The organism is Sphingobacterium pedocola (assembly GCF_015209965.1).
GTDB lineage: Bacteria > Bacteroidota > Bacteroidia > Sphingobacteriales > Sphingobacteriaceae > Sphingobacterium > Sphingobacterium pedocola.
Genome location: NZ_MU158690.1, coordinates 173,015 through 230,685, shown reverse-complemented (window position 1 = coordinate 230,685; position 57,671 = coordinate 173,015). Strand labels below are relative to the sequence as shown.

Annotated in this window: 40 protein-coding genes and 1 tRNA gene (1 of these 41 cut by a window edge); 8 read left to right on the top strand and 33 right to left on the bottom strand. The window is 42.0% G+C overall.

Going from position 1 to position 57,671, the window contains the following annotated elements; genetic code table 11:
* The 4 genes in view from C4F40_RS11200 to C4F40_RS11185 are tightly spaced (at most 14 nt apart) and all read right to left on the bottom strand, a layout consistent with a single transcriptional unit that may run on beyond the window.
* Positions 1–2,280 carry the 5' portion of a glycoside hydrolase family 95 protein gene (locus C4F40_RS11200; protein WP_196939492.1) on the bottom strand. Its footprint begins 507 nt before the window's first position, so 2,280 of the gene's 2,787 nt are visible here — the first part of the coding sequence; its start codon is at positions 2,278–2,280; its stop codon lies off the left edge, out of view.
* 6 nt (positions 2,281–2,286) lie between these two features.
* Positions 2,287–3,858 carry a glycoside hydrolase family 28 protein gene (locus tag C4F40_RS11195; RefSeq protein ID WP_196939491.1) on the bottom strand — a complete coding sequence of 524 codons (1,572 nt, stop codon included), beginning with the start codon at positions 3,856–3,858 and terminating at the stop codon, positions 2,287–2,289.
* A 1-nt stretch (position 3,859) separates the two neighbouring features.
* Positions 3,860–5,392: an MGH1-like glycoside hydrolase domain-containing protein gene (locus C4F40_RS11190; protein ID WP_196939490.1), complete on the bottom strand. Its 1,533-nt coding sequence runs from the start codon at positions 5,390–5,392 to the stop codon at positions 3,860–3,862.
* A gap of 14 nt (positions 5,393–5,406) precedes the next feature.
* Complete coding sequence (locus C4F40_RS11185; protein WP_231390023.1) at positions 5,407–8,172, bottom strand: alpha-d-galacturonidase; 2,766 nt, start codon at positions 8,170–8,172, stop codon at positions 5,407–5,409.
* 336 nt (positions 8,173–8,508) lie between these two features.
* Between C4F40_RS11185 and C4F40_RS11180 the strand changes: the two genes are divergently transcribed.
* Entirely contained in the window at positions 8,509–9,264 is a 756-nt protein-coding gene (locus C4F40_RS11180; protein ID WP_196939489.1) for a hypothetical protein, read from the top strand.
* Positions 9,265–9,335: 71 nt separating this feature from the next.
* Here the strand turns inward: C4F40_RS11180 and gcvH are convergent, their stop codons facing one another.
* Complete coding sequence (gene gcvH, locus C4F40_RS11175) at positions 9,336–9,716, bottom strand: glycine cleavage system protein GcvH (protein WP_196939488.1); 381 nt, start codon at positions 9,714–9,716, stop codon at positions 9,336–9,338.
* 77 nt (positions 9,717–9,793) lie between these two features.
* Here gcvH and C4F40_RS11170 point away from each other — a divergent pair, with 77 nt between their 5' ends.
* The gene (locus C4F40_RS11170) at positions 9,794–10,990 is read left to right on the top strand and encodes an anhydro-N-acetylmuramic acid kinase (protein WP_196939487.1); all 1,197 of its coding nucleotides are present in this window, start codon (positions 9,794–9,796) and stop codon (positions 10,988–10,990) included.
* A gap of 63 nt (positions 10,991–11,053) precedes the next feature.
* On the opposite strand, the gene C4F40_RS11165 is transcribed toward C4F40_RS11170, so the two are convergent.
* The 9 genes from C4F40_RS11165 to C4F40_RS11125 form a co-directional block, all read right to left on the bottom strand.
* The gene (locus C4F40_RS11165) at positions 11,054–11,722 is read right to left on the bottom strand and encodes a DUF2461 domain-containing protein (protein ID WP_196939486.1); all 669 of its coding nucleotides are present in this window, start codon (positions 11,720–11,722) and stop codon (positions 11,054–11,056) included.
* Between the two features lie 84 nt (positions 11,723–11,806).
* A complete protein-coding gene (locus C4F40_RS11160; protein ID WP_196939485.1) occupies positions 11,807–12,607 on the bottom strand; it encodes a phosphatidate cytidylyltransferase in 801 nt (266 codons plus the stop codon).
* Positions 12,597–12,827, bottom strand: a complete 231-nt coding sequence (locus C4F40_RS11155) for a putative signal transducing protein (RefSeq protein WP_196939484.1) — start codon at positions 12,825–12,827, stop codon at positions 12,597–12,599. The genes C4F40_RS11160 and C4F40_RS11155 overlap by 11 nt, the downstream gene beginning before the upstream one ends.
* Positions 12,793–13,743 carry a CPBP family intramembrane glutamic endopeptidase gene (locus C4F40_RS11150; RefSeq protein WP_196939483.1) on the bottom strand — a complete coding sequence of 317 codons (951 nt, stop codon included), beginning with the start codon at positions 13,741–13,743 and terminating at the stop codon, positions 12,793–12,795. The genes C4F40_RS11155 and C4F40_RS11150 overlap by 35 nt, the downstream gene beginning before the upstream one ends.
* A 216-nt stretch (positions 13,744–13,959) precedes the next feature.
* Positions 13,960–17,241 (bottom strand): S41 family peptidase, encoded by a 3,282-nt coding sequence (locus C4F40_RS11145; RefSeq protein ID WP_196939482.1) that lies wholly within the window; start codon positions 17,239–17,241, stop codon positions 13,960–13,962.
* 660 nt (positions 17,242–17,901) lie between these two features.
* Positions 17,902–18,636 carry a zinc ribbon domain-containing protein gene (locus C4F40_RS11140; protein ID WP_196939481.1) on the bottom strand — a complete coding sequence of 245 codons (735 nt, stop codon included), beginning with the start codon at positions 18,634–18,636 and terminating at the stop codon, positions 17,902–17,904.
* Positions 18,636–19,733 carry a Nif3-like dinuclear metal center hexameric protein gene (locus C4F40_RS11135; RefSeq protein WP_196939480.1) on the bottom strand — a complete coding sequence of 366 codons (1,098 nt, stop codon included), beginning with the start codon at positions 19,731–19,733 and terminating at the stop codon, positions 18,636–18,638. Before C4F40_RS11135 ends, C4F40_RS11140 begins: the two co-directional genes overlap by 1 nt.
* 50 nt (positions 19,734–19,783) lie before the next feature.
* On the bottom strand, positions 19,784–20,254 hold the full coding sequence (locus C4F40_RS11130) for a hypothetical protein (protein WP_196939479.1): 471 nt from the start codon (positions 20,252–20,254) through the stop codon (positions 19,784–19,786).
* Between the two features lie 140 nt (positions 20,255–20,394).
* A complete protein-coding gene (locus C4F40_RS11125; RefSeq protein ID WP_196939478.1) occupies positions 20,395–21,105 on the bottom strand; it encodes an SAM-dependent methyltransferase in 711 nt (236 codons plus the stop codon).
* Positions 21,106–21,387: 282 nt separating this feature from the next.
* Between C4F40_RS11125 and C4F40_RS11120 the strand changes: the two genes are divergently transcribed.
* A complete protein-coding gene (locus C4F40_RS11120; RefSeq protein WP_196939477.1) occupies positions 21,388–25,437 on the top strand; it encodes a hybrid sensor histidine kinase/response regulator transcription factor in 4,050 nt (1,349 codons plus the stop codon).
* 193 nt (positions 25,438–25,630) lie between these two features.
* Positions 25,631–26,578: a RagB/SusD family nutrient uptake outer membrane protein gene (locus tag C4F40_RS11115; RefSeq protein ID WP_196939476.1), complete on the top strand. Its 948-nt coding sequence runs from the start codon at positions 25,631–25,633 to the stop codon at positions 26,576–26,578.
* Positions 26,579–26,687: 109 nt separating this feature from the next.
* Here the strand turns inward: C4F40_RS11115 and C4F40_RS11110 are convergent, their stop codons facing one another.
* From C4F40_RS11110 to C4F40_RS11075, 8 genes are all read right to left on the bottom strand, one after another.
* Positions 26,688–28,679: a glycoside hydrolase family 43 protein gene (locus C4F40_RS11110; protein WP_196939475.1), complete on the bottom strand. Its 1,992-nt coding sequence runs from the start codon at positions 28,677–28,679 to the stop codon at positions 26,688–26,690.
* Positions 28,680–28,699: 20 nt separating this feature from the next.
* Positions 28,700–30,631, bottom strand: coding sequence for a family 43 glycosylhydrolase (locus C4F40_RS11105; RefSeq protein WP_196939474.1), 1,932 nt, complete (start codon positions 30,629–30,631; stop codon positions 28,700–28,702).
* Positions 30,632–30,686: 55 nt separating this feature from the next.
* Positions 30,687–31,685 carry a glycoside hydrolase family 43 protein gene (locus C4F40_RS11100; protein ID WP_196939473.1) on the bottom strand — a complete coding sequence of 333 codons (999 nt, stop codon included), beginning with the start codon at positions 31,683–31,685 and terminating at the stop codon, positions 30,687–30,689.
* Positions 31,686–31,842: 157 nt separating this feature from the next.
* The gene (locus C4F40_RS11095) at positions 31,843–33,552 is read right to left on the bottom strand and encodes a RagB/SusD family nutrient uptake outer membrane protein (protein WP_196939472.1); all 1,710 of its coding nucleotides are present in this window, start codon (positions 33,550–33,552) and stop codon (positions 31,843–31,845) included.
* 10 nt (positions 33,553–33,562) lie between these two features.
* Entirely contained in the window at positions 33,563–36,571 is a 3,009-nt protein-coding gene (locus C4F40_RS11090; RefSeq protein ID WP_196939471.1) for a SusC/RagA family TonB-linked outer membrane protein, read from the bottom strand.
* A gap of 442 nt (positions 36,572–37,013) precedes the next feature.
* Positions 37,014–37,415: a DUF2264 domain-containing protein gene (locus C4F40_RS11085; RefSeq protein WP_196939470.1), complete on the bottom strand. Its 402-nt coding sequence runs from the start codon at positions 37,413–37,415 to the stop codon at positions 37,014–37,016.
* Between the two features lie 152 nt (positions 37,416–37,567).
* Entirely contained in the window at positions 37,568–38,683 is a 1,116-nt protein-coding gene (locus C4F40_RS11080; RefSeq protein WP_196939469.1) for a glycoside hydrolase family 88/105 protein, read from the bottom strand.
* 114 nt (positions 38,684–38,797) lie between these two features.
* A complete protein-coding gene (locus C4F40_RS11075; RefSeq protein ID WP_196939468.1) occupies positions 38,798–39,061 on the bottom strand; it encodes a LamG domain-containing protein in 264 nt (87 codons plus the stop codon).
* On the opposite strand from C4F40_RS11075, the gene C4F40_RS11070 reads away from it, so the two are divergent.
* Positions 39,060–39,569: a beta-galactosidase small subunit gene (locus tag C4F40_RS11070; protein WP_196939467.1), complete on the top strand. Its 510-nt coding sequence runs from the start codon at positions 39,060–39,062 to the stop codon at positions 39,567–39,569. The two genes, C4F40_RS11075 and C4F40_RS11070, sit on opposite strands and share 2 nt — an antisense overlap.
* 138 nt (positions 39,570–39,707) lie before the next feature.
* On the opposite strand, the gene gcvP is transcribed toward C4F40_RS11070, so the two are convergent.
* The 7 genes from gcvP to C4F40_RS11035 all read right to left on the bottom strand — a co-directional run bounded on the left by gcvP (position 39,708) and on the right by C4F40_RS11035 (position 49,015).
* Positions 39,708–42,587 (bottom strand): aminomethyl-transferring glycine dehydrogenase, encoded by a 2,880-nt coding sequence (gene gcvP, locus C4F40_RS11065; RefSeq protein WP_196939466.1) that lies wholly within the window; start codon positions 42,585–42,587, stop codon positions 39,708–39,710.
* Between the two features lie 242 nt (positions 42,588–42,829).
* On the bottom strand, positions 42,830–44,143 hold the full coding sequence (locus C4F40_RS11060; RefSeq protein ID WP_196939465.1) for a nicotinamide mononucleotide adenylyltransferase: 1,314 nt from the start codon (positions 44,141–44,143) through the stop codon (positions 42,830–42,832).
* A 177-nt stretch (positions 44,144–44,320) separates the two neighbouring features.
* A complete protein-coding gene (locus C4F40_RS11055) occupies positions 44,321–44,863 on the bottom strand; it encodes an NUDIX hydrolase (protein ID WP_196939464.1) in 543 nt (180 codons plus the stop codon).
* A 1-nt stretch (position 44,864) separates the two neighbouring features.
* Positions 44,865–46,604 (bottom strand): phospho-sugar mutase, encoded by a 1,740-nt coding sequence (locus tag C4F40_RS11050; protein ID WP_196939463.1) that lies wholly within the window; start codon positions 46,602–46,604, stop codon positions 44,865–44,867.
* 129 nt (positions 46,605–46,733) lie between these two features.
* Positions 46,734–47,369, bottom strand: a complete 636-nt coding sequence (locus tag C4F40_RS11045; protein WP_196939462.1) for a hypothetical protein — start codon at positions 47,367–47,369, stop codon at positions 46,734–46,736.
* Positions 47,370–48,242, bottom strand: coding sequence for an SDR family oxidoreductase (locus C4F40_RS11040; protein WP_196939461.1), 873 nt, complete (start codon positions 48,240–48,242; stop codon positions 47,370–47,372).
* 2 nt (positions 48,243–48,244) lie between these two features.
* Positions 48,245–49,015 carry an enoyl-CoA hydratase/isomerase family protein gene (locus C4F40_RS11035; protein ID WP_313785412.1) on the bottom strand — a complete coding sequence of 257 codons (771 nt, stop codon included), beginning with the start codon at positions 49,013–49,015 and terminating at the stop codon, positions 48,245–48,247.
* Positions 49,016–49,204: 189 nt separating this feature from the next.
* Between C4F40_RS11035 and C4F40_RS11030 the strand changes: the two genes are divergently transcribed.
* Complete coding sequence (locus tag C4F40_RS11030; protein ID WP_196939460.1) at positions 49,205–49,744, top strand: ExbD/TolR family protein; 540 nt, start codon at positions 49,205–49,207, stop codon at positions 49,742–49,744.
* A gap of 17 nt (positions 49,745–49,761) precedes the next feature.
* On the opposite strand, the gene C4F40_RS11025 is transcribed toward C4F40_RS11030, so the two are convergent.
* Entirely contained in the window at positions 49,762–52,404 is a 2,643-nt protein-coding gene (locus tag C4F40_RS11025; protein WP_196939459.1) for a TonB-dependent receptor plug domain-containing protein, read from the bottom strand.
* A 113-nt stretch (positions 52,405–52,517) separates the two neighbouring features.
* Here C4F40_RS11025 and purD point away from each other — a divergent pair, with 113 nt between their 5' ends.
* Positions 52,518–53,792: a phosphoribosylamine--glycine ligase gene (purD, locus tag C4F40_RS11020; protein ID WP_196939458.1), complete on the top strand. Its 1,275-nt coding sequence runs from the start codon at positions 52,518–52,520 to the stop codon at positions 53,790–53,792.
* 98 nt (positions 53,793–53,890) lie between these two features.
* Positions 53,891–53,962, top strand: a tRNA-Glu gene (locus C4F40_RS11015).
* 50 nt (positions 53,963–54,012) lie between these two features.
* On the opposite strand, the gene C4F40_RS11010 is transcribed toward C4F40_RS11015, so the two are convergent.
* The 3 genes from C4F40_RS11010 to C4F40_RS11000 are packed head-to-tail and all read right to left on the bottom strand — an operon-like array spanning position 54,013 to position 57,289.
* Complete coding sequence (locus tag C4F40_RS11010; RefSeq protein WP_196939457.1) at positions 54,013–55,347, bottom strand: GH1 family beta-glucosidase; 1,335 nt, start codon at positions 55,345–55,347, stop codon at positions 54,013–54,015.
* Positions 55,347–56,438, bottom strand: coding sequence for a glycosyltransferase family protein (locus C4F40_RS11005; protein WP_196939456.1), 1,092 nt, complete (start codon positions 56,436–56,438; stop codon positions 55,347–55,349). Before C4F40_RS11005 ends, C4F40_RS11010 begins: the two co-directional genes overlap by 1 nt.
* A complete protein-coding gene (locus tag C4F40_RS11000; RefSeq protein ID WP_196939455.1) occupies positions 56,435–57,289 on the bottom strand; it encodes a UDP-2,3-diacylglucosamine diphosphatase in 855 nt (284 codons plus the stop codon). Before C4F40_RS11000 ends, C4F40_RS11005 begins: the two co-directional genes overlap by 4 nt.
* Between the last annotated feature and the right edge of the window lie 382 nt (positions 57,290–57,671).

Sequence of the window (57,671 nt, the reverse complement as noted above, 5' to 3'; positions counted from 1 at the left end):
TGTCGCTTCTTCATTGATTTCGTTCCCAGGGTGCAATCCCCATAAGTGGGATACATGCCGGTGCTTGTTCTCCGGATCGTCCTTGTCCTCTAACCACTCCTGCAGCTGACCGTACTTGCCAATTTGATTGGGTGCGATCTTCGCATGCATTTGCATAATAGAATCCCGTAGTCCGCGGTCTTTATCCAACAAGTCTGCAGACTTCACAAAAATCTGGAATAGCGCCCGAATAATCTGATGATCCATCGTTGGACCTTTGACCAACCCACCGTTTTCCGGTGAATTGGATGGCGTACTGACAAGCCATCCAGTTGATTTGTCTTCAACGAGCACATCTTTGAAAAATAGGGTAGCCCCTTTTATGATATCGTAGTAATCTGCTATAAATTGCGGATCTTGATTAAACTGATAGTGCTCCCACAGATGAGTCACCAGCCAAGCTCCGCCTGTCGGCCATATACCATGATTGGAATTATTAATTGGTGCCGTGCCCCGCCAGATATCGGTATTGTGATGAAGCACCCACCCTCGTGCGTTGTAGTAGGATTTTGCGGTTTTCGTACCTGCAGCCTGTAGCTCCCGGATCATCTGAAACAACGGCGTATGCAGCTCACGTAAATTCAGCACCTCGGTTGGCCAATAATTCATCTCTAGGTTGATGTTGGCCGTGTATTTACTCCCCCATGATGGTTCAAGCTGATGGTTCCAAACGCCCTGTAAGTTGGCAGGCTGTGTGCCTTCCCGCGAACTGGAAATTTGTAAATACCGGCCATACTGCACGTAAAGTGCCACAAATGAAGGATCGACATCCTTATCGAAATTGGTTAAACGTACATCGGTAGTAAGCTGGCTTTGTTCGCCCAAATCGATCGCAAAACGATCGTAAAGATGTTTATAGTCTTTCCGATGGGCCTGTGCGAATTCGTCGAAGGATTGGTTGGCCATTTTTTCTTGTATGGCAAATGCCTTTTTATAACCATCGCCTGTGATATCGTTGTAATTCACAAAATTAGTCGCTGCCGAAAGGTATACATAAGCCTCATCGGCATCCTTAACTTCCAACATATTGTCGACTATACGAGCAGTACCGTTCTTTAACTTAATACGGACTAAACTTACACCGACTAATCCGCCGTCTTTAACATTTACCGTTAAGGAAAGCGTATTTTCATCGACTTTCTCGATCTTATGTTGCGCATGCTTGGTTCCTAATGCAAGCTTAAAGCTTACCTTTTTCTTTTTATTCGCGGCAAGCCGGATACCGATTGCCTGATCTGGAAAACTCGTCAGATACGTGCGTCGGTATTGTACCCCTCGGGCCGTATATGTTACCTCCGCTAAACCTTCGTCCAGATTCAATACACGTTTATAATCCGTTGCCGTTTCATGTGGAAAAGACAATTTTAGCATACCGAATGGTTGGTAAGACGCCTGATAACTACCCACTTTGGGGGGATTCGCGTCCTGCACGTGGTATTTCCACAGGCCATTTAGGGAATGCTTAAGCCCTTCGTTGTCTACCAAACCAATGTGCTGGGCGGTATCTTTATATCCAGCAATTCCTCCCTTTCCAAACAAATTAATCACCTGAATCGCAATCACATTTTTCCCTTCACGCAGCACATTTTTAGGAATCTTGTATCCCCGTTTAACGGCCTCGCCCGCAGTGTTTCCGACAAACGTACCGTTGATATACGTGTAATCAATGTCCCTAACGCGGTTTAGATCGAGTACCCAGTCCTTTGATAGATCCGCTTTTGACAAATCAAACTCCCTCCGAAACCACAGTGCCCCATCGAGACCTTCCAAGCCAGCCGATTCCCATCCTTCGTAAGTGGGAACAGTAAAATTTTTCCAATGCGAATCCTCAAAACGAAATGCGGATGGAGCATCGCTCTTTCCGCGTATTTCACCTACGTCCTTCAGCCAGCGGCCGTTGTCTTCGGTTTCGCTTTTCAGCCCCATGAATTCGTTCATGGCCAGTTCTTCCGCTTGTTTTTGGTTGCCTTTTTCCAATAAATAACGAATGCTATCTAAGTACTGATGGGCATTCTTTGCATTATAATCACGCGGAGAGCCTGTCCAAAGGGTTTCTTCGTTAAATTGAATCTCGTCTTCGGCTATGCCTCCATATATCATCGCACCTAGCTTACCATTTCCAATCGGCAAAGCTTCCTCCCATACCTTTGCAGGCGAAGAATACCATAGCTTATATTGTGCAATTGATATTTCTGCACAAAATAGAAGTAGGAATAGTAATGAAAAACGCGTCAAATACATGTGATGTTATTTAGTTATGTTATTCAGGAATTTTACGGCCTTATTTTCTTCTTTTATCACCTTTTTTACATTGGAAAAATTATTATTGTGAACGGAAATATTGCCATTTTCTTTTCCAATCAATTCGAGATATAAGTTCGTGCCTACATACGGGAAATTATTCTGGATATTCACCTGCTTCGCCTCTTCTAACACGATTAATGCTTTATCTGGATGAGGTGTAAAGTTTTGTACTTTATGAAGGTCCATGAATTCTACGTTTTTGGCCTTAATCAACGGTTCATTTGCGACGTCTACCTGCACGTTTTGGAAACTGATATTTTTCGCATTCTCCAGTGAGAATCCAGATTGCGCCTGCATGTTGATATTTGCAAAGCTTACATTTTCCACCGGCATTTCTAATAAACCTCTTACAAGACAAACGCGATTTGTATTTCCAGCCATATCACTGATGAAGATATTCTTAAATGCTGGGGTTCTTTCTGACACCGGTTCCACCTCAGTTTTTGCGTACTGCATATCCATGACGATAGCCTGATCCCGGATATTACGCATCACAATATTACTCACGCGGATATTTTCTACGATTCCGCCACGTCCTCTTGCAGTTTTAAGACGAATACCTCGGTCTGTACCGTCAAAAACACAGTTAGAGATCACTATATTTTTTACACCACCAGACATCTCACTACCGATCACGACACCACCATGGCCACGTAACATCGTACAATTGGTAATGGTGTAGTTTTCCGCAGGAATATTTATTTTTCTACCGGAACGGTCTTTACCGGATTTTATCGTGATACAATCGTCTCCTACACTGATGTGACTATTGGCAATACGTACATTTTGGCAAGATTCAGGATTAATTCCATCGGTATTAGGCGACGGTGGATTATCTATGGTTATACCGTCGATGGTTACGTTATCACAATACTGTGGATTGATCGTCCAAAAAGGTGAATTTTGAATTTTTATGTCTTTGATCTGAACATTGTTACAGTTCAAAAACTGTATAAATGGAGGACGCAAAAAGCCACGCTCTATCCACCCGGGTAGATCTGGAGCGAGTACATTCGGATTCAGGCGTTTGAATTCCTTTTGCCACTTACTGTCTTCCGTTAACTTTTTAACTTCGACCTCCGAAAACCGCCACCAATTCTTTCCATGTCCATCGATCAACCCTCTTCCGACAATAGCGATGTTTTCCAAACCATTCCCATAAAATAAAGGAGAAAAATTGATGACCTCTGTTCCTTCCCAGCGGGATTCGACCATAGGTAAATAATGGTCAAAATTATCGCTAAAATGAAGTTCTGCTCCGGCATCGATATGAATGGTGATGTTGCTCTTGAGGTGAATAGGACCCGTTAAATATTTTCCGGCAGGAAAATAGACAGTACCACCTCCTTTGTTCGCTGCAGCATCGATCGTATTTTTTATCGCTAGCGTGTTGATAGCCGAACTGTCATTTTTCGCACCAAAATCCATCACATTGAAGAATTCCTGTGCACCTACCTCTGAACCAAATAAGAACGAGATACCAATTAAAAATCCGGTAAATAGTTTTTTAAGCATATTAGTTTAAGTTTATTTTAATATTCTTTAATTTCCCTGTACGTGCGATTTTATGTCCATCTGCATACACGGTTAAGCCTTTTCCTTGATTGTACTTTTTCCCATCTTCATCCCAGTAAATGGATATATCTTTCCCATGATACCTTACGTTGGTCAATGCAAAGTACTTCCATTTTCCAGCAGGAATCAAAGGCTTGATCTCCAACACATTTCCGACTTGGGGCTTTACTCCGATCAGATCCTGGATAATCACATCCATATAGGTGGAGTGGTTATAAAATTTACTTCTTGGATGATCGCCTTTCAACCATTCGCCGTTAACTTCATCCTGGTACTCGCCGATATATGGCTTACCGTCCATGACATGGGATTTGGCATATTTTTGCACCTCGCGATAGAAATCCGCTTTACTTATCTTCCCGGTATGCTTATAATCGGCCAATAGATTAGCCATACCCCGTAATGTTTGCGAAGTAGCAAAAGGCCAAAGTGCGCCGTCCCACTCGCATCCGTGTCCGGATCCGCGGGTTCTAAACGTCGGTTCTCTTCGTTCCGCTGTTGTCAGGCCCCAAGGTGCATTGAATCCAGCCGTATCCAACACCTGGTCCCACGCTTGCGCGTATTCCTTATTATCGGCTGGGATATGGAAATACCATGGAATAAAACCTATCGCTTCGCGTGCGTTGTGCAAACGGCCATCTGGTAATTTTGTCTTGAAAAATTTTTCCTCTTTATCCCATAGCGAATCGATTAGTTTGGGCTTTAATTCGCTGGCCTTTTTTTGGTATTTTGCCTTTAAATCGGCATGGCCTACAATGTCGGCTATCTCAGCGAGAGCTACAGCGTTGGCATACATATAACTGTTTATCGTGGGCCGCATATTTTCGTCTCGTCGGCTTCCGGAAACAGACTCTTCCATCCCATCTTTTACATCGTGCTGCCAAAACAGGCCGTTTGGCAATTGACGTTCTTGTTCCCATTTTTCGTAATCCAAGTCCAGGTCCTTAATTCGGCTAGATAGATAGGACGTATTGTTGGAAACTTTATGATAGGCTAATAATGCATCAGGTAGCCATGAACTAAATTGATGAAAACGTGGTTTGGTCTGCCCCTCGTCCGCTTTGTAAAGCCAAAAGTCAATGTATTCCTTCAGAAATTCATTATCCCGCAACCAACGGGCTTCGTATATGTGATGGCCTAACGCGCAGCTAATGGAATTGAACTTGCCTGCATGTTTCACCGGTTCAATAAATTCGGTCACGATAGTGCCCTCTGGGGTCACTTTGATGTGCTTACGGTATGACCACCAACGGAAATAGTATATTTCTTCTATATCGGTGTCTGGACACTCAAAAAGGGGAATATTCGCCTTTAGCCATTCGCTAGAACTTTCATTATCAATCAGATTGACAACGGCTTCGTTGTCCTGACTGTTAAATTTTGTTACGTATTTATCCAATTTCGTGGCTAGATCTACCTGTCCCCACACGACAGCGGGGAGCAATAACAACAGAAACAATGGGCCTCTTCTCATATCTATTTTCTTATTTACAGTTTAGTTTCCTTATAGTAGCCGAATAAATCGTCTAGATCATCGCCTTGATTATCGATATCGGCGTTATAAGGGTGCAACAATTCGCGATCATCCACAAATCCTAAAATTACAGCTTCACCCTTGGGTAATTTAAGCTCTTGTTGTCCAGCGGGAAATGAGTAGGTGTGGATATCAAGCATGGGCATATATTGAACCCGCATGGCGTTTCGAATTTTTGCTTCGGCTTGTCCGTAGTCGTTGGCAGAGGCATCAATTTCCAATACCGGCTTAGGAGCAAACACTTTATCGGTACTGTTAAAATACCCTACCAACACTTTAACAGGACGTTTGCTATCAAATTTCAACGCATAGCCGTTTAACTTCTGATCTTCCGAATTCACGGTAACGGCTTGCAATCCTTCTAACTCCTGTGGTAGGTGTGTTACGACTAACTCCTGGTCTACGTACAGTTTAGCGCCTTTTTTCAAGGTGGTAAAATGCGCATCGCTTAGCAATACGACCTCGCTACTTACATAAGACCTGGTTTCTATTTCCTTTACATCTCCCTTCCGTTCTAAGGAATCTAATGCCGCTTTAAAATTACGGAGCTCTATCTCAAAAACCGGTAAAACTTCCGTCCAATGTTTGAACGTAGCATCGACACCCCGTAACGGTATTTTCCGTTGCTTTGTCTGCATGCTATTCGCATATAAATACGAGTCCTTTGTTAAATTCGTTAGTTTCCTGTAGGCTTCCACACTTTTTTCTAAAGCGGGAACAGCCGCTTGCAAAGAACCCAACTTTCCAGAATATTTATAGTCGAGCACCTGTATGGCTGACTTAACTTTGTAGCTGTAATGTTCTGCCATTGCGTGATGAATATACACATCATTTAACAAACGCTGAAATTCGTCTACATGCTTACTGGCTTTGCCAATCTGCCCTAGCAATTGCACGGCTTTGGTGCCATGGCCCACGATCTCATTGGCGACCTGCATAGGCGTCTCGCCAATATGCGGTTCGTTTTTAAATTCTTTTTCGGCATAATCGATGATCATTTCACCTTCTGGGGCTTCGGATTCATATAGCAACGTAAAAAGGCCGTATCGGAAAGGATTGATAAGCTGTGTCATCAGCATACCCAAGGAGGACGTTTGCCGATTTCCATCTGTAATACCGAACCGCCGTAAAATCTTAGGTGATATTTCTCCAATCTCTTCCAAAGCACGTAAAAGGTTAGATGCATCCTGCTGCGGAATACCGTAATAGTCTTTCAATTGATTGGACCAAAACGCCTGTTCTTCTTCTTTAGTGCGATCTACCTTCCATGCATACCGCGCCCATGCCTGGTACCATACCCAGTCCCGATCCACTTGTAGCAGCCGCTCATCTGCTTTATCTGCGGAATACGGCCAATCCCAATACGACGCTTGGGGGTAGATGTGTATACCATTGGAATGATAGACGTCGTGCATAGCGTGTACCGATTTTTGGATAAAATCAGGCGAAGCATAACGGAAGGGCTCTAGATTCGCTAGAATATGTATATTCTGTATGTGTACTGTGCCCATCGCACTTAAACTGCGATGCAGTTCGGCCCATTTGCCCCGTGGCGTATAGGTTGTTAACGCCTCACCGGTATATTTGGCCATCGTATACAAATTTTTATACAGCGGAAGTGATTCTTTCATTACCGCTGGCGCGTCGGTATCATGCGCACGCAACACAATAGGGGGCTCTATGATCCCGCCACTTGCCTTAAGCCCATCTTTCACGCCTGGAATAATCGTCTTTGTAAACCACGCGATATCATCTTGACCGACTCCCTCCATAGCTTCGCCCAGCGTGACCAACAGGCCAACATTCGGATATTTCTTGACGAATGCAGCGATCGACTTACGCGTATAATCGGAGATCAACGGTGTAATAACGCGGTTTCTTTCCTGCGTCTTGAGGTTATGCTTTTCAGCGAAAGGCTTGGGTAAAATGATATTATAAAACATCTGAATCACCCAGATACCGCGCTTGTTTGCCTCGCGGGTCAAAAAACCAAATATTTCTTCATTTTTGGCAAATGTTTCCTCGTCTACTTCTAAAGCGTAAGGATAATCTTTTAGCTTAACCAGAGAAGAAAAGGGGTGTCCATTCCATAAATACAGGGTATTGTATTTATTATCCAGCATCATATCCAAGTATTTCAGCCAAAGGTCTTTATCGTAAAACCACGGAAATAGATCTTCAGTATAGGGGTATTCATAGACATCCCGTCCGGGGAGATACTCCGTTTTTTGGAGACCGATACTGGTACCTCTCAACACCATCTCCGGCGCGTCTTGATAGCTTATCGCTCTTCTCTCGCTATAACGGTTTTGATTGATAACTTCAAGACAACCGTACAACAGACCGGCTTCTTCTTTGCCGATGATAATCAATGGGGACGACGCGTCCTTTCTATAAATCAGAAAGGATTCCTTGTGATTCAATGTATTTAAAAGTGCTGTAGGCACCATCTTGCCGACCTTCGAGGTCGGCGTAACTAGACCCAATATTACATCATCCCCCCGCAAAGAACGGCCGGATTTAATTGGCTTACGCGCCTTCGCATCTATACCTAGAAAACTACCTAGACGCTCAACACTATAGTTAAACCGCTCTATATTACTGACTCCCTCCGTTGAAAAAAATAAATTCTTTCCCCCGGCGCTTAAGTCAAAAATAGACAGGAAAACGAGGGGGATTATCAATAAACACGGTCTCATAAAAATCAATTCTCTATTCATTTACTCTTTTAGCTATACGCAAAGGATAAAAGATCCCCTCGTTACTTTTGTACTGTAACGCGAGATCTAGTTTATAACCTTCAATTATAACATTAAAATTGTCAACTCAAAAAAACACAATTTTGTGCTTTTATTCCTGTTTATAATTATCTACTTATAACAAGATGTTATCATAAGCTCATACAAAAGTAAGCCCTTATCATATATTCGGCGATAATATTTAATCATATTTAAATCAACGATGCGCGCGCTATAAACGATACTTTTTTTGTGCTTTAGCTGCAAATACGCGCAGAAAACATTATCTTTCCACATTGACATCCTAAAACTTACACGATGAAGAAATTAAGTTCCATACTATTATTAGTCTGTTTTACCGTTTATACCCACGCCCAAGAAAAAGTACTATTACGTCTTAATCCGCAACAAGGAGAAACGAAAACGTATGAAATGATCATGAAATCGGACATAGAAGGGTCAGAAAGCATGATTATGGATATGAACATGGGCATGACAATGGCCGCAACTGAAGTTACGGCCGAATCGATAACCTATCAGGCCAAATACACAAAAATCCGTACCGATATCAATGCGGGGATGATGACGATATCATATGATTCGGAAAAAGCAGCAGAAAGCCAAATGGAAGAGATGATGGCCTCCCAAATTAAACCGTTGCTGGAAAGCACACTTTCTATTGTGATGGACAAAAAAGCAAATATCATCAGTATGGACTTTCCGAATGTCCCTGACGCAGCGTTTGACATGGGCAGTATACAAGGTATGTCTGTTTCTTTCCCAGAACATGAAGTGGCTATTGGAGAATCTTGGAGTTCAGAAATTGAATTAGCGCAGTTGGGAGCGAAGTTCATAATGGCCAATACACTCACAGAAAAAACAGCGGATGGTTATCCTATCGCCATTTCAGGAAAATACACCGATGCGGATGGCAATTCGATTGGTACCGCAACGGGGTATTACATATTGGATCCAAAAACTTTTTTTACAAAGAGTTCTAATGTCACATCGGAAATGGAGTTTCAAGGATCAAAAATTAAATCCACTGTGGAACTAAGGGAGGTAAATAAATAAGCTTATTTTCCCGAATAACAAAAAATGCCTATCAAGTTTTGATAGGCATTTTTTGTTAAAATTCTTATTGGTTACGCATTTACCTCAGATTTGTAATCGTCTGCAGATAATAAGCTGTCGATATCTGCTAGGTTTGCTAATTTCACACGGATAATCCATCCTTCGCCATATGGATCAGAATTTACTAGCTCAGGAGAAGCATCGATTGCATCATTGATGGCCAATACCGTAGCTGTAGTTGGCATGAATAAATCTGAAACAGTTTTCACGGCTTCGATCGTACCAAACACTTCATTTGCTGCCACTTCCTCTCCTACAGTATTGATATCGACAAATACGATATCGCCTAATTCACGTTGTGCAAAGTCTGTAATACCAATTACAGCCTCATCTCCTTCTACACGAACCCACTCGTGATCCTTTGTGTATTTTAATTCTGCTGGAAAATTCATTTTTTCTGTTTTTTTCCAAACTTAGATAAAATTGCTTTTTTTAACAAATAATAGTTTCTGGTTTTTATATTTATGGAATGAATGCACAAATCCAACGGCTTTACAATATTAGTAACAAAAGCGAACGCTTAATCATCGGTTTAATGTCGGGTACATCCCTAGATGGACTTGATATTGCACTCTGCCGCATTCGAAATAGCGGCGGGAATACCCGACTGGAACTTCTTCATTTCGCCACGATGGAATATACAGCTGATTTTCGCAAAAGGATCCGTGATATTTTCGCAAAAAGGGAAATCGATCAACAAGTATTATGTGGTTTGAATGCTTTCATCGGCATAGCGCATGCTCACCTAATCAATCGCGCGCTAAACGAATGGCAGATTCAACCTGCCCAGATAGATCTTATAGCAAGTCATGGCCAAACTGTTTTTCATGCGCCGCAGATATTGACTAAAGATTTGTCTCTCCCCAACAGTACCCTCCAAATCGGAGATGGAGACCACATCGCCGTTCATACAGGAATTATTACCGTATCCGATTTCCGACAAAAGCATATTGCGGCGGGCGGTGAAGGTGCACCTTTAGCCGCCTACGGTGATTATCTATTGTTTACAGACGAAGTAGAGCACCGCATTCTATTAAATATTGGTGGTATATCTAACTTTACCTTTTTGCCGCATACTCATAGTGACCGCATGTCTTTTGCAACAGACCTTGGTCCGGGCAACACCCTGATGAATCAATATGTAGAGGCTCATTGCGGGATAGAGATGGATAAGGATGCCGAAATCGCGAAACAGGGTGCCATCCACCATGAATTGTTATCGGCCTTACTGACAGAAGAATTTTTACGACAGGACTTTCCAAAAACAACGGGCCCAGAGCTGTTTAACCTTCGCTACCTAAGCCAGGTCCAACAGCAGACAAATACGGCTTCGTTAAGCCATCCCGATGTCTTAGCTACGCTCAATGCCTTTTCGGCACAGGCAATTACAACGGCTATTCTGCGCGTGACCGAAGGGCTCGAACAGGTGGCGGTGTATGTGAGTGGAGGGGGTATTCATAATCCATTGTTAATGGAAAACATCCGCAAAGGTCTTCCTTCGGTGAAAATCGAATCCATGCAACAAATAAACATGAATCCGGACGCAAAAGAGGCTTGCCTATTTGCACTGCTCGCGAATGAAACAGTAGCTGGGGCTCCAGAACATGTCGATAACATTAAAAATTCCCCAGCAATATGCATGGGTAAAATTAGTTTTCCTTACTAGTGCTTTCCTGCCGCATGCAGGTATTGCGAATTTGCAGATTTGTGAATTCGCAAATTCGCATTTTTAACTATCAATATCAATTGCCTGATGAATGAATAACTTGAACGGATAAATATTTTTACACGTATTAATAACTTTATCTAAGGCATCGGCACTTTGCATTTCTTCATCGGAAAACTGTTTATATAGAATAAAGCTCTTGAGCTTCAATAATTCGATATTTGGATCGCTGGGATCATATCCCGCTGGTGGACGCACTAATTTGTCTTCCTGAGACAAATCTTCCGGCTTCCATCCTCCCGCTGCTAGCGTATTGACAAATTCAACGGCATTGTAATCAATCTCTTGACGTATCGCATCTAGATGCTCTTTTTTAGGTCTCCAATAGCCCGCGGCTAAAAAGTTGTTCCCCGATTCAATATGAACATAATACTCCGGTCCATCTAATTTACGGCCATCAATCGATATACCTGCCGCCAACCAGCTTTTATACGGTGTCTTGTCTTTCGAAAATCGGATGTCTCTATAAATCCGAAACATGCATTTAGATGCCTTGATATCGGTGTTAATCTGCTGATCAAACTCCGACAATCGCTGAATCATCGCTTCAATAAACTCCTTTACATTCTGATTAGCGAGATCATACTCCTCTTTATGTTCCTGAAACCATTCCCTTGAATTGTTTTTCTTGAGGTTTTTTAGAAAAGAAAACGTTGATGAGCGAATAACCATAAGTAGATATTAGATTTAAGATATTAGACTAAAATTCAAAACTTAATTTAAAAAAGCATCGTATTAAATTACGCTAAATTCCTATTACTGAATAAGTAATAAAAAAACAAAAACCAATGGCGCGGCAATCAACAATCCGTCAAAACGATCAAGTAGGCCGCCATGTCCAGGGAGAATCTTACCCGAATCTTTAACCCCGAGACTACGCTTAAGCATGGATTCTACTAAATCCCCAAAGGTTCCAAAAACGCCTATTATAATAGCCATAGCCGCCCATTCCCATTTTTGCAGGGACCCAAAATATTGCGCCAAATTGAGTGCGACAAAAAACGCCAATACTATACCTCCGATGAAACCTTCCCATGTTTTATTGGGTGAAATACGCTCAAATAATTTACGCTTGCCAAAACTCCTTCCGGCCAGATAAGCACCGGTATCATTAGACCATAAAATTAGCATAAAACCCAGCGGAATGTACGGATTGTATTCGCCTTTGATAAAGCCCAATGAAAGGAAGAATAAAAACGGGAAACTCGCATATATTACTCCTAAGAACGTGTACGCAATATCATGAAATGGCTGTGGACGCTTTTGAAATAAGGCCGCCACAAATACCACCGAAAATAATGGCAAGAATAACCAAACTTTATTCAATGGAATGATTCCTAGGCAATACAGACTTAATAGAATTCCCAGTACTGTAGCGATGATTAATCCTACGATGATATTAGGGCGAACGGCGTCGCTTTTCACCATGCCGTAAAATTCAAATAGACACCATGTACCCAGCAAACTAAAAAAAATGACAAAACTATATTGACCTAATAATATTGCTCCGATCAAAACTACGATAAAAAAAAATCCGGTAATGGCTCTAGTTAACATCTTTTGGATTATCAGAAGTTGTACCATAGTCGCCGATTAAGACTTCTGCTTGTTGTACGTGTTCTTGTGGCACATATAATTCTATCTTTCCAAATAAATAGGAGGAATCCTGCTTATTTAATAACACCGCTTCTACACCATGCTGTTCCAGCATTTGCTTTACGATCTCACTTTCAATCACGTTATTATACGATTTGATCTTGATCCAACCTTTCTCCATCTATTGCTTTATTTTGATGTATCTGTTTATAAAAATACCAGCCTATTACAGCGGTAAGTACTAAACTGCCAAGATACACAATTATTGGATAGCTTTCACTAGCTTGCAAATCTGCGTAGGTCTTCCCCTGTTTAGTATATACGTATGCCAATACCGTAACCGATGCATTATTCAAAAAGTGACAAATAATAGGTATCCAAATATTACGCGACCATACAAACATATATCCGAAAAAAACACCCAGTATCAGACGTGGGAAAAAGCCATAAAACTGCACGTGAATGGCACTAAATATAATTGCCGTAACCCACACTGTAACATGATGATTTTTGAATACGCGTTGAAAAATATGCTGCAGTGATCCGCGAAAAAAGTATTCCTCTGCAATAGCGGGTAATACCGCCATGACCACGATATTGAGCAATAACAAACCTACACTATCCACCATGACGATATTCTTCGTGAGAACGGCCATGTTGTCTTCCTGTGCACGCATCCAATTTTCTACCCCGCCCATAGCCTCCGGCAACTGCATACGCATGTTCCACTCTCCGATAAGCTGCATCAAGGGCGCAAAAGCAAATAATAGTACGGCAGCCAATACATAATTCTTTATCTTGTTAATATCTTCTACCGGGAAATAGGTAGCGTAGCTTTCTATTTTTTGCAAGAAGATTGCTGGCAATAAAAAAGTACCAATCGAACTGCTCGCCAGCAAAAGATATAAGAAGGTGAGGTTGCTATGGTCTGCATAAATCGAGTTACTATCGTTGATGATGTTTCCCCAATCTCCGGTGATGAAAATATTTCCCACAAGAACAATCATTTGCACCGCAATGCTTAAACCGATGGTAAGCCCCACTAAAATAAGGAGCGACTTCCATGGTGAATTCGGTGATGCTGTATATCCGTTCATAATTTAAAGGTAGTTATTATTTTAAAAAATAAATATCATCCTCATTGCGAGGCACAGAGCAACGACCGCGAAGCAGCTCCGAAGGAACTATATCGATCAGGGTCGTGTGCGAGCAACGTGGGGCTGATAAAAACCAATCCTTTATACATAACAACAAGACTGCCACGTCATACTTCCTCGCAGTGACGTAACATTTTAAATCTCCTTGTTGTTTTTTTAATTGACACGGATCGGATCCGCCGGCTTTTTGATTTCGTTATACGGATACGTTTTCATTTCTTCCAAAAGGAGCTGAACCGTCCTTTCCAATTGTGGATCTTTGCCTTCCAATAGATCTTTTGGCATTTGTTCGATGAAAATATCAGGAGCTACACCTTCGTTTTCAATGATATAATTTCCGTTAAGATCAAATACACCGAAGTTTGGTGAGGTAATCCGTCCACCATCCAGCAATGGCGGATAGCCCGAGATGCCCACTAAAATCCCCATCGTCGTGCGTCCGACTAGCTTACCCAGTCCTTTGAACCGAAACATATATGGCATCATATCTCCTCCAGATCCCGCATTCTCGTTGATGATCATCGCTTTAGGACCATAGATTCCGTTACCCGGTGTGGTGAAACTTTTACCGTCGCGGATGCCCCAACCTGCGATCAGTTCGCGGGACAAAAGATCAATAACATAATCTGCTACAGAACCTCCCCCATTATTTCTTTCATCCATTAACAGGGCTTTTTTATCCATTTGAGAGAAATAATAACGATTGAAATACGTATAACCTTCTTGTCCTGTATTCGGCATATACACATAAGCGATCTGCCCCTTACTCATTTGATCTACCTTCTTTCGGTTGTTCTCTACCCAATCCATTCTTCTCAACGCTATTTCGTCTGTAAAAGAAATCGGTTTCACGACAAGATCCTTCCCTCCTTCGTATGTCGGCTTCGAATGGATACGCAGTGTAACTTGTTTATCTACCCGTTGCTCCAGTAACTTATAGATATTAACCGAGGCATCTAATTTCACACCATCTACCCCTACAATATAACTTCCCTCTTTAATATTCAAGCCAGGCTCTGCTAACGGCGCTTTAAACGCCGGATTCCAGTCCAAACGCGTAAAGATTTTATTAATCTTATACACACCGTTGACAGCTTCTAAATCGGCACCCAGTACACCCGTGCTCACCGATGGTGTAGACGGCTCATCCCCTGGATAGATATAATTGTGACCGACCACCATCTCTCCCATCATTTCGTTAAGCAGGTAACCTAGATCGGAGCGATGATTGACATAGGGAAGGAATTTTTCATATTTAACTTTAACGGCCGTCCAATCGACACCATGCATATTCTCTACATAGAAAAAGTCTTTCTGAAGCGACCACACTTCATTAAACACCTGCTTCCATTCCGCAGCAGGATCAACCTCGTATTTGAAATCGTTTATATTCAGCTTACCGCTATCTGGCCCAGGCTTCTGCCCAGTAGGTACGATAAAATAATCCCTGCCATTCGAATAGATCATCCGTTTACCGTCTGCACTTATTTCAAACGCTCTCACGTTTTCGATCAACGTCTTATTTTCTAATTTATCAAGATCGTACACACCCAATGTACCTCCTCGGCGATAGGTCAGCATCTTATCTACACTACCATCCAAGCTATAGTACCCTACAGGCAAAGGTAAGGCCACGATGCGGTTATTGATGTCTTCAAAATCTACATCCAGTTTTTTAACCGGTGCTTTTTCTACGGTTAACGCCTTATCCTCCTTCTTTTTACGCTCTTCCCTTTCATCTGCCTTTTTAGGGTCTTCGGATTTATCTTCTTTTACCGTTTCTTCGTCACTTTCGTTTTTAAAAATAGACGGTGTTTTTTTTGATAAAATAAATGCATATACACTATAATTCGGACTGCGCTCATAGGCGCTCATATGTAAACCCGAGTTTGTTAACCCGGTATTGGTACTTGCGGCGAAGAACAGATATTTACCATCTCTACTGAAAGTTGGACTGCCGGCTTGACTCATCCCATCGGTAATCTGGTGACTTTTCCCGCTTCCCAGGTCATACATAAAGATTGCACTGACCCCATTAATTAACGATTTGGAATATGCAATCCAATTGGAGTCAAAAGACCATGCCGATTCAAAGTGATTACGGGTACGGCCCAATGTGGAGCTTAACTTATCCGAATCGACGAGTGTGACATTCTTACTGATTACATCCACGTAGTACAAATTAAGGTGGGCATCGTTGAAAAACAATTTCTTGCTATCGGGCGACCACTGCGGTTGAAAGTAAAATGGCCCGGCTCCTAAATTAATGTAGACAGGTTCCGTTACCGCTTTTTGATCGCGAAGCACCAATTCATATTTCCCATTTTTATCGGATAGATACGAGATCCATTTCCCATTTGGCGACCAAGCCGGAAAGCGTTCGTGACTTCCTGCAGCGTTAGAAATATTTCTAGCATCACCCTTTTCTTTTGGAACAGAGATAATTTCGCCACGACTTTCAAATAATGCACGTTGCCCCGTCGGAGAGATGCTAAAACCCCTAATATCCTCTCTGAGATTTACATAATGGGCTCTTTTGTGCAGGACATCTGGATTTACAGAGATGGATAAGGAACTTACTTTTGTGGTACCTACCTCCAAAATATGGATACGCCCTGCATATTCGAAGGTTAACTCGTTTCCATTCCCCTGCAAGCTACGCACATCATAATCCATGTAGTTCGTAAGCTTTTCTATCTCTTTTGATTTTACATCATAACTGAAGATATTAACAATTTTATCCCTATCGGACAAGAAATAAACTTTATTCCCTAACCAAATTGGCTTCACATCGTTACATCGTTCTCCCGGGACAATCTCTACATTTTTAGTTTTGGCATCAAAGATCCAGATCGAAGGCATACCGCCGCCTCTATAGCGCTTAAATGCGACACGGTCCCGTTCCGTAGGGTCGCCATTTTTAATATACGCCCAGTATCGGCCATCTCCCGAAGGAGAACCCTGGTATGCCTCGGGCATCAGCAACGGTGTTGCCAACGCACCCTGCAAATTTGTTTTGTATAACCGTGCGCCTAAGGAATAGTTGAATTCACGCGTAGTGGTAAAATAAATTTCGTTATTGTTCAGCCATCCTCTTACCACATCCGAGGAAGGGTGGAAAGTAACACGTTTAGGTACCCCGCCTTTAACAGGCACGACATACACATCTGTATTACCGTCGTAATTGCCTGTAAAAGCAATCTGTGACCCGTCCGGAGAAAAAACCGGATTTTGTTCGACACCGGGGTTTACAGTAAGCCTTCTTGGATTCTGGCCACTTTTATCGGCGACCCAAATATCACCTCCATACACAAAGGAGATGTGTGTCTCACTTATACTTGGATTACGCAACAACAACGTTTCTTGCTGCGCCAGGCTCTCATTTAAATTAAGGAAAGCAACTGCAACGGCTAAAGAACAGGATATCTTTTTTATCATATACGGGGTAAGAATATTAAGGAACAAACTTAGATAATTTACGTTGGAAATATATTTGATTTCTAATTATTAGCACGATTATATCCAAGTTGTTGCATATTGACGGCTTAGTAGACTTCGGTTATAGCAAATTATCTTTTTAAGGCATTTCTTGCGGAATTAAGTAGGGGTGTTGATGGTAAAGGAAGGTTTTTTTAATCCGCTTTTTTATGCGCCTCTTTCGCCGGCGCAGGGCGACTTCTTTTTTTATAAAAAGAAGGAAAAATCGTCGCTCGAACCTTTTGGCTGTAGGGATAGTGCTTCCCAATGCTACTACCAAAAGCTTCACAGGCGACATTTGTCGTGTATGTAAGGGTAGTGCATTTGTCGTATACAAAAGATCACTATCCTTACAAATTCGGAGAGTATCGCCTTAGCAGGTCGCCGATAGCAGGCATGGTGATCCGTTGTGGCGAGCTGGTACAGCGATGAGTTTTTGCTTCTTTTTGAGGTAAAAAGAAGGCCCCCGTCGCGGGCCAAGCGACAAAAGAAAATTTGGATAAAGAAAACCTTCCTTTTTCTTATCCCTTTAAATTTTAAATTAATCCTTTACTCGAAAAATGGAGATACCAAAAAAACGCCGGAATTAAATTCCGGCGTTCATACATTAAATAAAAATTCTTAATCTTCAGAAGCGATTTCCTCGTCAACTAAGATACGTCCACAGTGCTCGCAAATAATAATTTTCTTGCGTTGACGAATTTCAGACTGCAATTGAGGCGGTATCTTATTGTGACAACCTGAACAACTATCACGCTCGATAGAAACAACTGCAAGGCCATTGCGGTAAGAATCACGAAGCTTATTGTACACTTTCAACAAACGCTCTTCATTGTTTGTCGTCGCACCTTCTGCCTTTTTCAACAATGTATCTTCTTCAATTTGTGTTTCAGAAGTAATTGTTTCCAGTTCCTTTTGCTTAACCTCTAACTCAGCTTTATTGAAATTCAGATTGGTTTCCGTTTTTTCGTAGCCTTCCGTTTTGTTTCTAATTTCAAACTCGGCTTCTTTTATACGTTTTTCACAAACTTGAATCTCAAGGCCTTGAATTTCGATTTCTTTAGAAATAGCATCATATTCCCGATTGTTTTTTACTTCGTTCAATTGACCTTCGTATTTCTTGATTGCCGACTGTGCGTCTTTAATCATGTTTTTACGTTTTACAATTGAATCTTCTAAATCGTCAAGATCTACTCTAATTTTTTCGAGACGCGTTTCTAATCCAGCGATTTCATCTTCTAAATCAGCAACTTCAATAGGAAGTTCACCACGCACTTGGCGAATTTTGTCTATTTTAGTATGGATCGTTTGCAACGACCATAATGCTTGTAATTTTTGTTCTACGGTTTGTTCCATTAACTGTAGTATTTGATTGGATTTGTGTCTGTTTCCGTTATTAAGAGAGCAAAGTTAGCAAATTTTTTCCGTATTATGTCGAACAATAATTCTTGTGTAAATTGTTCACTTTCAAAATGTCCGATATCCGCAATTACTAACTGACCTTCCGCATCAAAAAACTCATGATACTTATAATCTGCTGTAACATAAACATCAGCGCCTGAACGCTTTGCGTGCTCCAACAAAAATCCTCCAGCCCCACCGCAGACCGCAACACGGGATATTTCTTTTCCTAAAAATTGTGTATACCGAATGACGTTTAACTTCAAGTTTTCTTTTAAATAGGCTAAAAAATCAGCTTCGGACAACGGAGTGGGTAAATTTCCTATTACTCCTGCACCTACATAATGCGATGTATTATCCAATGTCACGATATGATGTGCTACCTCTTCATAAGGATGGGAAGACAATAACGCGACTACAATCGCACGTTCCAGGTTATCCGGAAAAATCACCTCTATACGGGTTTCTTCTACGCGTTCTTGGCTTCCCACTTCACCAATAGTCGGCTCAGCTCCGGCTAGCGGGCGAAAAGTTCCGTAACCAGCCGAATTATAACTACACTGATCATAGTTGCCGATATGACCGGCCCCTGCATCAAATAGCGCTTGACGTACACGTTCTACATCTGCTCGAGGCACGTAGACGATCAACTTCTTTAATAATCCTGATTTTGGGCTCAGGATCGCGGGAGCCTGAAGGCTCAATTTATCTGCAATTTTCGAGCTTACACCTCCAACGACATTATCTAAATTCGTGTGTATGGCGTATAACGCTATGTTATTCTTAATTGCTTTAATGATAGTCCGTTCCACATAATTCCTGTTGTTAAATTTTTTCAATCCTTTGAATACGATAGGGTGATGTGAGATTATCATATCACATCCTTTTGCAATCGCTTCGTCGACAACAGCCTCCGTACAATCTAAAGAGATCAGCGCTTTGGTAATCTCATCTTCCGCATTGCCCACAATAAGTCCCGCATTATCATATGGCTCCTGATAAGACAGGGGAGCAATACTTTCCAAATAATTTGTCAGTTCTTTTATCTTCATGTATTCGATTTTAACTTTTTAACCCTCGCGCAGAATCACGTATGCGCATACTACAATTCACTAACTCGCGAATCCATATTATTATGTGCTTTCAGCAGCTTTTTACATTCTGCAATTTTAACCCAATAAACAATAAGATATATGAAATTAACCACCGACGCCAGATACTTTAAGAATACAGGCAGCGGCAAATTACCAACTAAAAAAGAGATGGCAAAAATATAGCCTTGTTTACGGGTCGGATTTTCTTCAACCGCTATTTTCCTGTCAAAAAACTCATTGTTCAGCGAATCGGTAAGTCTACGGACAACTTCAAAATTCCAATAAATATTAAAAAAAGGTACCGCTAGAAACCAAGCTTGATTCGGTAGTATACATTGATTCTCTTTTTGAATCAATTTTAACGTGGATCGAACAGTGTTCGCAAAAAACAACCATATCGTCAGTTGTATCGCCGCTCCTGCAATGAGATAAGGTAACATCTTTGCCAGATCCTGATTATTCTGTATTAATTCTTCCATATATTTACTGCTCCTCTATCTAAACGTATATCTGTTAATTGTATTCCGGCACATGACCCCGGCCAAGGGACGAAAAGCAAACACAAACTACAAAAAAATAACGTAAAGCCAGTTTTTTAATCGCATAACTTCATTAAGATTTAAACAAATAATAAAAAAATTGCCGGTATCTTGTGTAATTCCTGCGGCGCCTTCTTCCACGCTGCCACAGACATCGTTTTGATGCGTTCGTCTGGCGCTGTAAGGTTGCTGGAAACACTCAATAAGGTAGACGGCTTACAGATCCGCACCAATTCACTCAGCAATTGATTATTTCGAAAAGGCGTTTCGATAAATATCTGCGTTACTTTTTCACGTGCGCTTTGACTTTCCAAATCTTTAATCCGCTTAGCCCGCTCTCCCTTATCAATAGGCAAATAGCCGTGGAAGGTAAACTTCTGCCCGTTAAATCCCGATGCCATTAGCGCAAGCAAAATAGCGCTTGGCCCTACCAGAGGAACGACCTGAATTCCTCTTTTATGTGCCTCAAGGACGACATCCGCTCCGGGATCTGCCACTCCAGGGCAACCTGCTTCAGACATTAGCCCAATATCATTACCTTTCAATACATTCGCAAAAACCTCGCCGTAATCCATCTGCCCTCGGGAATGCTTTCCATAGTCGTGAATAATCAGTTGATTTTGGGGTACCTTTAAACCCGCTGATTTCAAGAAGCGCCTCGCCGTCTTCTCATTTTCAACCACATATTCATGGATATTATCGATTACCTCTTGATGCAAGTGGGTATAGGATGATCTCTCCGCACCTTCTGCAAGCGGTACGGGGATTAAATAAAGTTTGCCAGCATTCATACACACAAACCTATAAAATTAAACCAAGAAGTTTTTAACAATTTCGGGTGTATTTTACTAGTCGGACAAACCATAGATCTCTACGACACCAACATTTTTACTGCAACGCCTTTTTATGGATAACATTAAGCACAAACAGGATAAGCCTAAAAAAAATGCGGTATATATTTGCACCAACGTGATATCTTTAATACCTTACCAAGGTAAATAGAATTTGGATAAAGCTGGGTGATTCTATATATCTATTTTATATCTTTAGATAACTGATTAAACGGAATAATTGTGGAGAGAGCGTTAAAATATTTTCTAATTATAGTTCCTATATGTTTTTTTCATCTTTTATCCTTTGCACAAAAAATCGGAATTACCTCTTTGCCTGTCGAACAGGAACTACCTTCGTTAACGGTTAATTGCACATTTCAGGATAGTGAAGGCTTCATTTGGTTTGCTACTGCGGGCGGTTTAAGCCGGTTTGACGCTTTTAATTTGCTCAACTTCAAATTAAAAAATAAAGCTGGAAGCATTATTACCGATCAAAATATAACATCTATAGGTGAGGTAAAAGGCCGACTTCTGTTAGCGACACAAAATGGATTGTTTGTAATGGACAAGAAATCATATGAGGTGCTTCCCTTTCCCGACCGGGCGCTAGAACATGCAAATATCACCACAATCCACATAGATAGGAACGCTAACATTTGGATAGGAACGCTTAACGCGATCTATGTGTATAGGCCAGATCTTAGTCTTGTAAAAAAATACACACACGACCCCAGCAACAAAAACAGCATTCCTCCGGGGACGGTTAGTCTAATTTTTGAAGATAGCAGCGGAAATATGTGGATGAGCATCTGGGGGGCAGGGCTTTTCAAACTGAATAAAATCAAAGACAGATTTATTTCCTATCCAAAACTAGGTTCGAGAAACAATCCGTTCAGAATGTTGGAAGACGACCACGGACAATTGTGGATCGCAACTTGGGGTGACGGGCTTTTCTTGTTTAACCCTGACGATCCAAAAAACCTGTATCGGGAACTAACGATAAAAAGTAAAAGAAGGGTGGGAAAGGAAGAACTCGTTTACGACTTGCTCCAAGACAGGCATAAAAAATATATCTGGGTTTTATCATTTTCGGGCGTCTCTACCTTTGTGTATACAACCGATGGAGCCTTAGAAGAAATCGATCAGTCGTCGCTATTTGACAATACGTCTAATATATTTAACAACGTCTACCAAGATCGTACTGGCACCTTATGGCTTTCGATCGGTGGAAAAGGGGTGTCAACCATCCATTTTGATCGACCTAATACGCAGTATTTTGGATTCGAACAGGTGAAGCAAAGGCACGGGCTGTCGCCTATTCTTAATATGCTTTACCGCGATAATGAGGGACAATTATGGTTCAATCTGGAGCGGATTGGCCTTGGTAAATTTGATCCCAAGACGAATAAAGTGTACACCTATAGCAATACGAGCTTTAAGGATCTGCTCGCTATCCGAGCCGTTACCTCCGCGTTTGAAATTAATAACGAGATCTGGGTTGGCTCCTCATATGAATCGACCATTTCTATTTTTCGAAAAAGCGACGGAGATATTATATTAAAACGCCAAATAAATCTACTGGAATGGAGCCCAAGTGCTGGTATACCACAATTTTTCTTTGCTGACACACGCAATAACATCTGGATAGCGACGTCGAACGGAATTTTTGTGCAGGAAAAAGACAACCCAGAGCTATTTGCAATACAGAATATAAAAGATGAGATCACCGCAATATCTGAAGGGCAGGACGGAAGTGTATGGGTGGCGACTAAAAGCTCAGGAATTTATCAGCTTAGTCCGCATAGGCCTTGGAAAACAAATCAGCAAGTTGGCAAACATACTTTGGGATTATTAACCAACCAGATCGAAACGATGGCTATCGATGAAACGGGCAATCTTTGGATAGGCACTAAGGATGCACGTCTACTGTCTTATCATGTTCAACAAAAAAAAATAGATGAATTCGCTAATTCGCAGCTATTTTCGAAAAATCAGCTTCTCGATATTATTTGCATTGGACAGACCATCTGGCTATCGACCACTAGGAACATATATAAGGTAAACCCGGGCAACAGAAACATTATAGAATATACTGCTAGCGACGGTTTAAACGTAAATATGTTTGCAAAACGAGCCTATGCAATAGATAGAAAAAACAAATCCGTTTACTTCGGCGGATACAACGGAATTGTACATTTCGAACATTCCGATTTTGTTGCCGAGCATGCTGACCGTGTTATCGTATCAGATGTTAAAATCAACAATCAATCGGCGGTGCTTCGTTCGGAAAACCAAAAGTTCGATTTTTATCAACAATCGCTTGTTTTAGAACCGGAAGATCAAAATCTAGAAATTAGCTTTACGTCTCTCGAGTATAGCCATCCCGATAAAATAAGGTATGCTTACAAACTGGAAGGCATCGACAAGGACTGGGTACTTGCACCACGAGAACGCCATTTCGCCACATATAATAACCTTGGCAAGGGTAATTATCGCTTTTTGATCAAGGCTACCGATCTAAATAATAAATGGAACTCAGCTGTTACCGAACTAACCATCAGAAAGAAACCTGCTTTTTACGAAAGCACCGTAGCCTATCTTATTTACGCGTCAATCTTGATTTTTCTTATCTATTATACAGTTACTTTTGCACTAAACAGGCTGCAATTGAGAAGCGACTTAAGGATTGCACAGATTGAAAAAGAAAAAGCTAACGAACTCATACAAACCAAGCTCAGCTATTTCACCAATATTTCGCACGATTTGCTGACTCCTTTAACCATTATCTCTTGCTTGATAGATGATGTCCAGATTACAACTAAGAAAAATCTTTCACAATTTGAAAAGATGCGGCTAAATCTCGACCGCCTAAAAAGATTATTGCAGCAAATCTTAGATTTTAGACGAGTTGAGAACCGTCAGATGGAACTACGGGTGAGCTTCGGTGAAATCAGCACATTTATCAATGAACTATGTTCTGCGTACTTCAGCCCGTTAAGCAGAAAGAAAAATATCCGTTTCGAGATCTTAACACCAGAACGTCCTATAGCAGGTTATTTCGACGCAGATAAATTGGATAAAATTTTATTCAACCTGCTGTCCAATGCATTTAAATATACGCCCCAAAACGGTCACATCTCGCTTTCGTATCGTACAACTGAAGAAAGACAGGGCCCTTCTTTAACCATACAAATCGTAGACACGGGCATAGGTATCGCGCCCGAAGAAATAGATCGAATCTTTATCCCTTTTTACAACAACAGACAGGCTAATCAACACGAGAGTAACGGCATTGGGTTAGCTTTAACGAAGGAGCTGGTTGAGATCCATCACGGAAACATACAAGTAGAAAGTGCCATCGAAAAAGGGACCAAATTTACGATCAATCTGCCGATCCAAAAAGAAGCTTATCTGGAAACAGAGTTGCAAGATATAAATGGGCAATTTATGGGCAATCCTGCTTTCTTTTCAGGTATCGAAGAACCAATATCAACGGCGACACCGCCAGCAAAGAATGAGATGCAACAACTTAACTTGTTGCTTGTGGAGGACAATGAAGATCTTCGTCAAACGATCCAGAGTATTTTGTCTAGAAACTATAACGTTTTTCAAGCGAACCATGGCGAAGAAGCTCTTGCTATTCTACACCAGCATGAGATAGACATTGTGATTAGCGATATTATGATGCCTGTGATGGATGGTCTCACACTGTGCAAAACCATTAAAAACAGCACGGAGATAAACCATATTCCCGTCATCCTATTAACGGCCAAAAACAGTATAGATGATCGCATCGAGTGTTATCAAGCCGGCGCCGATGGATATGTTAGCAAACCGTTTGAACTAAAGGTATTAGAAGCGCGCATCCACAGCTTTGTAATCAACAAACGTACAAAACAGCTGGATTTTAAAGCGAATCCTCAAATCAATATCTCTACACTAGATTATACACCGCTCGACGAGCAATTTTTGAACAAAATGATCGCGGTTATCGAATCCAATTTAGGTGATGATCAATTCGATGTTGTTAAATTAGGCGATAAGCTGGGGCTGTCAAAGTCAACTCTTTATCGAAAGACAAAAGTATTACTGGATCTCTCCCCAAGCGAGTTCATTAAGAATATCCGTCTGAAACATGCGTGCCAAATGATGGATCAAGACAAATCTATTTCGGTAAGTGAAGTCGCTTTTGCCACAGGGTTTTCAGATCCACGTTATTTTTCGACCTGCTTCAAAGCGGAATTTGGTATAACGCCTACGGATTACCACAAGAATAATTCGCCTGAATGATAGATTATATCAAATCTATCATTTAAACAATTGATTTAATTAATACAGCTCTGACTAAGCATTAAATTTAAGGGATTGAACTATTTTTTGGATTCATTTGAACCGATTACGGAGGAGGCTCCATGCGAATCCGTGGTCAACGATCCATCTATACCGCTGGGGGCCATAACGATCCGTTGATTATTTTGGATGGATGATCCTCTACGGTGAGCTATCTGAGATAAACCCTGACGATATCGGACAGATTGATATATTAAAAGATGCATCAGCAGCCGCCACGATGCGTATCTTCGGTCCGTTTTACAACTCGGCCGGAATCCAGTCGCCTGATGGAAAAAATGCCGTAGACCTCTACGCACGTAATAATTCCAACTACAGGGCTAATCTCGATTTTGGTAGGGCAATCGGACGCGGTATAGGTACGATCCGCCCTACGCCTTTCGCAGAACATGTTCTATGGGTTATGAATGGAATAGAGCATATCGAAGACCTACACCACAACAGCAAAGTAGGGAACTGGGGGGCTATGGAGTCCATAAAATATTCGACTGCAAGTACGATCTACCACGGTGAAAATTTAAAACTTAGGCATCCAACGACTAACGCGATATTATGTGCCGAGGCTAAATTCTGCCTTGGCGATGCAACTGGAGCTGCCGCAGATGTGAATGAAATACGTAAAAGAGCGAAAAGTTCCCAATTATATACAACTGTTACAATTGCCGACATCATGAATGAGCGTGCTCGTGAGTTATATCTGGAGGAGTGGCGCCATATGGAGTTAAGCAGAGTTTCATATTGCTTAGCATTAAGTGGAAAGCCAGATGAATGGGGTAACACTTACGATGTAAACACCTATGATAAACATTCGGGCACAGATTTGAATGGCGGTTGTTATTGGTGTAAGCGAGTTGTTAAATATGGCGGTATGTACAACCGGGGCGGGATAAACTCCAACAACAGAACGCTCAATTATAAAATGGATAAGTGCAATCTATATTGGCCAGTTCCTAATGCCGCTATCACAGCTAATTTGAAAGGTACTCTCCGCCAGAACTATGTTTACGGTGGTTATAATGCAAACACTCCTGCATGGGACACTTGGAAGGAAGCAGTAGCCGACGAGGACAAAGTACAATGATAGAATTACAAATTTAACTAAAACCAGCCTTCCAAAAATGAAGGCTGGTTTTTAGTATTGATGTGCTTCCTATTTACATCTTTCTTTACCTGTTTTAGCTCTACGTTCTCTAAAGGGAGGGCTCCACCTTTTTTATGGTTCCATCTGGCAGAAATTCCATGGCGTCGATACACACCTCGCGATGATAACCGGCAGCACGTCCCATATTGATGCCATTCGGACGGTCAAAACGATGGTAGACAATTCGCCATTCATCTGTACCCGGAATCTGTAGCACTGAATTATGCCCCGTTGCATATATCCCTTTTGTTGGATCCTTCGCCAAGATCAGGTTATCTTCGGGAATGGTTAAGGGGCCGATAGCTGATTTGGAATAGGCATACCGAACACGGTAATTTTCACTTCTCGTATCATCTTCTGACCACAGGAAATAGTAAAGCCCCTTACGGTAAAAGACGGTAACTCCTTCCCGGAATGTGTGGTCTGGCGTCATGACCTTTATGGTATTTTTCTTTATAGAAATCATATCCTTTTCCAATTCCGCGACGGCAAAATATCCATTACCCCAATAAAGGTAATTTTTCTTTGTTTTTGGGTCGTAAAAAACCTCCGGGTCAATTTCCTGTCCACCTTTTACACCTTCAGGCTTAAAATCAATAAGCGGTTTGCCTGAATCGACAAACGGCCCAGTTGGATCTTTGGCTACGGCTACGCCTATTTTTTGCGCGGCGGTGAAATAGTAGTAGTACTTATACTTATTCTTTTTGATTTTCTTCTCTATAATACAGGGTGCCCATGCATTACGATCAGCCCATGACACATCTTTCTTTAGATCAAGAATAACGCCTTCATCGGCCCAGTCCATGAGGCTGTCCGAAGAGAAGGTTTTGAAATAGGTGCCACTCCAGCTGGTAAATCCATCGCTCGTTGGATAGAGGTAATACTTTTTCGTTTTCTCCGCATAGAGGATATCCGGATCCGCATAATAGCCTTCTAAAATCGGATTATTCTTAGGAGCCGGCAAATCAAATCCAGTTGGAAGGCCCCATTTTTCCGTTAAAGCCAGCAGCTCACGACGGGTAATAGGTATCACCGAGCCGTGTCGAGGTGTAAAATTACCGCCAGTTGAGGTGTTCTGTTTAAAAGTGAAATTTTTTAGATCGGTGCTTTTTCCGAACTGGTAGTATCCCTTGGTATAGCAATCGTACATCAGCACATACTCATCCGCATTGATTAGTTTGAAGACACTTGATCCTTCCACAGGTTGTTGGTCAAAATTTAAATGACGGTATTCCGCAATGTATGGACCGGTTAAGCTTTTACCTGTCGCCCGCATAACACCGTTGCGTGTCCGGAATCCGTTGTTTATCGTAGAACGGCCTTCATCTTTGAAAAACAACACATATTCTTCATTCTTGCTGTCATACACGATATCACCATCGATGGCGGCTGAACCAAAATCAAATAAAGGTTGAGGCTCGGTAATATCGGTAAAATCGGCATTCGCATAAGAATAATATAATTTAAAATAAGGCTGTATATGTTCATCCACCGCATAAGCCCAATCATGCCGTCCGATAGAATAGTAGATCATGTATTTTTGTGCCTTTTCATCCCAAATCGCCTGGGGAGCCCACACTGCATGTAAATTCTCTCTATCAAATCCTTCCAGGCTCGGAAACCGTGTCGGGAAATCGATAGCCGTATGTTCCCAGTGTTGCAGATCTGTACTTTTCAAAAGTATTATCCCATCATTACTCTGCCAGCCTTCGCTCGAGCGCATATCAGTAAGTACCATATAAAAGTACTTGCCATCCTCCGAACGCAGAATATGTGGATCGCGCACGCCTTTCTTCAGTGATATACTATCCGAAGAAAGAATTTGTTTTCCACCATTCAACGGTTCGTAGTTAATACCGTCTAAGCTTACGGCATACCGCACTTGCTCTCCTTCTGGATCGTTATTGGAAAAGTAGGCAAACAGATAGGCCGCAAAATCTTTCTCTACTGGCCCGTATTTATGAGCCTGGGCGTGCGCTGCTCCGACAAAAAGGAGCAACACATAAATGGTCAATAATAAGTTGTTTTTTAGTGTATTCATCGATATATTTCTTGAAATTATTACTGAACACCCTCAGTTGTCATGACAATGCGTTTAATCGTTCCGTCGGGGTTGTAGAACATCGGATCCATGCAGACCGAACGGCTATAACTACCGCCGTCGGGATTGATACCTCCGTTGTGATAAATAAAATACCATTGGTTTTTAAACTCCACAATAGCTTGATGGTTCGTATTACTGTTGCCTGCAATTTCGTTCAGTATACCTTTATATTCGTAAGGGCCATCGATTGTGTCCGCCATGGCATACGCAATTTTCTCTGGGAACTCTGTCGCATAGCTCAGGTAATATTTTCCATTGTGTTTGTGGATCCATGGTGCTTCGGTGAACCGAAAGCCTTCAAAATCGATCCGTTTTATATCCCCGTCTATTTCAATCATATTGTCCTTCAACTTGGCGTAGTAGCATTCTCTATTTCCCCAGAATATCCATGCTTGTCCGTCGTCATCAATAAATATAGCGGGATCAATGCAGGCCCACGAATGCTTGGAATCAAAACAGTCTGCGTTTGTTAAAAGTGGCTTCCCTAAAGCATCTCTGTACGGTCCCTCAGGCCGGTCAGACACGCCAACACCGATACCCGACCAATTTGTACTGATATACCAATAGTATTTCCCGTCACGTTCGGCTACGTGACCAGCATATGCATCTCCGCTTTTTGCCCAGGAAAAATCAGTGATCTTCATCGGAACAGGGTACTCCGTCCAGTTCTTCATATCCGTGGTTGAGAATACCAACCAGTCCTTCATTTTGTATCCTTTTTGTCCGCCCGCAAAATCATGTCCAGTAAATAGCCAAAGTGTATCAGCATGAACCAAAGCTGCAGGATCGGCTGTGTAATGGTGCGTCAAAAGTGGATTTCCTTTCGCGGTGAAATGAAACCGTTCCCCTCCTTCTATGGGTTGCAATAATGCCGTGGGTACACCGCCCCATTTTTGTTGTAACCGCTGTGCCTCCTGTCTGGATATACTGATCACGCTGCCATGCCTGGGGTGAAAATCTTTTTTAAAGGACTCTGGTTTCTGTGTAAAATTAAATAGATCCGTACTGCGCTGAAATTCATAACGACCATTGGCATACAAATCATACATCAAAATGTAGTCATCCGAGTCATTCAACCTAAATATACTGGAGCCTTCTACCACAACGGTGGTGTCGGCATAGGCATCGAGGTATGTAAAATCTTCCTCCCAAGGACCTTGTAAGGATTTACTTGTAGCCTGTCGGATTCCGTTTTTAAACTCCTTGCCGTTTGCATCTTTTGTATTTCCCTTAAAAAAAAGATGAAATAGCCCGTCCTTGTAAACTATGTCTCCGTCAATACCTCCATATTTGGGGCTGAAGAGTAGTTTGGGCTCTTGCTCAAATCCTGAAAAATCTTCATTTGCATAGGCCGCATAAAAATCGAGCTTGGCGTCATTATGGTAACGTATTGTAAAGTAAACCATATATTTTTTGGCGCTCGGGTCGTAAATCGCCTGAGGTGCCCATACCCATTTTACATTTTTAAATTTTTTAGGATACAATTTTTCCAGATCGATAATGCTATGCTTCCAGTCCAATAGGTCGTCCGATTTCATCAATATAATTCCCGGGTTGCTTTCCCAGCCGTCTTTAATGGTAAACATATCGGTAGCAACCATATAAAACGCTTTGCCATCGGCGCCCCTTAAAAGATGTGGATCCCGGATCCCTCCAGTTTGGGAGATGTCGCTTGATGGGATAATGGGCTGGTTATTATTAAGGGTCTTCCAATTGATTGCATCTTGACTCACGGCAAAACGGAGCTGTTCTTGCAGTTCTTTAGATCCCGAACCTTCAAAATAAGCGAATAGATAGCCGTCAAATTGAGGTTTCACCGATGATGCTTGCCCAAAGGCAGTTATACTTGCGAGAAAAAAGAAAAATGTGATAATAGTTGATATCTTCATTTTAGAACACAGTTGGGTTAGTTTTTGTTTCGTTCTTATTAGGTTCAGATTGGATTTAATAAAGTCGCTTCCCTACGACTAGTCTATCACCCGAATCATCTACTTCGAAGAGATGCGGGTATCTAATATGTCCGCCATTCCTGTTTACATTGCTGTGTACCGACATAAGCAATCTTCCTTCAAAAGTCCGAAAAAGCATCCCGTGTCCATAATCAGGAGGTGTTATCGGCTCCTGTTCCTGTATCCATGGGCCATCCAAGGTACCACTTTCGGAATAGGCAACTCCCTGTGTATACACATCAAAAGCCCAGCTCGTCCACAACATACCCAGTTTTCCCGTTTGTGTACGGAATATCCAAGGACCATCAGTTACCTTATTGGGAACTATTTTTCCATCCTGTCGCTCCCGGCTCCAAGGAGAATCGCTGGCTTTGAAAAGTAGATGGCTTCTACCAACGGTACCACTGAGATCTTCTTTTAGTTCAATCTTTTCTATGGTACCATCCCAGTTCTGCAGCCATTCGTAGCAGTATATCATATACGGCTTGTTGTCGGCGTCCACCCATAAGGTACCATCCAATGTAGGCATGTCAGCAGGTAGGTATGTCGAATCTGCCATCGGTTTATAGGGACCTTCTGCTTTATCACTAACCAATACATGGCAAGCCCTACGGTCGATGATGTTTCCCTTGACCGTATCAATCTTAATATCTTTATTGGTAAACGTGGCGAAGTAGTAGTATTTGCCCTTGTATTTATGTAGTTCAGCGGCCCATATTTGCGGATTTTTCCCCATCCAGGAATTCCGATTGTGTTGTACAACATCAAACGGCCCTGTCCAATGTTTTAGATCTTTACTTTTCCACAACTTGCCACCTGTTCCAGTCATATAGTAAGTAGATGTTGCTTTGTCTGCCAGTATACAGGGGTCGCTTAAGCGGATAGAATCTATTGGGACATCCGTCCGTATTTTGGAAGTACTGCGCTGTCCATGGACTGATAAGATGCCGCAAACAAATAACATATAGATCAACAAGATATATTGTCTCTTCATTAGTTTTATGTTAAAATTTCAGGTTTCAATGTTTTGCCGAGATCTCATCGAGCTTTCTTTGCCGGGAGGGTAACAAGCCGCTAGGCTTGCGTCTGGCGCAATCATTGACAAACGGCCTTATTTTTTACGCGAAAAAATAAGGCCGTTAATAATATTCTTATTTTGGATATCCTAAATTCTGCTTAAGCCCTTCTCCTTCTTTGTTATTCAGTTGTATCTCTGTAAACGGAATGGGCAGCAATGCATGGTAATCCTGAAATCCGGATGTTATTTTGTTGCTTGGTCCTTGATCCCCATTTAGCGGAATTCGTGCTTTAAGGGTTCCGGTCCGTACCAACGTCATCCGGCGGTTTTCTTCGGCGATAAGCTCTCGGGCACGTTCGTCCAAAATGAAATTAACTGTCATTTGTGACGCGGACACCGCACCAAGCGTGCCACTGCCTGAACTTTCACGTACATTTTTAAATGCCCTATTCCGAAGGATATTGATATCCGCGGCTGCCCCGGTTGAGTTATTTTGACGCAGCCTCGCTTCAGCACGTAGCAAATAAGTTTCTCCTAAACGCATAACCGGCCAGTCCTTGATAAGTCCATAACCAAAATCATCGATAGGGTCATAACCTCCCCATTTAGTGGGAAAAGGATACCATACCTCAAGGCTATCTGTCTTAAATGGGATTACTTTATCGCCAGTTTTAATAGTAACATTTTGAACACCAGCATCTTTCGCTACACGATACCCCTCTGCGTCTACGCCAATCACTGTATTAAAATTCGCGCGATTATAATTGGTCGTACGTCGAATATTGTAGTTACTGTTGCGGACATCTCCATTGAGACCAGCCCACACCGTATACTTCATAAAATTACTCAACCGAAGACGTCCGTTACCACGTCCTCCGAGCGAGTCCGCATTGACCATACCGTCCCATTTGTGATAGGCGGGTTGCCATACACGACGATGCTGCGGTGCATCAATCGTACCGCCATTTACCTCGCGGTTAAATTCAAGCTCAAAAGTCCAAATCGCCTCGGTATTGCCTTCCGATCGGCGCATATTGCCTTGACGGAACATATCGCGGTAATAATCTCCGCCCTCTGCCAAGTACTTACCATACCGTTGTTCGATCAAACTATACTCGCCTCCCGTAATAATATCTGTGGCCTCCTTCTCGGCCTTTGCGAAATAAGTGGCATCCCGCATTCCCATCCGTAAATATGCTTCAGCAGCCAATTGTCTGGCCATATCCTTGTTTATACGACTCTCGGATACTGCGCTACCTACCTCAGGAAGATTATTAACCGCAAAGGTCAGATCTTCTTCGATAAGTGCGTCAACGGTTGCTACAGGCACTCTTGAATAATTAAACGTAGGCACGGAGATCGGTTCTGTTAGTACCGGTACATCTCCCCAAAGTGTCACTAGCATATTATACGCATACGCCCGGAAGAAACGCGCTTCGGCAGCCGCAGCAGGGTTGCTCTCTCCTACGGATTTAATAATACCGTTGGCGTTGTTTATAAACTCATAACATTTTATCCACATATAGCTCACGCCACCATTCTCGGAATTTAAATCCGCATATTGATAGAACGGATTTTCAACGCCCTCTGTAGAGCCGGCACTCGTGATGTCCATCCCGATCTGCCAAATAGATAAAAAGCCCTGCCTTCCACTATAACCGTATAGTTCTGCATAGATATAATGCAACCCGATCAATTGGTTTTCGATAGTAGATGGATCGTTGGCATTCGCATCATAGTTGGAATAAGGCTTTTCCTCCAGGAAACTGTCGCTGCAGGAGGTTGTACCAAAAGATAGCAAAGCGAACAGAGAAAATATTTTTGTGTGTTTATGTATCGTCATGACTGTATGTTTAAAATGTAAGATTCAGACCAAAAACGTAAGTTCGGACCATAGGATAATTAAGCTGGTCATTAACTCCATCTACGGTATTCCCCCTAGGAACATCTCTCGCTTCCGGATCCCAGCCCAGCCAGTTCGTCCACGTATAGAGGTTTCGGCCACTCGCGTAAAGCGTTACCCCGCCAACACCTATCCGGCCAGCAGCAGATTGCGGTAGATTATAGCTGAACGTTACGTCTTTCAATCGGGTAAAACTTGCGTTGGAAGGAAAAGCGTAGCCGTAAATATTTGAACGGTTACTCAATGAGCGCCACTCATTGCTTTGATTTTCTCGCGTCCAATAACCGAGTTCTGCCGGCGTACTTCGTCTACCCATTTCATCAGAAGCACCACCTATTTGTGCATTATTCCGCATCGCTCCCTGCACGGTATTAATGAAGATATTCAAGGAGAAAGCTTTATAGGTAAAGGTATTGGTAATACCCCCTGTCCACTTTGGCGCGGTTTGTCCTAAAATAGAGCGGTCGTCGTTATTAATAATCCCATCGCCACTCAGATCGGCCAATTTAACTGCCCCAGCCTCTGCCTGTTCATCCCATCCCTTGTGAACACCTGCGTCGATCTCATCCTCCTGCCAGATTCCTACTTTTGTATAGTCAAATATTACACCTACGGGCTGTCCTATAAACCAGCGGTTTCCTAAATCGTCTTTACCATCGCCGTAGATATCAACGATTTTGTTTTTATTGTGTGCGAACACGAATGTAGTAGACCATGTAAAATTCTCTTTTGACATATTTTTAGTATTCAACATCACGTCGATTCCGGCATTTTCTAGTTTTCCAAGGTTTGTAAACACATTTTGAAAACCCGTAAGTCGTGGAAGATTCTGCGAAAGCAGCATATCTTGTGTGCGTGTTTTGTAGAAATCTACCGTACCGGTGATACGATTGTTCCAGAAACCAAAATCAACACCTGTGTTAAAGCCGGCCGTTTTTTCCCAACGCAGATCCGCGTTGCCCATGCGTACCCTGTAGCGTATCGCGGCGTTGGACAAGCCATTCATAGCAAGCGGATTGGAATTCATTAAAAACAAAGCGTCATATATACCTATGCCCTCATTTCCTGACACACCATACGAGATACGCCATTTCAAATTACTTACCACATCTTTCGTATTCGCCATAAAGGATTCATTGTGGATATTCCAAGCCACAGCGGCCGAAGGGAACGTTCCATATTTATGATTATCGCCAAATATAGAAGCAGCATCACGTCGCACAGTCAAGGTCAACATATAACGGCTGTCGTAACCGTAATTTACCCGCGCCATCTGCGAAACGGAACGGTAAAGGTCGGCAAAAGAAGATACTTTTTGTGTCGATGCACCGCCTAGATTACCCCAGCCTAACGCATCGTTCGGAAATACTTCACCTGTCGCGATGGCTTCCTGATAGTATTTACTCTTTGCGGCATACAGACCCGTGAAATCGATACGGTGTAAACCAAAGTCCTTGGCGTAGGTCAAAATATTTTCAATGGTATAGGTCTGCGATTCCCTGTTCGTAATTCGACCTAAACCCGCAAAATTGTACACGGATTCCCCTTCATATTCGTTTGTGCGTTTAGGAATAAAGGAATACCCCCCGTTAAACTTATACTTCAGGCCAGCCAATGGCGCCCATATATTCCCGAAATCCGCTTCCGCGTACCCGTTCAACGATACATTAAACTCTCTTCTTTCCGGGTCCAAGGTCGTGGGCAAAAGTGGATTCGACCACAATTGTTCGGAATACATTGGAAACTGCGTTAACGTGCCGTTGTCATTATACATCCTGGCATAGGGACTCATCGCTGCCGCCTGCATCAAATTAGCACGCCCCCCATCTCTGTCGTGTGCAACAATAAAGGCAGAAGTTCCCACTGTTAAGTACTTCGTCGTGTTGAAATCGGTGTTTGCCCGGAATGAATAGCGCTTGTAATTATACCCTTTTATGATCCCCTTTTGATTCAGGTAATCAGTCGATATGAAGTAACGCGCGTTTTCGCTTCCTCCCGATAGACCAATATTATGATTTTGAATAACGCCAGTCTGCATAACTGCATCGAGCCAGTCTGTTGTTGTGCCATTTTGATAGTTGTCCCATTCGAATTCATTTCGGACCGGCCCTCCATTATACAAACTTGTATTTGTTATTCTTGCGTATTCCGCATAGCGCTCCAACAACTCTTCTCCAGAAACGGGTTCAAGTATGTGAGCCGCCTCTTCTACACCGCCATACCCGCTGTAACGAATCGTCGGTTTGCCTGTCGTTCCTCTTTTTGTAGTGATCAAAATAACACCATTCGATCCATTTACACCATAAATCGCGACCGCTGAAGGATCCTTCAGTATTTCAACGGACTCGATGTCATTGGGATTGATATCATTGACGGACCCATCCGTTTTGGATAGGGGAATCCCGTCTACCACGATGTAAGGGCCTGTTCCCGCGCTAAAGGAGTTCCTTCCACGAATTAACGCCGAAGGCGCGTCTCCCGGTACGGATGACGCCTGACTGATGTTCACGTTGGCCACAGCTCCCTGGATCGCCTGCATGACGTTATTAACGGGTATTTTAGATAAACGTTCTTTCGGAACGGAAGCCACCGACCCCGTAATATCGGAACGCCTTTGTGAGCCATATCCGACCACAACCAGTTCTTCCAATGCATTAAATGCGGGTTCTAACCGGACATCAAGATCCTTACCCGTGCCGATTGTAACCTCTCTGTCGCTGTAGCCGATAAAAGTAAACACCAGGACTTGACCTTCTTGCGCATTGACTACGAATTTTCCTTCAGCATTCGTTTGGCTTTTTGTAGTACTTCCTTTCAATGTTACGGTAACACCGGGCAAAACCTCTTTCGTCGAGGCGTCTTTTACTGCTCCCCGTATTTGACCTTGGGCTAGCCCATACATGGAATAACATACTGCACACAGCAACATCACGATGGTCTTGGCCCATCTGTTTATCATTTGATTTAACATATAGATTTTATTGGTAGCAACATCTGATTTCCCCGATGTCGACAAGTTTTAAAATTGATTGACTAACTTGGTGATAGAAAAGATCATTCCTACACGCCATTTATGATGTATCTTTGTCTTGCTGTTTCATACGCTCTTTTTTGGTTTATATTTTGTAACTGGCCTGGTCAGCCTATTTCTATACAAAGAGAACGTTTTGTAACAATTTTGATGTTTAGTTATGATTCAAAAACCTCAAAAATTAGTTCAATTTTCAATAATGCACCTACTGCAGGTCTACACCATGGTCTTTTGTAGCGCTTTTCTGCCCGCTCACAAATTATTGTGATGACTAGAACAAAGCCTGCCCTGGTCAAAACCATCTGTTTAGAGAAGTCCAAGAGGTAGAAAACTCTAGTACATAAATAAGGGCTCCATGAACCAATGGAGACTACTCTTTGCTGCTAGAGACTTTCCGATGGCAATAGGTCAGCATCGGACCAGATTTTTTCCAAAGCATGAGGGTCGCAAAAACACGGTTGTCTTTACTAACCGTTCCTTTTGCATTCAGTACTACGCTTTTTTCTGCCTCGGGATGTAAGCGCCTCTGATAATAGGTTGCCACGTGAATATTGTTGATCCTTAATTCAGGATCTTCTTTAATAAGCGGAGCCGCAATAAAGAGGGTGCGGCACAATCCTTCCAACATCTCCGTCGCCGTATGCTTACCATCACGCGGATAACTTTTGCCCGATTGTTTCGGAAAAAGCATCGGATCGTCCAATGTCTTCACATACGAGAACGCTCCCTTCAGCAGGTAGGTCGCCGCAGCCTTCCAGTGCTCTCTGTTCATACCCGTTAAGGGCTACCTGTCCTATCTGGCGCATAAACCTTAAAGACCGCACTAACGGGTATCTATGCTTTAACAAAAAAAACAGTACTGAATAGTAGTACTGTTGCTATCTTTAACAGCGAACTGATTTTCCAAATCATTGTTCTCGTATCTTATTTATCTAAAAATCGGTACAGTTCAGAAGCCGCCAGTAAAAAAGCGCCTACCCCAAATGGAGAGGTAGAATTCTGGTCCACCACCTGTCCGGGAATAGCCCGCTCTCCGATCGGTTGTACGTAGCCCAGCTTCCCATCCTTTTGTAAGGCTACCTTCGAAAGATAATCCCATGCATTTGTTACCACAGGAAGGTACTCCTTCTTATCCAAATATCCGTTGTTGATCCCCCATATCAAACCATAGGTGAAGAAAGCCGTACCACTGCTCTCTGGTCCCGGCGCATGATCTTTATCCAACATGCTACGTGTCCAGTACCCCTCGGGCTGCTGACTGGCCTTTACCGCTCCAGCCATTTCGTTAAAGCGTGTTACAAATAGACCTCGGTGTCTGCTGTCTTTCGGAAGATCTGCCAATACCTTAGCCAGACCTGCTAGTACCCAACCATCTCCACGCGCCCAGAAGTCTTTCTTCCCATTTGCTGATTTATGCTTTGGATATACATATTTGGCGTCTCTGTAATAGAGTTTCTCCTCCTGATCATACATTAAAGAATCCGCAAATACATAATAAGTATGTAGTTTATCTAGATACTGTTCGTTGTGGGTAAGGTTATACAATTTGGTCATTACCGGCATGACCATATACAAACCGTCCGCCCACCACCAATAGTCATTGTTTGGTGTACTCATCTGGTATTCCATAACCTCTTTTGCCCGTGCAATCTTAGTCGGGTCAGGTGCGAGGTGGTACAGATCTATATAAGTCTGGAAACAGATCTGCCAATCGCCGAATAGTACGTAATCGTCCTTTTCTCCATAAGAATACTTCCATTCGGATTTATTATCTGATTTCGCTCCTTTCCATTGGTTAAATACTGCCCATTTTGTGGAATAATCCACATATTCCTTTTTCTTCGTAAGCTTATAGGCTTCCATATTACCGGTGTGATAAGCGGCAATATCCCAGAATGCCCATTTCTCGGGTGCATGATTTGACTGCCAATAGGTGTTAGCAAGATGCAACTTTGATAAGACATCCTTCTTTGATATCCGCTGGCTAAATACCGCGGAGGAAAACAATAAAAAACAAACAATCAGGTTTACGTATTTCATTTCTTTAGTTACAATATTTTATAAAAAGTTAACACAACAAATATAGCCTGCACTTACGAAGGCGATGTTCAATTAGGGGTTATTTACGTTGTAAAATTGATTCAAACCAACTTATTATTCCTGCAGTATGCTTATTTCTCGCCAATTCAATCTTCGATTGTACACACTCACATCCGATAATTTGTGATCAGGTGATGTAATTTCAACGCTGCCCCATTTGATCTTTCCAAGATCGATCGTCTGATCCAATAAGCCATTAATATAGGTACGCAACGCACCCTTGTCGTATGTCAGCGTCAGATTGAAACGATCGAGCTTTTTTGGTCGATGCCATTTCCCGTCCGTTCCCCTAGACACCGTGAGGGCAACGTTGGACATGGGATCCCAGGAAATGCCTGAACTTCCTCGATTTGGAATGCGTATGCAAATACAGGGCTCATATGATAACCTCTCCTACTACGGACGCGGTCCGTGGGAAAATTATATCGACAGAAATTATGCTTCCGAAATCGGGATATACGAAGATAACGTCGCCAATCAATTCTATCCTTATATGCGCCCCCAAGAGTCGGGAAATAAAACAGATGTTAGGTGGTTAAAACTCGTAAATAAAGCAGGAGAAGGAATAAAAATTTCTGGGATACCATTACAGCCCATCGCATTTAGTGCCACGCATTATGCGGTAGAAGAGTTGGATCCGGGTATGACGAAGAAACAACTGCATCCACATCAGATTAAAAAGTCTAACGATATACACCTTCATATAGATCTTGCACAGCGCGGAGTTGCCGGAGATGATAGCTGGGGATCATTGCCCTATAATCCGTACCGTCTACTGGCTAAAAAATACACATACTCCTATACGATCAAAGGAATCGGGAAATAGCATTTACCTTAGTTCCAATAAGGAGTTAGTGTGCTATAATTCTCTTTTTGAGAAACGGAATACGGTAATTGATTAAAAATAGCGAAAGCCTCCATACTTTAAATATGAAGGCTTTTGTTATTTACTAGGTAAAGAAGCTTATGCGTCGATATCTGCGTACTCTTCGATAGAAGGACATGAACAGATCAACATCCGGTCTCCCTGCGAATCATTAACGCGGCCCACGGAAGGCCAAAATTTATTATCTTTTAAATATGCTAAAGGATATGCAGCTGTTTGACGGCTATATGGCCTATTCCATTTATCTGCCGTTACGACTTCCGCTGTATGAGGTGCGTATTTCAGTATATTTTCTTTTTGGTCAGCTTCACCGTGTTCTACCGCAGCGATCTCTTTGCGGATTGCAATCAGCGCATCACAGAAACGATCCAATTCGGCTTTGGACTCCGACTCGGTTGGTTCCACCATTAATGTGCCTGCAACAGGAAATGATACTGTAGGTGCATGGAAGCCGTAATCCATCAAACGCTTGGCAATGTCTCCGACTTCAATACCGAAGTTTTTGAACGAGCGACAATCCAATATCATTTCGTGTGCACAACGACCATTTGCACCTGCATATAACACAGGGTATTGGTTTTCTAAACGTGCTTTGATATAGTTTGCATTCAAAATTGCCATTTTCGTCGCATTCGTAAGTCCCGTAGCACCCATCATCGCGATATAGGCGTGTGAGATCACCAAAATCGACGCTGAACCGAATGGCGCTGCCGAAACAGCCGAAATACCTTGTTCTCCTGAGATCTCGACAATCTCATGATTGGGGAGAAAGGGAACTAAGTGTGCTGCCACACCAATAGGCCCCATACCTGGGCCACCTCCACCATGCGGAATACAGAATGTCTTATGTAAGTTGAGGTGGCACACATCAGCCCCGATAAATCCAGGGCTTGTCAAACCAACTTGTGCATTCATATTCGCACCATCCATATATACTTGTCCGCCATTATCGTGGATGATCTGACAGATCTCGATAATAGGCTCTTCGAAAACACCATGTGTAGAGGGATAAGTTACCATTAACGAGTTCAGATGCCCTGCATGCTCTTCTGCCTTCGCCTTCAAATCCGCGACGTCGATATTGCCACGTTCATCGCATTTTACAACGACCACCCTCAATCCTGCCATAGAAGCGGAGGCCGGATTGGTTCCATGCGCTGAGGCAGGGATCAAACACACGTTCCGGCGTCCTTCACCCCGGCTTTCGTGATAAGCACGAATAACCATCAAACCGGCATATTCACCTTGCGCTCCAGAATTTGGCTGGAAGGACATTTTAGCAAATCCTGTAATCTCCGACAACCAATCGTTTAACTCATTGATCAATTGCATATAACCCGAAGTTTGATCCGCCGGAGCAAACGGGTGCAATCCGCCAAAACGCGCCCATGTTAAAGGTACCATCTCTGTCGTTGCATTCAACTTCATCGTACATGATCCCAATGGGATCATTGAATGGCACAATGAAAGATCCTTTGTCTCCAAGGATTTGATATAACGCAACATTTCGCTTTCGGAATGATAGCTGTTGAAAATGGGATGTGTTAAATACGAAGAGGTCCGAACTAGTCCAGAAGGGATAGAAGACATTTCTTGCTTTGCCAAATCCATTAAGTCCACTTCGGAATGCACTTTCCCGTTAATTTTAGCGAATACTTTAACGATCGTTTGGATATCTTCAAAAGTAGTCGTCTCGTCGATGGATATACCTACCGTATCTTCATGGTAGAAGAAGTTCAGGTCATTATCTAGCGCTTCACCTTTTAATGTCCCGACCTGATTACCTACTTGAAAACGTAAGGTATCAAAGTATGCATTATTTAATTGCGCATAACCTAACGCCTGAATCGCTTTATCCGCTAATTTCGCGAGATCATTGATACGGGATGCAATATTTTTTATCCCTTTAGGCCCATGATAAACTGCATAGAAAGAAGCCATAATAGCGAGTAATGCTTGTGCCGTGCAAATATTAGAGGACGCCTTATCACGACGGATATGTTGTTCACGGGTCTGTAATGCCATGCGCAATGCATAATTCCCGTTTGAATCAGAAGTAACGCCGATAATACGACCTGGAATATTACGCTTGTACGCATCTTTGGTCGCAAAGAAGGCTGCGTGAGGACCACCAAATCCCATTGGCACACCAAACCGTTGTGAGTTACCGACCACGACATCTGCTCCCCACTCGCCTGGAGGCGTCAACAAAGCTAAAGACATCAGATCCGCTGCTACACATATGGTGATATTTTTAAGCTGTGCACTTTCTGCAAAAGCTTTGTAATCACTTATAGTACCATCGGCCGCTGGATACTGAATAAATGAGGCAAATACATCATCTGCCAAATTTGATTCTGTTATGTCTGCTACCCGAATTTCTACTCCAAATGGAATTGCCCGTGTCTGTAATACATCTAAGGTTTGTGGATAGATGTTGGGTGTTACCAAGAAAACATGTGCATCTTTATTTTTACGCGCACTATATAGCATAAACATCCCCTCAGCAGCCGCCGTAGCTTCATCTAATAGCGATGCGTTGGCAATTTCCAGACCCGTTAAATCAGATACCGCGGTTTGAAAATTTAATAGGGCCTGCAGACGACCCTGTGCAATTTCGGCTTGATAAGGAGTGTACTGTGTATACCATCCCGGATTCTCCAACACATTACGTTGAATCACACCCGGTACATTCACATCGTAATACCCTTGACCAATGAACGACTTAAATACTTTGTTTTTTTCAGCGATCTGTTTTACTTTCTCCAAATAAGCCACTTCACTGAGTGCCGGTGGAAGATTTAATCGATTTTTAACTCTAATTTGGGAAGGAACAGTTTGTTCAATCAATTGATCTAAAGAATCAACACCTAAAAAGGCTAACATTTCTTTCGCTTCCTCGGCACTAGGGCCATTGTGACGATCTTCGAATTTTTCTTGGTAATATACGTTACTCATTTGCCGTTTGATTGCTGTATTTTCTTAATCACTTAACTCGCTGTATTTCAAACAATTTAAGCTTTTTCATTTTTGTGTTTTTTGATGCGCAAAGATACGCTTTTTCAAGCGAATAAATTACCATAAATTATTTATTCCTATTCCATTACAAAATCAATCGTTTGCGTATTTCTACGCCCTTTTTTCACCCATAACATAAGAACGTCGTCATTACAACCCGAAGATCAGGCAAGTGAAAGAAGTTAAACCGTTTTCACAAACTTTTCATCGTAATTCTCAATATCGACGATATACTGATTTTTGATCAAGAAGTCAAAAAGTGGCTTTGCTTCTTCCGAAACCCTCAGGTTTTTCGTGGTGACGATTTCATTATCTTTTTTATTCAAATACGGATACGCATAAAGCTTCACATCCTTACTGAACATCCCAGAAATATAAGAAAGCAATTCGTTGGTATATTGCTCTTTGTTGTAATTGTCGGAATTAAAGATATTACGGAGATTGGATACATTGGTTGCAATCCCCACGTGTTTTGGTCTAAAGGTTTTGACAAACTCCGCCAAATGATTATTACGTCTAAAGTTGGACACCATAATATTGTTTCCTGTGGAACACAAATATTCCGCGCGCTCTGCGAAGTACCTTAAATCTTCATCCGTAATCGTACTATCTTCGTCCAATACATTCCCCATCAGCACCTCAATTAACACAACAGTATCTTCCGGCACGGCCTCGGTATTCTTGCGAAACTGTTCAACCGCCAAGTTGAAAAGATCAAAATTGGGATTGGATTTTTGACGGTACTTTGTACGCAGGATAATTATATTCTTCTTATAGAGATAATCCTTAATCTGCGCCGCCTTACCGTCGGGTCTGAAAATAGCTGCATTGGCAAATCCTTTTGCGATCAGATAGAGGTTAATTAATCGTTCGTTCACCTGCTCAAAAACAGGCCCTGAAACTTTTACCAAATCGATTTCGACAGAACCTACCGAAAGATTGTCGACCAATGATTCGATCATCGTTTGCGGATCATTCGCGTAAAAATACGCTGCAAAGACCAAATTAACGCCAATAATTCCCAACACTTTAGATTGCAACCTATTGTCGCTATCCAACAGCCGAATATGAATAATGATGTCGTTTGTCGGGCCTCCCACTTCATGTTGAAAACGTATACCCACCCAACCGTGCGGTTCATTTGTTTTGGCAAAATTCAGGGTAGTGACAGTATCCGCGAAAGCAAAGAATTTCTTATTCACATATTTGTCACCGTGGAGACGTTCTGTGAGTAGATTAAATTCATGATGGATCATCTTGGTCAGCCGCGTACGGCTTACATAACGTCCCGACTCTTCCATCCCATAGATTGCGTCGCTGAATGCCATATCATAAGCTGACATCGTCTTTGCAATCGTTCCGGATGCAGCACCCGCTTCAAAAAAATTGCGGGCTACTTCCTGTCCCGCACCAATTTCCGCAAATGTCCCATAAATATCTGGATTAAGATTAATCTTTAGTGCTTTTCGTTTTGTCTCGAATATCTCTCTTGCCATTTTGCAAAGGTACAAAAAGTCAAAATTAAAAAGTCAAAATTATCTTCGATGTGCTCGCCTGCCCTTCGGAAGGCGGGCACTCCCGGTCAAAAACCTATCTATCCTTATTAAAACCAAACCAACGATTCAGAAGAGCTGATTTGCAAATGCGCGAATCGACAAATCCACATTTAATACCTACAATACCCCCAAATGCTTAAAGGCGTAAAAAAGCGCCGCAGAATGCAGCGCTTGACCGATCTTGTTCTCCAATAAAAATACTTTGGCTTCTTCCATAGACATCAATACCACGTCAATGTCTTCTGAATTATCCAATTCTTGTTCTTGTATTTTCTTCCCTCCACGTAAAACGTAGGTATGGGTAATATTTCCACTTGTAGCCGGGTTCGCATACAGCTCGGCTATCTTTTCGATGGAATCGAAAGCATAACCGGTTTCTTCCAACAGCTCTCGTTGGGCGGCATCTGCAGGGTCTTCCCCTTCTTCTACCACGCCCGCAGGCAGCTCTGTCATTATTTTACCCGCACCATGGCGATATTGTGTCACAAATAGCACTTGATCGTCCGTGGTAATACCGATCATATTCACCCATGTCGGATACTCCAACACGTAATACTCTTCCTTTATATTACCATTGGGCAATTGCAGTTTATCCACCCGTAATGTAGCCCAAGGGCGTTGGATAACATATTTAGAATCTAACAGTGTCCATTTTTCCATATTAGTTCTTTACGATATCCCCCATAATCCGTTCAACTTTATCTTCTAACGCCCGCGCTACCGTGTCGTATTCAGAGATCGCCGATAGCTGCTCTTTTACGGAACAGTAAAATTTAATTTTTGGCTCCGTACCTGAAGGGCGGGCCGATATAACATCCCCATCCACCGTGATAAATTGCAGCACATCTGATTTGGGTAGATCGATTGCACGCTGCTCACCGTTAGTTAGATCATAGGCTACTTTATTTTCATAATCCCGAATTTCACACACAGCAACACCGCCCAATACCTTCGGCGCATTAGCACGAAGGTCGATCATCATCTGCTTAATTTCATCGGCACCTGCTTTTCCTTTTTTGGTCAAGGAGATTAACTTCTCTTGATAGAATCCGTATTTTTCATATACCTCCAAAAGTACATCAAAAAGAGATTTTCCCTGATTTTTGAAATAAGCCGTCATCTCCGCAATAAACGCGCAGGAATTCACTGCATCCTTATCACGAACCAGGTCGCCGATTAAAAACCCGTAGCTTTCTTCCCCTCCTACCAAATAGCTTTCTTTCTCTTCCAGGCTAGTGATGACCTCGCCTATAAATTTAAATCCCGTGAGGGTTTCGTAACTTTTCACGCCAAAACTCGCCGCAATATCCGAAAACAGATTAGACGTTACGATGGTTTTAACCACGTAGTCATCCTTACGTAGCTCCTGTTTTTTCTTCTTCGCAGATAGCACGTAGTAGATTAATAGGCTCCCTATCTGATTGCCATTCAGTAGCTGAAATTTACCCTTTGCATTCTTGACGGCCACACCTACGCGATCTGCATCCGGATCTGTTGCCATAACGACGTCTGCATCGAGCTCTTCTCCCTTTTGCTTCGCCATAGACATCGCTTCCTCTTCTTCCGGATTGGGATAAATCACGGTGGGGAAATTGCCATCAGGCTTCGATTGCTCTTCAACCACCGTTACGTTTTTAAATCCCCAAGCTTCAAGTATCTTAGGCACCAAAGTAATACCCGTTCCGTGAATCGGCGAAAATACGATCTTTAGGTCTTGCTGTGCCTCCACTATTTCAGGATGAATGCTTAATTTTTTGTTAGCATCAATATAAATCTGATCAAAATCCTCTTTTACTACCGTGATATTGTCTTGAATGCCCTCAAACTTAATTTCGGTAACAGACTGTATTGCATTCACCTCGGTGATCACGTTTTTATCATGTGGAGCAACCAATTGGCCCCCATCATTCCAATAGGCTTTGTAGCCGTTGTACTCTTTTGGGTTATGTGAAGCAGTTAGCATTACACCTCCTTGACAACCGAAATGCCGAACTGCGAATGACAGCATAGGCGTCGGACGTAACTCTTCAAATAAGTATACCTTGATTCCGTTGGCTGAAAATACATCTGCCACCATTTTTCCAAAAACCTGCGAATTATTACGGCTGTCGTAGGATACGGCAACTTTCAGCGCTTCATTGGGAAATTCCCTTTTTAGATAATTGGACAAGCCCTGCGTAGCTTTTCCCAGGGTATATTTATTCATTCGGTTAGAACCGACTCCCATCACACCTCGAAGCCCCCCCGTGCCGAATTCCAATTCCTTGTAGAACGAATCCAACAATTCCGTTTCCTCCTTATCGTCTACTAATTTTTGTACTTGCGCTATTGTATCTTGATCATATTCCGCCGTCAACCATTGTTGAATACGGCCATTCGTTTCACTATCAAAGTTTGTCATGACTAACACTATAATTTTTGCTGTAAATATAATTTTAATGCCCCAAATTGCTCCTATAAAATCGCTGTTAATTCAACAAAAATATTCCTGAATTATTTGCGACAGTAACGATGGGCATATCTGCAATTGTTATGCGTCGCAACCTGCGTACGCTCTGTCCAATACCGTGATGTACCAAGCTCCCTCCTGTTGCTGAAGGTGAAAAATCAACGGATCTCTGCCTGTAAGAATAACACGGTAGCTTTTCTTTTCAGCTGCCTTGATTTCTTCAATTTGCGCTTCGGAAAGCTCTTGTTTATTAAACTCCTTTTGAAATGCTGCTATCCTAGACAGTTGGTCTGGATGAGATGTCGTATCGCAAAAGAAGCCTTCCTTGCTCCACTTCTCCGTGCCACAATCAAAAGTTGGAAGGGATTCGAAGGTCAATACATAATCGTTAGAAAAAATTGGATAGGGAAAATACGCTGGAACAGGGTGTGCAAAATCGATGCTGTCTACTTTAGCAAAAACATCTGCCACCCCCGGCCTATATATAACCGTAAACCCCAAATCGGGATGTAATAGCGCATTTGCTTTTCGGTTGTCTTGACTGATGTAAGCCCTTACGAAACGCGTGACGACTTCACGGAACTGTTGTATTTCTTCATGGGATTGGGGTACTTTGATTTGTGTGCTATCCTCTGTTTCTTGTTCTTTGCTCCTGTTTTGGTTACAAGAAGAAAATAACAGCGTTGCACAGAAAATAGTAAAAAATAGTGCTTTCATTTATGTCTTGTTTTTACGTATTGTCTCTTCTATCATATCCCACATTTCTTCGGAAATTGCTTCCATTCCGTTCATCTGTCCGGCTCCTTGCAACCATTCTCCACCGTCAATTGTGATGATCTCTCCGTTGATATATCCTCCGAAATCAGACACTAAAAATGCGGCTAAATTAGCCAATTCTTGATGATATCCCACCCGTTTCAACGGGACACGGTTTTTAAAATCAAATTTTTCAGCAAGTTCTCCGGGAAGCAACCTGTCCCAGGCCCCTTTGGTCGGAAATGGCCCCGGCGCAATGGCGTTATGACGGATTCCATATTTCCCCCATTCTGCGGCTAAGGAACGCGTCATGGTTAGTACGCCTCCTTTGGCGACAGCAGAAGGAACCACGTACCCCGAACCTGTGAAAGAATAGGTGGTAATGATATTCAATACGTTTGCTGTTTGCTTTCGTTTGATCCAGTTTTTACCAAAAGTCAATGTGCAGTTTGCGGTGCCTTTCAATACGATGTCTATCACCGTTGAAAAAGCATTGGCGGAAAGTCGCTCTGTAGGAGAAATGAAATTTCCGGCCGCATTATTGACCAATACATCGACTTGTCCAAAGGCTTCCTCACTTTTCGCGAGCAGCCTTTCTACTTCTTCAATGTGTCGAATATCACAGGCAACAGGTAAAACCTTATTCCCTGTCTTTTCCGAAATCTCTTCCGCCGCTTCTTCCAGAACAGCTAATTTACGGCTAGCGACAACCAGATTCGCACCCAATTCGGAAAAATATGTTCCCATAGCTTTTCCTAACCCTGTGCCACCGCCTGTTATGACAATTGTCTTGCCTTTTAAGGCCTCTTCTTTTAACGCTCCCTGAATATTCATTTTTAAGCTTTTTTATGCGTTAAATTATCAATAATAGTTTTCATAATCGTTCTAGTTGCCGGAGACCACCATTGCTTTAATACCTGCTCGATAACAGTGTCATGATTTTCGGATAGCGTTGATAGAAGAGGCTTTCTCAAATTGAGCTTTGTAAGCCTCCACGCATTTTTTTCAAATTGGGTAACACTTTTCACTTTACGCACGGCGGCATTCTGAATGCGATTGAAATCAACGACTTCATCCACTAATCCTACCTCCAATGCTTCTTGTGGTTTGAGTAACTTGCCTTCTAGCAAAAAGCGATATGCTTGTGCTTTCCCCAGCCAAAAACTGTATAGCTCGAAGATGCTATTCGGTACGACGATTCCGACAGGGACTTCATTCAATCCAATAATAAATTCGCCTTCCGCCATAATACGATAATCGCAACAGATGGCTAATACACAGCCGCCTGCAGGGCTATGTCCTGTAATTGCAGAAACAGCGGGTTTAGAAAAGCTTGCGAGGGTATGGAGCAGCAACATAAAACGACTCCAGAATTCCTTCATTTCTTCGGCATTGTAGTCATAAAGGGTAATGAGGTCTAGACCCGACGAGAAGAAACCTTCTTTTCCCGATAAGATCAGCCCTTCTACCGCGGGATCCTCCTCGGCTTCCTGAATGGCGATAATAAGTTCGTTCACAAGATGTATATCAATTGCATTCGACTTACCTCTATCCAAGGTGATATGAAAAATATGTTCGTCCTTCTTAACTTTTAAAAAATTCATCATTTCAACTGTTTCTGCTACAAAAATCACGCTAACATAAGATACATTCTGCTTATATACACAAAATAGACTTCGTTAAGTTTGACACAAGATAAGCATTTTTTATACACGATATTATGGAAAAAGCAGCTTTAACTCATCATCTATATAAAAAAGCTTCTTCTTTTAATTGACCCAGTAATTATCGAAATCATGGCAGAGTTAAATCAAAAGTCACCGCCCGTAACGACAAAGAAACATCGTGTACGCCGGCATACACCCAAGGTCGACCTTACCGCAATGGTAGATCTAGCATTTTTATTAATTACGTTTTTTATGCTAACCACATCGCTTAACAAGCCCAATTCATTGGATGTAGCTATGCCGGATAAAAACAATGAGAAACCTGCAGAAATGGACGAGCGCCGTGTCATTTCACTTTTGCTTGCTGAAAATGAAGTCACCTGGTATCAAGGAAATCTTGATCAACCATTATCTAAACCTCAAAAAATAGCGTTGGATTCTCCAGAGCTGAGGGCTATGCTATTAAAATTAAAACGTACTATTCCCCAGAATAGTGAAGGAAAAGATATGATCGTGTTGATTAAACCGAACAAGGACGCACGTACCAAAGATATCATCCGCACGCTTGACGAGATGCGTATCACGGACACCAAACGGTATATGCTCAGCAAAATATCTCCGCAAGAAGACAATTTAATTGTCTCACTTAATTTATCTAAGGGGATTTAACATCCCTTTAGATAAATTTATTTAACCTCAAACTCGATCGCTTTCCTTCCGATTCTTCCTCCTAAATCAATCCCCTCGATAACCATCACGTATTTTCCTTTTCCATCAGAAGTAAAAAACTGGAAAGAAGTCTGGCCGTCTTTATCGGCAACTAAACTCGGTTCCCAATGAATCGTGGTACGCAAGTCACGATTGAATTTAGCTTCATCCGACACATCGTATGCAGGCTTATAAAATGTCCTGTTCACATGGATGCCCTGCGGCTGGATCGTAACAAGTCCCTTTGGCGTAAAACTACGCATAGCTGATGCACCTGTCTTAGAGGTAATAATCAACAGTCCATTGCCCCCATAAGAGCCATATATCGCTGTGTAATTAATATTCCGCAACACTTCGACACTTTCTACGTCTGCGACATTTATCATCGATAATTGATCTGCTTCGATATACATACCATCCAGTACGACCTGCATCGGAACATTCCCCCTGGTGTTATAGGGAATCCCTCCTTGAAACATTACGCCCATTAACCGGCCGGCAAGGCACATTTCAAGGGTGGAACATGTAGACAGGTCCTCGGCCGATATAATCTGATCAGCATTACCCGAACCATTGAGGTTACTGGAGTTTTCAGCTGCTCTTTTCTTTTTGGCCCTTACAACAACTTCTTCAATGGCAATCGCCCGTTCCATTAAACCATTACGTTCCAATTCACCAAAAAACTGTTTTGAATTGCTTATTTCATCTTTATAAAAATCATTGATATCGCTCCTTTCCAGCGCAGCATTCCGATTAACTGAAAGAGCAGGCTTTTCCTCCGAATTAATCTCAATGTCAATGTTATTTTTACCTTTTTCATTTTTAGCAGAAACCAAAAACTTGACACTGTCCGGAAATAATAATTCATCAAATTCAAAGTAACCGTCCTCTGAAGACAGAGTGTCTATAAAATTCATAAAATTCTTTGTAGAGATCAACTGAACGGATGCATTGGGTTCTGCCGCCTTTCTACCCAACTTCTTTGTATAGCCAGATATCTTTAAGGACTTTTCAGGCTCAAACTTATGTTTAGCTGTAGTGTCTAAATCTTTCCAATCTATACTTCTCCAGCCTTGTGTAAGCATGAGAAATTCCAAATCGACCGTATTTACTTCATTGTTAAAATAATAGCCAGGATTTTCGATAAATCCTTTTAAATCTGAACTCAACAATAACGTCGACAATATATTCGGCGCTAACGAATACTCGTCTTTGATTTTGGAGAGGTCGACAACGGATGCGGATAATGCAGCGTAACGAATACTGTCTCCTGGGGTACCGACATTCAACTTTACATTCACTTTCTCCCGGTTACCATACCCCTCTTTATCCAGCTTTACTTCCACGGGTAGTATGTTCTCGGGTTTATAACTAAAAAAAGCACGCTCTACAACAGGCATAAATTGATCATTTAAAATAGAGATTGTCACGACTCCAGTCGGTAACTTACTCTTATCGACGGCGTATACCAACTCGTTTTTAGTGAGTTTCTGTTTTGAAACAAAATATACCTGACCTAAGTGCTGCACAACAAAATACATATCCTTTTGATCAATTAAGTCAGGCGAAACATTTAGTTGCGCATACACTTTACTTGGATTTAGATTATTGACGAGTAGCGCATAACCGGAAGTTGCAATCTCCGGGACAGGTACCTCCACCCTGGAGCCATCTGAAAATTCACCAAATGCCTTGAGCGTCGTATTTTCGCTGAGAAATAGAGAAGACGCCCCCATCCCTAGCTCGTTCGTCTGCACGGAGACTATGGTATCTGCACCAGCTAACACAACAAGCTTCGCTTTTACCCCTAATCCATTCGGCTGAATAGCCTTGACACCTATATTATTAACAGCATTAACCAACAGTTTACCTCCCTCCGGAAAAATCTGCACCTGGTTATTTTGCTGAGGGATTTGAGCTTTGATAAGCTTGGTGACATTCATCTTTTCCATGTTCTCAAACCGGAGTTGTATGAGCGCTGTTTGGTGCTTTTTGTTTACTTTTATCGTCGCAACACCTGCTTCATCGCTTGTGGTCCTTCCTTTATCCACTACTTTACCTCCGTCCATGATCTCATACCGCACGCTTGTTTTTGCAAGCGCATTTCCGGCAAAACTTTTTAGCGTAATGGAATATCTATGGTCTTTCTCCTCCGACACCACGGATGTCGTTGTCAACACATTGTCCAAGCGACCATTGCTGATCTGTACCGTACGATCATAAAAATAGGTATCATCGTAATTGCGCATCCAGTTGCTGTAGGCGCGAATGCGGTATGACCCTTCTACGATGGTGTCACTCAAAAGCAGATCGCCCATCCCTAAACCCGTAATCAGCGGAATTTTTATGGCTGCTACAACCTCATTACTGGGGCTAATTAATTCAACATTTGCAATCCCACTTAAATTCGAAAAAAAATTATGGATGCCAATGGTTGTATAGGCCTTAAACCAAATTGTTTCTCCCGCGGTATAAGCATATTTATCGAGATGGAGATACAATTTTTCCTGCGGATTGGACTGATAAAAATCATCCGCCTTCTCTAAGGTTGATTGAATGTCCTGCGTATAACCTATCGAAAAAATAAGTGAAAAGGTAAATAAAAGGCAAAAGGCTCTCATAATTATTGTCAATTGATTAAATCTGATAGGTGAAAGATAAAAAATATTATGCAATTCGCATTATGAAACGTAAAAATTTATGTAATCTTAACAGACATCAATATCTTTGCTACATGAATATCTTAATCGTTGGATCTGGTGGACGTGAATCTGCCTTTGCTTATAAATTAGCAAAAAGCCCTAAATTATCAAAACTCTTTATTGCTCCGGGTAATGCCGGCACGGGGACTTATGGTCAAAATGTACCTTTAGAAGTAACGGATTTTGAAGGAATAGCGACCTTTGCTTTGGAAAACAAAATAGCGATCATATTAGTAGGTCCCGAAGAACCATTGGTAAAAGGAATTCATGATTATTTCTTAGGTAGAGAAGACATTAAACACATTGCAGTGATCGGCCCCCAACAACTTGGAGCTCAGCTAGAAGGATCTAAAGACTTCTCAAAGGAATTTATGTTCAGACATGATATCCCTACCGCTGCATACAAATCTTTCGATAAATCAAATTTAGAAGAAGGTTTGACCTATCTGGAAACCCAAAATCTTCCAATAGTTTTAAAGGCTGATGGATTAGCTGCCGGTAAAGGTGTTTTGATCTGCGAAACCATCGATAACGCGAAAGCAGAACTCACCGCTATGATAGCCGATGCCAAATTCGGTGATGCGAGCAGTGTGGTCGTCATCGAAGAATTTTTACGAGGCATTGAGCTTTCTGTATTTGTCTTAACCGATGGTAACTCCTATAAGGTATTGCCTTCGGCCAAGGATTATAAACGCATCGGCGAAGGAGACACGGGATTGAATACGGGCGGAATGGGATCTATCTCCCCTGTACCATTTGCGGATGATACATTCTTAAGTAAAGTGGAAGAGCGTATTATCAGACCTACGGTAGAAGGTCTAAAAAAAGACAACATTCCGTATAAAGGATTTATTTTCATTGGCTTAATGAATGTCGGAGGAGATCCCTTCGTTATTGAATACAATGTACGCATGGGAGATCCAGAAACAGAGTCAGTACTTCCGCGCATCGAATCTGATCTAGTGGATCTTTTGGAGGGTGTTGCACACGGAAATTTAGAAACACGCTCGTATACGGTTTCTTCAAAAACAGCAGTTACCGTCATGCTGGTGTCGGGCGGTTACCCAGGAGATTACCAATCCGGAAAAGTCATTTCTAATATCGAGAACGTTAAGGAATCTATCGTCTTTCATGCCGGCACGAAGGAAGTTGATGGTGAAGTGGTAACTGCAGGGGGCCGTGTTATAGCCGTTACGACATTGCAAGATGACCTTTTCTCCGCTTTGCAGCAAGCAACAGCTGACGCAGGACGTATTTTCTACCAAGGAAAATACTTCAGAACAGACATTGGATTTGACCTTATTTAAAAATAAAAAATTAAAATCCAATAAGTTACAATTTTGGTGGTAAAAATATTTTGGAACTAATAAAAAAGCCCCTATATTTGCATCACCAAAACAAAAATGGCCCGTTCGTCTAGGGGTTAGGACGTTAGATTTTCATTCTAGAAACAGGGGTTCGATTCCCCTACGGGCTACTTAAAAAGACAACTGCTAAGCAGTTGTCTTTTTTTTTGGATGAACCCGTCTATTTAAGGAAATTGGCATACCAATGCCCCGATGATTTTACAATGCGATTCTGGGTTTGAAAATCAACATATACCAGCCCGAATCTAGGGTGATATCCTTCAGCCCATTCAAAGTTATCGAGGAATGTCCAAACGAAATACCCATTCACCTTTACACCTTCTTGCTTTGCCCGCGATACTTGTACAATGGTATCCTGTAGATATTTTATCCTCTTCCGGTCGTCTACCTGATTGCTTTCTACCACATCCGGAAAGGCGGCCCCATTTTCAGTAATGATTAACGGGGGAATATTTGGATAGGCATTATATTTTCTCAACATATGGTACATCGACTCCGGATAGATCTCCCAATTCATCGAAGTCATTTCAACCTTGCGTTCTTTTGCACTCACAATTTTTGCTTGTAGAAAAGGGACAAACGTTGCGTAACGTATAACCTCCCGTGTATAATTTTGTATCCCGATGAAATCCATGTTAAATACCAGATCATTTTCATCATTTTGTTTCATATATTTCTCAATTCTATTCAGAATCTTGATGTCCTTTGTAGGATATCCTAATCCCAACAACGGCTCAAGAAACAACCTGTTGAGCAATGCGTCGGCTCTTTTAGCCGCGAGAATATCCTTTTCTTTCATCGTGAAAGGTTCTATGTGTGAACAAGAAAAAGTGGTTCCTACGTTGCTGTCCGTTTGCATTGATTTAATAACTCTTGCTCCATGTGCCTGTGCAAGCGCGGCGTGATGCGCGGCTGCCAAAAAATTATTCAACCCCTTCCGTCCAGGAGCGTGCACCCCTAGAAAATACCCCGCGGCACTAAACACCAATGGTTCATTTAAGATCATCCAATTTGTTACCCGATCACCAAAATGCGCGACACAAATAGACACATAATTACCAAACCATTCCCTGATATCACGATTTACCCACCCGCCTTTTCCTTCAAGGGCACCGGGAAGATCCCAGTGATAGAGCGTAACCCAAGGGGTAATACCCAACTCAAGGGAAATATCAATAAGCCGGTTATAGAAATCGATCCCTTCCTCGTTAATTTCACCGGTACCGTCTGGAAGTATCCGGCTCCACGAAATCGAAAACCGATAATTGCGAATATTTAAGCTGTACATCAAATACAAATCTTGGGTATAACGATTGTAAAAATCACAAGTCGTATCACCATGTTGGTTTTGGAATATTTTATTCTTCTTCTTTACAAAAATATCCCAAATTGAAAGGCCCTTCCCTCCTTGGTTGTGAGCTCCTTCAATTTGATAAGCAGCGGTAGAAACTCCCCACATAAAATCTTTGCCAAAGGCATCCTTAGTCAACAGCATTAATAGTAATAATTTTCTAGGGGTGTATTCTTGAAAAGATGGTTCCTTATTTGTTTGAAGGAATATATCTTAGTCTTTTTATTGTCCAATTTTTGATCTTTTGTCTGGAGGTAATCGGCGAACAGCGTTGCTATGATTTGTTCCGTACAATCGGGGAAGTTGACAACGATCTCCTCATCTGTTTCCAACCATTTCTTTATTTCTTTAACCTTGGCTAAACTAAGTTTTTTCAGGATTGGTACGTTCATTTGTTGCAATGCGGCAGCATTACATTGTTGCTCATACTGACCTTTCATTGGGATTACAATCAGTTTCTTTTTCAGGAAAAGTGCTTCAGCGGGCGTTTCAAATCCTGCTCCACATATTACTCCCGCCGACGATACCATACTTTTGATAAATGAACTATTGCAAACAGGAAAGATTTTGATATTTTCATGATCGTAAGCCTGTTTTGTATGTTTCGAGAAAACTTGCCATTTCACGCTTTTGATCTCACCAAGGACTTTAAGCATTTTTTTATCACTATATGCAGGTAAGTAAACGGTATAGTGGCCCTCGTTTGTGACAGTGGCATTTCTTATTTCCTGGCGTATTAAAGGCGTGAAAATATGCTTGTCATATTGCATAAAATGAAATCCAAATTGCGACGTCGTGGGGGCATAGTTCTTCAGTATCCATTTACCAACCGGGTCAAACTTTTCCGGATAGGGCGCATTTTTGTTTAATACGGCAGATTGATGGCTTAACGCATAACATGCCTTATGTTGCTGACGACAAGCCCAGGCACTTACGGGTTCGAAGTCGCTAATCACTAGGTCGTAGTCAAGTACGGAAAGGGACTTTAACTCATTGTAAAACCTTTTTATTTTTGCCTTTTGGTATGTAGACACAAGATCGACACCGCCCTTTTTACCAAAAACGAAACTCAGTCCTTTTAAAGTATATTTTACGGGACAACCCAGTTCTACATCTGCCTCTGTTCCGCTGATCAAAATATCTACCTCCCCCCTTCGTTGCAGCAAAGGGATGATGTCTCTAGCTCGGCTGATATGGCCATTTCCTGTTCCCTGTATCGCATAGAGGATTTTCATTTCATCACTGCCATTAAGTTGAAGTCGCTAACCATATTTTCAAAAAGCTTATGATTGGAGAGAACCGCTTCTTCCGGCTGTTCCTCTACTTCACTTTTCATCTCCGACTCATTGTATTTATAAAGCGTCCATTCCCCTTTGTTATATTCTAATGCCGTCAGATTCTCGATCCAATCACCTGAATTTAAATAGGTAATCGACCCGTGTCGATTCGTTATTTTACGTATTTCGGGTTGATGAATGTGGCCACATACGACGTAATCATACTGGTTGGAGATGCCAATGTCAGCAGCAGTAGTTTCAAAACTATTAATAAATTTTACCGCTCCTTTCACACTGTTTTTTATCCGCTTAGAAAAGGATAATTTTCCTCTTTTAAAAACATGCTCTGAAATGAAATTTGCAAATCTATTGAGTTGAATTAACGTATCATACCCTACAGCCCCAAGCTTTGCAAGCCATTTAGAGTGCTGCATCGTTACGTCGAAAACATCACCATGAAAAAACCAGGCCTTTTCATTGTTACCTAAGTTTAAGATTACTTTGTCAACAATTTGCAGGGACCCCATTTTTAAACCACTGAATTTCCGTAGCATTTCATCATGGTTTCCTGTGACATAATAGACAGTGACCTTTTTATTGATAAGATGCATCAAGTATTTCACAATTTTCATGTGGCTGGTGGGCCAATATCGTTTACTGAACTGCCAAATATCGATGATGTCGCCGTTCAACACGACCGTTTTAGGATTGACGCTTTTTAAGTAACGTAGCAGTCGTTTGGCTTCGCAACCATAAGTTCCGAGGTGGATATCGCTCAATACTAGAATTTCAATCTTTCTCTTTTTCATGCTGATTATGTTTTATGGAATCTGAGGGGAGAAGAGAAAGAAGAGAATTGGGTTAGCAACAGGCGAATGAAAATTCTTTGGAGAAAATAGGTGATCGTTTTCATAATTCAAATTTATTGAACGATATCGTTAATGTATATCATTATATAAATGAACGGATTATTTGTAAATAACATATCAATAAAATATTAAATTATCATGAATATTAATGGGTTACTCTTTTCAGTCCAAAAATATAGGAACGATATTATTAGGCCGATAATTTTTGATTAAGTTATTATTAACAACTTCGTCACTGTCATCTGGTTTATTTGGGATTTCATAACATATAGCTAACGTGCTCTATTTTCATGTCCTTGCTTGTGATTAAGAATCCCGCTTC

Coding starts and splice junctions, on each gene's coding strand:
- C4F40_RS11195 (WP_196939491.1), bottom strand. CDS start 3,858: ATGCTTAAAAAACTATTTACCGGATTTTTAATTGGTATCTCGTTCTTA.
- C4F40_RS11190 (WP_196939490.1), bottom strand. CDS start 5,392: ATGAGAAGAGGCCCATTGTTTCTGTTGTTATTGCTCCCCGCTGTCGTG.
- C4F40_RS11185 (WP_231390023.1), bottom strand. CDS start 8,172: ATGAATAGAGAATTGATTTTTATGAGACCGTGTTTATTGATAATCCCC.
- C4F40_RS11180 (WP_196939489.1), top strand. CDS start 8,509: ATGAAGAAATTAAGTTCCATACTATTATTAGTCTGTTTTACCGTTTAT.
- gcvH (WP_196939488.1), bottom strand. CDS start 9,716: ATGAATTTTCCAGCAGAATTAAAATACACAAAGGATCACGAGTGGGTT.
- C4F40_RS11170 (WP_196939487.1), top strand. CDS start 9,794: ATGAATGCACAAATCCAACGGCTTTACAATATTAGTAACAAAAGCGAA.
- C4F40_RS11165 (WP_196939486.1), bottom strand. CDS start 11,722: ATGGTTATTCGCTCATCAACGTTTTCTTTTCTAAAAAACCTCAAGAAA.
- C4F40_RS11160 (WP_196939485.1), bottom strand. CDS start 12,607: ATGTTAACTAGAGCCATTACCGGATTTTTTTTTATCGTAGTTTTGATC.
- C4F40_RS11155 (WP_196939484.1), bottom strand. CDS start 12,827: ATGGAGAAAGGTTGGATCAAGATCAAATCGTATAATAACGTGATTGAA.
- C4F40_RS11150 (WP_196939483.1), bottom strand. CDS start 13,743: ATGAACGGATATACAGCATCACCGAATTCACCATGGAAGTCGCTCCTT.
- C4F40_RS11145 (WP_196939482.1), bottom strand. CDS start 17,241: ATGATAAAAAAGATATCCTGTTCTTTAGCCGTTGCAGTTGCTTTCCTT.
- C4F40_RS11140 (WP_196939481.1), bottom strand. CDS start 18,636: ATGGAACAAACCGTAGAACAAAAATTACAAGCATTATGGTCGTTGCAA.
- C4F40_RS11135 (WP_196939480.1), bottom strand. CDS start 19,733: ATGAAGATAAAAGAACTGACAAATTATTTGGAAAGTATTGCTCCCCTG.
- C4F40_RS11130 (WP_196939479.1), bottom strand. CDS start 20,254: ATGGAAGAATTAATACAGAATAATCAGGATCTGGCAAAGATGTTACCT.
- C4F40_RS11125 (WP_196939478.1), bottom strand. CDS start 21,105: ATGAATGCTGGCAAACTTTATTTAATCCCCGTACCGCTTGCAGAAGGT.
- C4F40_RS11115 (WP_196939476.1), top strand. CDS start 25,631: ATGATCCTCTACGGTGAGCTATCTGAGATAAACCCTGACGATATCGGA.
- C4F40_RS11110 (WP_196939475.1), bottom strand. CDS start 28,679: ATGAATACACTAAAAAACAACTTATTATTGACCATTTATGTGTTGCTC.
- C4F40_RS11105 (WP_196939474.1), bottom strand. CDS start 30,631: ATGAAGATATCAACTATTATCACATTTTTCTTTTTTCTCGCAAGTATA.
- C4F40_RS11100 (WP_196939473.1), bottom strand. CDS start 31,685: ATGAAGAGACAATATATCTTGTTGATCTATATGTTATTTGTTTGCGGC.
- C4F40_RS11095 (WP_196939472.1), bottom strand. CDS start 33,552: ATGACGATACATAAACACACAAAAATATTTTCTCTGTTCGCTTTGCTA.
- C4F40_RS11090 (WP_196939471.1), bottom strand. CDS start 36,571: ATGATAAACAGATGGGCCAAGACCATCGTGATGTTGCTGTGTGCAGTA.
- C4F40_RS11085 (WP_196939470.1), bottom strand. CDS start 37,415: ATGAACAGAGAGCACTGGAAGGCTGCGGCGACCTACCTGCTGAAGGGA.
- C4F40_RS11080 (WP_196939469.1), bottom strand. CDS start 38,683: ATGAAATACGTAAACCTGATTGTTTGTTTTTTATTGTTTTCCTCCGCG.
- C4F40_RS11070 (WP_196939467.1), top strand. CDS start 39,060: ATGGGATCCCAGGAAATGCCTGAACTTCCTCGATTTGGAATGCGTATG.
- C4F40_RS11075 (WP_196939468.1), bottom strand. CDS start 39,061: ATGTCCAACGTTGCCCTCACGGTGTCTAGGGGAACGGACGGGAAATGG.
- gcvP (WP_196939466.1), bottom strand. CDS start 42,587: ATGAGTAACGTATATTACCAAGAAAAATTCGAAGATCGTCACAATGGC.
- C4F40_RS11060 (WP_196939465.1), bottom strand. CDS start 44,143: ATGGCAAGAGAGATATTCGAGACAAAACGAAAAGCACTAAAGATTAAT.
- C4F40_RS11055 (WP_196939464.1), bottom strand. CDS start 44,863: ATGGAAAAATGGACACTGTTAGATTCTAAATATGTTATCCAACGCCCT.
- C4F40_RS11050 (WP_196939463.1), bottom strand. CDS start 46,604: ATGACAAACTTTGATAGTGAAACGAATGGCCGTATTCAACAATGGTTG.
- C4F40_RS11045 (WP_196939462.1), bottom strand. CDS start 47,369: ATGAAAGCACTATTTTTTACTATTTTCTGTGCAACGCTGTTATTTTCT.
- C4F40_RS11040 (WP_196939461.1), bottom strand. CDS start 48,242: ATGAATATTCAGGGAGCGTTAAAAGAAGAGGCCTTAAAAGGCAAGACA.
- C4F40_RS11035 (WP_313785412.1), bottom strand. CDS start 49,015: ATGATGAATTTTTTAAAAGTTAAGAAGGACGAACATATTTTTCATATC.
- C4F40_RS11030 (WP_196939460.1), top strand. CDS start 49,205: ATGGCAGAGTTAAATCAAAAGTCACCGCCCGTAACGACAAAGAAACAT.
- C4F40_RS11025 (WP_196939459.1), bottom strand. CDS start 52,404: ATGAGAGCCTTTTGCCTTTTATTTACCTTTTCACTTATTTTTTCGATA.
- purD (WP_196939458.1), top strand. CDS start 52,518: ATGAATATCTTAATCGTTGGATCTGGTGGACGTGAATCTGCCTTTGCT.
- C4F40_RS11010 (WP_196939457.1), bottom strand. CDS start 55,347: ATGCTGTTGACTAAGGATGCCTTTGGCAAAGATTTTATGTGGGGAGTT.
- C4F40_RS11005 (WP_196939456.1), bottom strand. CDS start 56,438: ATGAAAATCCTCTATGCGATACAGGGAACAGGAAATGGCCATATCAGC.
- C4F40_RS11000 (WP_196939455.1), bottom strand. CDS start 57,289: ATGAAAAAGAGAAAGATTGAAATTCTAGTATTGAGCGATATCCACCTC.